At 64.0% G+C, this 57,671-nt stretch carries 37 protein-coding genes and 1 riboswitch (2 of these 38 cut by a window edge); of the genes, 20 read left to right on the forward strand and 17 right to left on the reverse strand.

Going from position 1 to position 57,671, the window contains the following annotated elements; genetic code table 11:
* The 7 genes from cbiE to QMA15_RS08795 form a co-directional block, all read left to right on the forward strand.
* A protein-coding gene (gene cbiE / locus QMA15_RS08765; protein ID WP_279163880.1) for a precorrin-6y C5,15-methyltransferase (decarboxylating) subunit CbiE crosses the window boundary here: on the forward strand, positions 1-1,072 show its 3' portion. It extends 212 nt beyond the left edge of the window; 1,072 of the gene's 1,284 nt are visible here — the last part of the coding sequence; the start codon falls outside the window, past its left edge; its stop codon occupies positions 1,070-1,072.
* On the forward strand, positions 1,069-1,818 hold the full coding sequence (gene cobM / locus QMA15_RS08770) for a precorrin-4 C(11)-methyltransferase (protein ID WP_003944967.1): 750 nt from the start codon (positions 1,069-1,071) through the stop codon (positions 1,816-1,818). The genes cbiE and cobM overlap by 4 nt, the downstream gene beginning before the upstream one ends.
* A 23-nt stretch (positions 1,819-1,841) precedes the next feature.
* Entirely contained in the window at positions 1,842-2,588 is a 747-nt protein-coding gene (locus QMA15_RS08775; protein ID WP_290283988.1) for a cobalt-precorrin-6A reductase, read from the forward strand.
* Positions 2,589-2,754: 166 nt separating this feature from the next.
* Positions 2,755-3,654 carry a HAMP domain-containing protein gene (locus QMA15_RS08780; RefSeq protein WP_225320034.1) on the forward strand — a complete coding sequence of 300 codons (900 nt, stop codon included), beginning with the start codon at positions 2,755-2,757 and terminating at the stop codon, positions 3,652-3,654.
* Positions 3,655-3,813: 159 nt separating this feature from the next.
* Complete coding sequence (locus tag QMA15_RS08785; protein WP_019748499.1) at positions 3,814-4,455, forward strand: ScbR family autoregulator-binding transcription factor; 642 nt, start codon at positions 3,814-3,816, stop codon at positions 4,453-4,455.
* Positions 4,456-4,465: 10 nt separating this feature from the next.
* Positions 4,466-4,825 (forward strand): VOC family protein, encoded by a 360-nt coding sequence (locus tag QMA15_RS08790; protein WP_133728079.1) that lies wholly within the window; start codon positions 4,466-4,468, stop codon positions 4,823-4,825.
* Positions 4,825-5,340 (forward strand): DUF1990 domain-containing protein, encoded by a 516-nt coding sequence (locus QMA15_RS08795; protein WP_290283994.1) that lies wholly within the window; start codon positions 4,825-4,827, stop codon positions 5,338-5,340. Before QMA15_RS08790 ends, QMA15_RS08795 begins: the two co-directional genes overlap by 1 nt.
* Positions 5,341-5,353: 13 nt before the next feature.
* On the opposite strand, the gene ccsB is transcribed toward QMA15_RS08795, so the two are convergent.
* Positions 5,354-6,313: a c-type cytochrome biogenesis protein CcsB gene (ccsB, locus tag QMA15_RS08800; RefSeq protein ID WP_290283996.1), complete on the reverse strand. Its 960-nt coding sequence runs from the start codon at positions 6,311-6,313 to the stop codon at positions 5,354-5,356.
* Between the two features lie 273 nt (positions 6,314-6,586).
* Between ccsB and QMA15_RS08805 the strand changes: the two genes are divergently transcribed.
* Positions 6,587-7,369, forward strand: a complete 783-nt coding sequence (locus tag QMA15_RS08805) for an alpha/beta hydrolase (protein ID WP_290283999.1) — start codon at positions 6,587-6,589, stop codon at positions 7,367-7,369.
* 212 nt (positions 7,370-7,581) lie between these two features.
* Here QMA15_RS08805 and QMA15_RS08810 read toward each other — a convergent pair whose 3' ends face one another.
* The 9 genes from QMA15_RS08810 to cobG form a co-directional block, all read right to left on the reverse strand.
* Entirely contained in the window at positions 7,582-8,340 is a 759-nt protein-coding gene (locus QMA15_RS08810; RefSeq protein WP_029538141.1) for a nucleotidyl transferase AbiEii/AbiGii toxin family protein, read from the reverse strand.
* Positions 8,330-9,361 (reverse strand): helix-turn-helix domain-containing protein, encoded by a 1,032-nt coding sequence (locus QMA15_RS08815; RefSeq protein ID WP_290284000.1) that lies wholly within the window; start codon positions 9,359-9,361, stop codon positions 8,330-8,332. Before QMA15_RS08815 ends, QMA15_RS08810 begins: the two co-directional genes overlap by 11 nt.
* Positions 9,362-9,443: 82 nt before the next feature.
* Positions 9,444-10,013, reverse strand: coding sequence for a dihydrofolate reductase family protein (locus tag QMA15_RS08820; RefSeq protein WP_290284001.1), 570 nt, complete (start codon positions 10,011-10,013; stop codon positions 9,444-9,446).
* 77 nt (positions 10,014-10,090) lie between these two features.
* Positions 10,091-10,240 carry a hypothetical protein gene (locus tag QMA15_RS08825; protein WP_290284003.1) on the reverse strand — a complete coding sequence of 50 codons (150 nt, stop codon included), beginning with the start codon at positions 10,238-10,240 and terminating at the stop codon, positions 10,091-10,093.
* Positions 10,237-10,641 carry a hypothetical protein gene (locus QMA15_RS08830; RefSeq protein ID WP_020969653.1) on the reverse strand — a complete coding sequence of 135 codons (405 nt, stop codon included), beginning with the start codon at positions 10,639-10,641 and terminating at the stop codon, positions 10,237-10,239. Before QMA15_RS08830 ends, QMA15_RS08825 begins: the two co-directional genes overlap by 4 nt.
* Positions 10,638-10,997, reverse strand: a complete 360-nt coding sequence (locus tag QMA15_RS08835) for an HNH endonuclease signature motif containing protein (protein ID WP_019748490.1) — start codon at positions 10,995-10,997, stop codon at positions 10,638-10,640. Before QMA15_RS08835 ends, QMA15_RS08830 begins: the two co-directional genes overlap by 4 nt.
* A 26-nt stretch (positions 10,998-11,023) precedes the next feature.
* The gene (gene cobJ, locus QMA15_RS08840) at positions 11,024-12,511 is read right to left on the reverse strand and encodes a precorrin-3B C(17)-methyltransferase (protein WP_290284004.1); all 1,488 of its coding nucleotides are present in this window, start codon (positions 12,509-12,511) and stop codon (positions 11,024-11,026) included.
* A complete protein-coding gene (locus QMA15_RS08845; protein ID WP_007729839.1) occupies positions 12,508-13,134 on the reverse strand; it encodes a precorrin-8X methylmutase in 627 nt (208 codons plus the stop codon). Before QMA15_RS08845 ends, cobJ begins: the two co-directional genes overlap by 4 nt.
* A 19-nt stretch (positions 13,135-13,153) precedes the next feature.
* Positions 13,154-14,296, reverse strand: a complete 1,143-nt coding sequence (cobG, locus tag QMA15_RS08850; protein ID WP_290284005.1) for a precorrin-3B synthase — start codon at positions 14,294-14,296, stop codon at positions 13,154-13,156.
* Between the two features lie 74 nt (positions 14,297-14,370).
* Positions 14,371-14,456, forward strand: a riboswitch (cobalamin riboswitch).
* A 63-nt stretch (positions 14,457-14,519) separates the two neighbouring features.
* On the opposite strand from cobG, the gene cobN reads away from it, so the two are divergent.
* Positions 14,520-18,140 (forward strand): cobaltochelatase subunit CobN, encoded by a 3,621-nt coding sequence (gene cobN / locus QMA15_RS08855; protein ID WP_290284006.1) that lies wholly within the window; start codon positions 14,520-14,522, stop codon positions 18,138-18,140.
* Positions 18,141-18,176: 36 nt separating this feature from the next.
* Here the strand turns inward: cobN and QMA15_RS08860 are convergent, their stop codons facing one another.
* The gene (locus QMA15_RS08860; protein WP_290284007.1) at positions 18,177-19,832 is read right to left on the reverse strand and encodes a GMC oxidoreductase; all 1,656 of its coding nucleotides are present in this window, start codon (positions 19,830-19,832) and stop codon (positions 18,177-18,179) included.
* A 203-nt stretch (positions 19,833-20,035) separates the two neighbouring features.
* Here QMA15_RS08860 and QMA15_RS08865 point away from each other — a divergent pair, with 203 nt between their 5' ends.
* The gene (locus tag QMA15_RS08865; RefSeq protein WP_054188250.1) at positions 20,036-20,416 is read left to right on the forward strand and encodes a PPOX class F420-dependent oxidoreductase; all 381 of its coding nucleotides are present in this window, start codon (positions 20,036-20,038) and stop codon (positions 20,414-20,416) included.
* Positions 20,417-20,423: 7 nt separating this feature from the next.
* Here the strand turns inward: QMA15_RS08865 and QMA15_RS08870 are convergent, their stop codons facing one another.
* The 4 genes from QMA15_RS08870 to QMA15_RS08885 are packed head-to-tail and all read right to left on the reverse strand — an operon-like array spanning position 20,424 to position 25,002.
* On the reverse strand, positions 20,424-21,329 hold the full coding sequence (locus QMA15_RS08870) for a TIGR01777 family oxidoreductase (RefSeq protein ID WP_020969646.1): 906 nt from the start codon (positions 21,327-21,329) through the stop codon (positions 20,424-20,426).
* On the reverse strand, positions 21,329-22,687 hold the full coding sequence (locus QMA15_RS08875; RefSeq protein WP_290284011.1) for a metallopeptidase TldD-related protein: 1,359 nt from the start codon (positions 22,685-22,687) through the stop codon (positions 21,329-21,331). The genes QMA15_RS08870 and QMA15_RS08875 overlap by 1 nt, the downstream gene beginning before the upstream one ends.
* Positions 22,684-24,204, reverse strand: a complete 1,521-nt coding sequence (locus QMA15_RS08880) for a TldD/PmbA family protein (RefSeq protein WP_021344293.1) — start codon at positions 24,202-24,204, stop codon at positions 22,684-22,686. The genes QMA15_RS08875 and QMA15_RS08880 overlap by 4 nt, the downstream gene beginning before the upstream one ends.
* Before the next feature lie 30 nt (positions 24,205-24,234).
* Entirely contained in the window at positions 24,235-25,002 is a 768-nt protein-coding gene (locus tag QMA15_RS08885) for a TSUP family transporter (RefSeq protein ID WP_080910376.1), read from the reverse strand.
* A 74-nt stretch (positions 25,003-25,076) separates the two neighbouring features.
* Here QMA15_RS08885 and QMA15_RS08890 point away from each other — a divergent pair, with 74 nt between their 5' ends.
* Together QMA15_RS08890 and QMA15_RS08895 are read left to right on the forward strand one after the other, a co-directional pair.
* Positions 25,077-26,204, forward strand: a complete 1,128-nt coding sequence (locus QMA15_RS08890; protein WP_020969643.1) for a sensor histidine kinase — start codon at positions 25,077-25,079, stop codon at positions 26,202-26,204.
* Positions 26,205-26,261: 57 nt separating this feature from the next.
* A complete protein-coding gene (locus tag QMA15_RS08895; RefSeq protein ID WP_003945024.1) occupies positions 26,262-26,921 on the forward strand; it encodes a response regulator transcription factor in 660 nt (219 codons plus the stop codon).
* 37 nt (positions 26,922-26,958) lie between these two features.
* Here QMA15_RS08895 and QMA15_RS08900 read toward each other — a convergent pair whose 3' ends face one another.
* Positions 26,959-27,618 (reverse strand): hypothetical protein, encoded by a 660-nt coding sequence (locus QMA15_RS08900; RefSeq protein WP_003944837.1) that lies wholly within the window; start codon positions 27,616-27,618, stop codon positions 26,959-26,961.
* A gap of 250 nt (positions 27,619-27,868) precedes the next feature.
* Here QMA15_RS08900 and QMA15_RS08905 point away from each other — a divergent pair, with 250 nt between their 5' ends.
* The 6 genes from QMA15_RS08905 to QMA15_RS08930 all read left to right on the forward strand — a co-directional run bounded on the left by QMA15_RS08905 (position 27,869) and on the right by QMA15_RS08930 (position 34,570).
* Positions 27,869-28,429 carry an FxsA family protein gene (locus QMA15_RS08905; RefSeq protein ID WP_279163892.1) on the forward strand — a complete coding sequence of 187 codons (561 nt, stop codon included), beginning with the start codon at positions 27,869-27,871 and terminating at the stop codon, positions 28,427-28,429.
* Positions 28,430-28,441: 12 nt separating this feature from the next.
* Positions 28,442-30,076 (forward strand): amidohydrolase, encoded by a 1,635-nt coding sequence (locus QMA15_RS08910; RefSeq protein WP_279163893.1) that lies wholly within the window; start codon positions 28,442-28,444, stop codon positions 30,074-30,076.
* 37 nt (positions 30,077-30,113) lie between these two features.
* Positions 30,114-31,682: an apolipoprotein N-acyltransferase gene (gene lnt / locus QMA15_RS08915; RefSeq protein ID WP_290284195.1), complete on the forward strand. Its 1,569-nt coding sequence runs from the start codon at positions 30,114-30,116 to the stop codon at positions 31,680-31,682.
* 92 nt (positions 31,683-31,774) lie between these two features.
* A complete protein-coding gene (locus QMA15_RS08920; RefSeq protein WP_290284020.1) occupies positions 31,775-32,605 on the forward strand; it encodes a hypothetical protein in 831 nt (276 codons plus the stop codon).
* A 136-nt stretch (positions 32,606-32,741) separates the two neighbouring features.
* On the forward strand, positions 32,742-33,395 hold the full coding sequence (locus tag QMA15_RS08925) for a hypothetical protein (RefSeq protein ID WP_290284021.1): 654 nt from the start codon (positions 32,742-32,744) through the stop codon (positions 33,393-33,395).
* Entirely contained in the window at positions 33,392-34,570 is a 1,179-nt protein-coding gene (locus QMA15_RS08930) for a PrsW family intramembrane metalloprotease (RefSeq protein WP_019748474.1), read from the forward strand. The genes QMA15_RS08925 and QMA15_RS08930 overlap by 4 nt, the downstream gene beginning before the upstream one ends.
* 358 nt (positions 34,571-34,928) lie before the next feature.
* Here the strand turns inward: QMA15_RS08930 and QMA15_RS08935 are convergent, their stop codons facing one another.
* Positions 34,929-35,267: an RNA polymerase-binding protein RbpA gene (locus QMA15_RS08935; RefSeq protein WP_019748472.1), complete on the reverse strand. Its 339-nt coding sequence runs from the start codon at positions 35,265-35,267 to the stop codon at positions 34,929-34,931.
* 189 nt (positions 35,268-35,456) lie between these two features.
* Here QMA15_RS08935 and QMA15_RS08940 point away from each other — a divergent pair, with 189 nt between their 5' ends.
* Together QMA15_RS08940 and QMA15_RS08945 are read left to right on the forward strand one after the other, a co-directional pair.
* On the forward strand, positions 35,457-35,813 hold the full coding sequence (locus tag QMA15_RS08940; protein WP_020907776.1) for a hypothetical protein: 357 nt from the start codon (positions 35,457-35,459) through the stop codon (positions 35,811-35,813).
* Positions 35,814-36,092: 279 nt separating this feature from the next.
* Positions 36,093-57,671 carry the 5' portion of a non-ribosomal peptide synthase/polyketide synthase gene (locus tag QMA15_RS08945; RefSeq protein ID WP_290284026.1) on the forward strand. Its footprint extends 4,998 nt past the window's final position, so the window shows 21,579 of its 26,577 coding nt (coding positions 1-21,579); the start codon lies at positions 36,093-36,095; its stop codon lies off the right edge, out of view.

Genomic DNA, 57,671 nt, shown 5'->3' on the forward strand with positions numbered 1-57,671 from the left:
CGCCGAGAACGCGGACCGCAAAGTATGTGTGCTCGCCAGTGGTGACCCGATGTTCCACGGCCTCGGCGTCACGTTGGTCCGGCTGCTCGGCGCGGACAACGTGCGAGTGATCTCGCACCCGTCGTCGGTGGCGTTGGCGAGCGCGCGAATGGGATGGGCATCGGCCGAGATCGACGTCGTGAGCCTGGTGAACCGAGACTCGGCGACCGTCTTGGCGGCAGTGGTCGATGGCGCGCGCCTGTTGGTTCTGAGTAACGGGCGCTCGACACCGGGGGAGGTGGCTCGTCTGTTGTCGGGCGCGGGCTTCGGACGATCGACTCTGACTGTACTGGCCCAGCTGGGCGGGGCCGAGGAATCGCGGACCGTCACGGTGGCAGACGAGTGGGATCACGCGGACGAGGACGTGGACGCGTTGAACGTTCTGGCCGTCGAGTGCATCTCGGTCGATCATCCGTTGCGGCTGACTCGAATCCCGGGTCTACCGGATGCTGCGTTTGTCGGCGACGGTCAGATGACCAAGCAGGAGATCCGCGCATTGACGTTGTGTGCACTCGCACCGGCGCCGGGAGAACACCTCTGGGACGTCGGCGGAGGGTCGGGCACCGTCGCCATCGAGTGGATGAGAACCCACCCGCGTTGCACTGCAACAGCATTCGAGAAGGTGGCGAGCCGGGTATCGCAGATCGGTGCCAATGCACTCAATCTCGGCGTGCCTGCGTTGGCAGTGAAAGGGACCGCGCCCGAGGCGTTTGCGGAAGAGGTTCGGCGTCCCGATGCGGTGTTCGTCGGCGGCGGCGTCACGCAACCGGGAATGCTCGAAGCGTGCTGGGAGCAGTTGAGCGTGGGCGGGCGTCTGGTTGCCAACGCCGTGACTGCCGAGTCCGAATCGTTGCTGCTCGGCTGGATGAGTCGCCAGGGTGGGACGCTGCGACGCTTTCAGGTGCAGCGCGCCGAGCCTTTGGGCGCGTTCAACGTTTGGCGACCGCAACTTCCGGTGGTCCAATGGTCCGTCACAAAAAGTCAGCCGTCTGCAGGCGCAGACACAGATACGCCGGAGGAATCCACACAATGACCGTTCATTTCATCGGTGCGGGTCCCGGTGCGGCAGATCTGATCACTGTCCGCGCGCAACGCATCATCGCTGCGAGCCCTGTGTGCTTGTACGCCGGCAGCCTTGTCCCGGCGGAGTTGCTCGAGTGGTGCCCGGTCGGGGCGCAGGTCGTGGACACTGCTCGCCTGAGCCTGGACGAGATCACCGCAATCCTTGTCGAAGCGGATTCCGCCGGGCTGGACGTCGCGCGTCTGCACTCCGGTGATCCGTCGATCTTCAGCGCGGTGGCCGAGCAGGCTCGTCGCCTGGACGCCGCGGGTGTCGATTTCGACATGATTCCCGGTGTTCCTGCATTTACCGCGGCAGCAGCTGCACTGGGGCGTGAGTTGACCGTCCCAGGCGTCTCGCAGACCATTGTTCTCACCCGAGTCTCCACCTTGTCGACGGCAATGCCGGAGGGCGAGGATCTGCGGTCCCTGGGCCGCAGCGGCGCAACGATGGTGATTCACCTCGGCGCTCATCGCATCGAACAGATCGCATCCGAGTTGGCCGACAATTACGGCGAGGACTGCCCGGTGGCGGTCGTCGCCTTCGCCTCGCGGCCCGAGGAGATCGTTGTTCGAGGCACTTTGAAGACGATCGTCGAACTTGTTCATGCAGCCGGCATCACGAAGACGGCCGTTGTGATCGTCGGCCGAGTGTTGACTGCTGAAGGATTCCCGGACAGCTATCTCTACTCGGCGGCGCGTGAGAGAAGCACACACTGACCCCGACGGGTACTCGTCATCGCGTGCTCCTGCTCGGCGGCACGGGTGAAGGTCGAGTGATCGCTTCTCGGTTGGCCGGTTCAGCCGACCTCGAAGTTGTCACATCGCTGGCCGGCCGGGTTCGTGATCCTCGATGGCCGGAGGGGGAAGTACGCATCGGTGGGTTCGGGGGAGCCGAAGGCCTCTCGGAGTGGTTGTCGAACAACGATATTCGTGCAGTGCTGGACGCCACACATCCGTTTGCCGCTCGCATCACCAAAAATGCATTCGACGCGTGCCTCGCGAATTCCGTTCCGTACGCCATGTACCGACGCCCCCCGTGGCGCGAGCAACCCGGCGACACCTGGCTTCCCGTACGCAATCTCGATCACGCCGCAGAATTGGTGCCGACGGTCGGCTCACGCGCTTTTCTGACGATCGGGAGGCAAGGAGTTTCGGCGTTCGACCGTGTGAAGGACGTCTCGTTTCTCGTGCGTTCCATCGATCCGCCTTCAGGGACATTGCCACCTCACTCGCAATTGCTGCTCGCACGTGGCCCATTCGACGTCGAAGCGGAAGTCGATCTGATGAGAACTCACGGCATCGACGTCGTGATCACCAAGAACAGCGGCGGCGAGCAGACGTACGCAAAGATCGCCGCCGCCAGGAAATTGTCGATCCCGGTGATCGTCGTCGAACGACCACCGATCCCGGCGACCGCTCCGGCATTCGACACCGAAGCCGGGGCGGTGGACTGGCTCACGGCTTTCGGTAGTGGAACGGCGCTGTGAGGCCGACATCGCGTTCGCTTCAGGTTCGTCTAAGGTTCCGTGACCATACTGGAGGGATGTTGGGATCTTTCGACGCCGCACTGCGGGACCGCGCATGAGAGTGTCGGTTCCCGGAATGAGCCGTCGAAAACCATCGGGAATTCACGTGCGGACGCTCCATGCGCGCGTGAAATTGCTGACCGCAGGCCTGGTGGCGATCGCGGTGATCGTGTCGGCGTCGGCGGTGTACATCGTGTTCAACGCGTATTTGCAAGGCAACGTCGATCGACAACTCGAGCGCACGAGTGACGCGATCACCGACACCGTCAATTTCGGCGGCGTCACACCGGTTCTGGGATTGACGGCCGGCGCGGATACAGCGGTCATCCAGGCGGTGGGGCTTCTCACTGCCGACGGCGCCTTGGTGACGGCGACTCCCGGTCTGCCGCCGTTCAGCACCAGCGCAGACGCCATCAGGTCGATCGCAGACGGCAATTCGTCGCAGACGATCGCAACCGTCGATGCGTATCGAATTCTTGTCGAGCCCTCGGTTGCGGGCCAAACTTTGGTTGTCGCGCAATCCTTGGGGCCGACCCGTTCGGTCCTCAAGCGACTCGCAGTGGTGTTGGCGGCACTCGGGGCGGCCGGTATCGCACTCGCTTACGCGGCCGGAGATGCTGTGGCACGCACAGGATTACGGCCAATTGCGCGACTCACTGCGGCAACGCGGCGGGTTGCCGAAACGGATGATCTTGCGCCGATTCCGGTGACCGGCGACGACGAGTTGGCGTCGTTGACAGTCAGTTTCAATCGGATGCTCGGGACGTTGTCGGAATCGCGGGCGCGCCAGAGAAGTCTGATCACCGAAGCGGGCCAGGACCTTCTGGCTCCGTTGACTGCACTTCGCACCAATATCGAGTTGTTGATGTCTTTCGATACCAAGTCCGGCGCGATTTCCGAGGCAGATGCAACGCAGTTGCGTGAGGAAATCACGGACCAGATGATGGAGTTGACGCTCCTCGTCGGAGAGTTGGTGGACCGTGCGCGGGTTGACGAAAGCACGTTGGGGAGAGGAGATTCCCTCTAAATCGGACGTCTGACCAGCGCCTTTGTTGCATTCGTAATTGAAGCAATGGAAGGAGCGCTGGTAATGTGGGGCAATTGTGAAGTTTTTGGGTATAGCTGGAGTGTGGCGCGAACCGTGGGGTTTGCTGGGCGGGGGCCTTTGGAGGACGAGAGGGATTCAGTGGTCAAGCAAGCACGCGCCGAGCTGACTCGGCAGCAAATCGTTGCCGGCGCGGCCGCGCAGTTCGAGAAGACTGGTTACGGCAGCACCAGCATGGCCGACATAGTCTCGGGGGCCGGTACTACCAAGGGCGCGTTGTACTTCCATTTCGCGTCGAAGGACGAGCTCGCGCAATTCATCATTGCCGAACAGCATCGGCTCTCGATCGAATCGGTGCAGGCGATTTCCGCGACGGGCAAGGACCCGTTGGAACAGATGATCATGCTCACGCACGAAATGGCACGTCAGATTGTCGACGAGCCGATCGTTCGCGCGGGCATTCGCCTGACGCTGGAACTGAGCACGTACGAGGGGCCGGTGGAACCGTACGCCGAATGGATCTCGGCAATCACGGATCTCACCGCCAGAGCTCAGGCGGAAGGTGAAATCCGAAAATCGGTCAGCGCAGAATCGTTCGGCAGGTTCATGCCCTCGGCATTCACCGGGGTACAGCTGGTTTCGAACGTTCTCACCCGACGCTCGGACCTTCCGGATCGTGTCGACGAGATGTGGCAGATCCTGCTTCCGGGAATCGTCAGCGACGAACTTTCCGGTGACATCGAGCGCCTCGTCAAGTCGCGGTGGACTCCGGCGGCGGCGTAGCCTGCGGGACATGGCCGTCACGCGGATAGTTTCGGATCTGTCGAGTAGTTCGCTCGAGGCCGCGCAGCGCTTCTACACCGAAGTGCTGGGCCTCGAAGTTGTCATGGATCACGGGTGGATCGTGACGTTGGCTTCGCCGACGGATCCGTCCTTGCAGATCAGCGTCATGACGCACGACGCTCATGCCCCCGTCGTGCCGGACGTCTCCGTCGAGGTGGACGATCTCGATGCGGCGTACGAGGCCGCGGTGCAACGCGGCGACAAGATCGTCTATCCCGTCACCGAGGAGCCGTGGGGTGTGCGCAGGTTCTTCGCTGCCGACCCCGACGGTCACGTGATCAACGTCCTCAGCCACCGACGCGAGCAGTGATGGCGTCCGGCCCGGGCGGACTGACGTACCTCGAGGTGGGCGCAACGTCAGGCGTTCTCCCCGCTGGCTATCACCACGTTCACGAGAGCGCGACCGTCGGATCCGGACGTGAAGATTTCGAGGTCGCAGCTCGTACCGTCCTGGAATGGGGAATGCACCGCGGAGCCGATCTGACCGTCCGTACGGCAGCCCCGACCGCGGTGGCAGGTCAGGATGCGACTTTCGGACTCGGTCCGGTGACTATCCCGGTTCGGATCGTCTATGTCGTCGACGACCCCAATCGCAAGGGCTTCGCGTACGGAACCCGCGCAGGCCACCCCGAATGCGGGGAGGAGTTGTTTGTCGTCCAGTTCGACGAGACCAGCCAAGCGGTTCGTATCGAGATCGTCGCATTCTCCAAGCCTGGAACGTGGTGGGTACGTCTCGGCGCTCCGATCGGACGTCGAGTTCAGGCGTTTGTGACGCGCCGCTACATCCGTGCCGTCCGCGCGAGCGTCGACCGGTCGGGGGTTTGACCCGTTGTAGGCGTCAATTCAATCCAGCGTACGAGTGCAATCCCGACACGACGTAGTTGATTGCAAACATGTTGAAAAGCATGGTTGCGAGCGCAGCAACATTGATCCATGCCGCACGCATGTTCTTCAACCCTGCGGTAGCGCGCGCATGGAGGTACGCGGCATAGAGAACCCAGGATATGAACGAGACCGTCTCCTTGGGGTCCCAGCCCCAGAAACGTCCCCACGCGGCTTCCGCCCAGATCGCCCCGCAGATCACCCCGATGCTGAACAATGGGAATCCGACGACCGTTGTTCGGTAGGCCACGCGGTCAAGCAATTCGGATGACGGCAGTCGTGCCGCAATCCAACGCAACGCGCGTTTCTTCGACTGCGGACCCACCTCGGCAATCATGAAAAGTGCGCTGACCGAACTTGCGAACGTAAGGATGCCGGAGGCGGCGACGATGATCGTGACGTGCACGCCGATCCAGTACGAACGAAGAGCGGGTACGACCGGCGCTGCCTCGGCATACATGCTTGCGGCGGCGACGAACAGAAGCACCACGGTGGGTGACAGAACGAAGATGGTCAACGATCGAATCGGGTACCGCCGCAGGATGACCAGACAGCATGCCACCAATGCCGCGCTGAGGAAAAGCGCGTACTCGTAGAGGTTTCCGAGAGGCCATCGGTGCGTCGAGATGCCGCGAAGTGCAAGCGCGGTGACGTTGAGGACCAGGGCGACGACGATGAGAGACATGGCAGCGCGACCCGCACGATGGGCGCGGGTTCGATTCGGCGGCAATGCGATCCGGCCGGGCAATGCCGGATTCGATGCACTTCCGGCATGTGCGAGTGCCGGTCGCACCGTGACAGAGAGGGGTGTGCTGGAGAAGTCGACGACGGAAAGAACCAGGGCGAGAACGTAAATCGCGAAAGACGACGCGAAGGCGTAGTCGCTGTACTGCGCGAGAACTGGATCGACCGACATCAGACTCCTCATAACGACCGGTTGGTTGTCGTTTGGAATCTACTACACACGATCGTAGAACTGGCAGGGCCGTCTGTCGGATCAGTGGTCCGGAAAATGATTGGACGAGCTTCGGTTGGGGTTGATAGCTTGTGCGAGACCGTGACAACACGCCAGGAGGTGAGACCCATGAACGCTGTAACCATGTGGGTGCTCCCACTCGTGTTCACGGATCGGCGATTGACGTAGGTGTCGCCGGGAGCGCCTCGAGTAGGCATCCCGAAAGGTAACACCATGCAATCCAATTCTCAGACCATCGAATTCACTTCCGAGACGACGTTGAACGGGGTCGTCGAACGCCATTTCATTCTGGACGACATCACCGGTGTGCTCTGGTCACCCGCGTCCGGATCTGTCGAATCACCCCTTCTGCTGTCCGGGCACTCCGGCGGCATGCACAAGAAGGCACCAGGACTGGTTGCCAGCGCACTCCACAGTGTGAGCTCCCACGGGTTCACAGTCGCCGCGATCGACGCGCCCGGACACGGCGACCGCCCGCGGAACACACAGGACGAACAGTGGGTCGAGGCGATCCACCAGGCTAGGGCGGCCCACGAGCCGATCGCCCCGATCGTCGTCGAGTACAACCGATCGTTGGCGGAGCGTGCAGTGCCGGAATGGCAGGCGACCATCGAGGCTCTGCAAACACTGCCCGACGTCGACGCCGACGCTCCGATCGGCTTCGGCGGCGTGTCGCTAGGGGTCGTGACCGGGCTCATGTTGGCCCCGGTCGAATCCAGGATCGCTGCCGTGAGCTTCGGGGGAGTTTTTGTGGACAGCTCCCTCCTCGGGGCAGCGCGAAAGCTCACGGTCCCGGTCGAGTACCGGATCCCTTGGGATGACAAGGATTACGACCGCACGTCAGGGATAGCGTTGTTCGATGCCTTCGGCTCGAAGGAGAAGACGCTGCACGCCTACTCGGGCAGGCACTATCCGGTGCCCGACTACGAGCGCGACAGTTCGGCTCGGTTCTTCGCCCGCCACCTCGGCGGGAGCGGTGGCGCTCCTGTGAGCTGACGTGAACACGTATCGGCGTCCGGCGGTGTCGGACGCCGATACGAAGTCGAACAGTAGGGCGTGACCGCCCGGACTCCGCGACGCGCTCACAACGGGGAGGACACAGGCCCAGTCGGTGAGCAGATCGTCGAACACGTCGACACCGTACTTACGGGAGTTTTTCACTAATGTCACCCGGGCCGGTTCCCGCGTCCGACATAGCCCGTTTGCGGTCAGCGTTGATGATCTGTTGCGTCAGTTAGCAATTCGGCGACCAGATCGAAGTCGTCGGCGGCGATATCTCGGTCGCCCGCTGCTCGGATCCGCTGGAGAGATTGCTCTCGTCTCTCCTTGAACCACAGATTGACGTGAAGGGCGATGTCGCGGGCAACGGCAATATCGACGGAGCTGATTTGCGCCATCGCCGCGGGGCGGGTGGCTGCGTCGAGCGCGAGGTGCACGATGTCGAGAAGGTCAGTGCCTTGTTTGTCTCCGGAACGATTCATCACCGCCTGAAGTTTCATCGCGATAAGTGGGCCCGGCTCGGCAACTGGGGTGGTGACCTCGACAAGATTGCCGTGGGCCCGGATCACCGCGATGGTCATGTCGCTGGCGGTGTCGTTGGCCCACGCGTGCGCTGAAGCGTGGAGACGATCGCCAGGATCGTCGCTGGGGTGGTCGATCTCGATCTGACGGACTTCGAGCACGTCGACCTTCACTGATCCGTACGGCGTGGGCAGTAAGACGGCTGCCGGCTCGACAGGCTCAGCGCCGTTGGCAGAACGCAGGACTTCGAGTTGGGGGATATCGCCGAGAAGTCGATCCACAAGATCGAGGTCGACCGTGGCTCGGTGGGGATTCGACAACCGCGACAATACGGCGAGTCCGCCTACGATGACAGGCGGCCCCCCGAGCAGTGAGCGGACCTCGATAACACCCTGAACTACGGCGGCCATCGCATCACCGGCAAAGGTAACTCGGCTACCAGACACGGGTCCACCGGACGTCGGGTGTCCATGCGTCCAAGATCTCCCGGCCGCGTCCGGCGTCTTGGGCGAGATCGAGTGCGACGAACAACGGATGTGTGAGTGGCCATTCGAGCGCGTTGGAGTCGAAATTGACGCGGTGATTCACGGCTGCGGGTACAGGCGCGACCCGCAACGTGGCCTTCGCCTGCATCGCAGAGGCTGAAGTTCCCAGCAGGGTAGTAGCGCGCCGGAGGGTCGAAGGGTCGGGGACAAAGAAGTCGAGGGTTTGGTCTGAGCGGAAAGCCAAGGGCGCACCGTACATAGCGGCCGCCGCAGAGTCGGTCAAAGCCCAACCCGGTTCCTTCTCGAGTGTGTCGAGATTGAGCCGCAGTGGTCGCATCAAAGTTGCATCGCCCCGAGACGGGAGCGCAGCTAAGTGAACGCGGGGTTTCGGCCAGCGCTCGGCGACCTGCCAGAACAGGTCGGTGCTCGTCGGCATATTCCTCGCATCGACGAAACCGTCGCGGCGCAGGGCAGCCAGTATCTCCGAGACCGTGCTGGGGGAACGACCCAACTCCCGCGCGAGCTCACGCACCGCGAAAGTTCGCTCGGGATGCATGAGCACTGAAACTGCGACCTCGAGGCCGGCCTTGCCGCTGAGTGCTTCCGACCGTTCAAGGCGTTTCTGGAGCGTCTTTACTTCGGCGTCTATGACCATGCTGCCTGTACGTATGGCAAGTCGTCCGCGGAGATCGAGGTAGCCGCAGCGTCGCTGGACGAGGATCGCGCGCGCGGTTTCGGTGAGGCGGTCCGATACGACAAACAATGTCGTGTCCGTGGACTGGGTTTCGGTGAGTAGTCGTTCGGCAACCTGGTCGGTGACCAGAGAGCGGTACTTCATCTGGATTGGGACGGCAAGACCGTCTGGGTCCAGCACAAGGTCGATGCCGGTGCCGGGTTCGCGGATTGGTGGTTGGGCGTCGATGCCTAATTCTGCGAAGGCGTCGATCACGAAAGCCTCAACGGCGGAAGCCTGGTTGTTCACGCGTGTATCGTTTCAGCATGTTCGGTGTTCGGTCAATACCGAACACCGAACATGGTTGATTGCAGCTCTTCGCGCATTCACATCATGTCGGTACTTGAGCGGGCCGATATCGCACGGCGACTGCACCCGACTGGAACTCGTGGCGGTCGACGAGCTCGAGTTGGATGCGCTCGCGCAGGCCCGCGAGCAACGTCGGTCCGTGTCCGGCGAGGACCGGTTGAACAAGGAACTCGTACTCGTCGATCAGTCCCAGGTCTGCCAATGCCAGGGGGAGTGTTACGCCGCCAACCCACAGGCCTTCGCCGGGCTGCTCCTTGAGTCGCTGAACTGCTGGCCCCAAGTCGCCCGGCACCAGCTCGGCATTCCAATCGACCCTGCTCAACGTGCTCGACACGACGTACTTCTTCGTCCGGTCCATTGCCTCGGCGAACGGGATCTCCCACTCGTCCATCCAGTCAGGCCATGTGCCCGTTCCGGGCCGCCGCCACGCCGACTCCATCATCTCGTAGGTCACCCGGCCGAACAGCAAAGCATCGGCGCGTTCCATCTGAGCGGTCCAGTAGCGCATCGACTCCTCGTCGGGTGGGAGCCCCGCCTCGTGATGGCAGCAGCCGTCGAGGGTGACGTTGATCGAGTATCGAAGTGGTCTCATCTCGTTGTTCTCCCCTGATACGCGCAGGTTGACAGCACCGGACCGTACTCAGACTACTGCCGGGCCGTCGGTGTAGATCAGGTTCGGGACCTGGAGTCACGCGGGGGTCGACCGAACAGCAACCAGGCGAGCGCGCTAATCGTGATGAAGATCCAGGCAAGAACGAAGACGGTGAAGGTGATGTCCATCCAAAGCGGAATGGTGGGTTTCTGGGTCGATTCCTTCACGCTTCCAGACCACTTTCTACGACTGTGCCTTGATGAAACAACACGCTCCATCGATTCTCGGCGAACCGCCAGATGGATGATCGCTCGGTGACACGATGCGCCTGCGCCAGCCGGTACGTCACCAGATACGTGTCAGGCGCGATCCTGCTCAGTGCTGGCCGGTCAACCCTCCACCCGAGTTCGGCGGCGTCGTTCACCTCGCCGCGGAGGCGTCGGCGCTCAACTACCGACTGCACGTAGTCGCGAGTGTATCGAGCGCCGGAGGCTCCGATCTCCCGGAACTCCGGGTCGACGACCGCATCGAACTCGTCTCGTGACATCGCTACTCGAGTTCGGTGAAACAGAGGTTCGAACTCCATCAACTCGTCGAGGATCGGGCGCAACTCGTGCGGGGTCGTCACGACTGCTCCGAGAACTGCGCCTTCATCTCGATACCTATCTCCGCGTGCCGCAGGAGGAAGGCCTTCTCGTCATACCCCTTGCGTCGCAACCAGAGAGTGACCTCGCTGTTGCATTTGCTTGCATTGCACGAGCGGCACGCCGGTGCGATGTTGTCGAGCGTGTAGCGCCCACCGCGGGAGATCGCCAGCACACAGTCACGCTGCGGCGACTCGTCCGGCTCGCCGCAGTACGCGCAGCCACCCCAGGCCGCTTTGAGCGCGGACCACTGCTCGACGGACAGGTCGTGCTCCACCAGATCCATTCGGCGTTTGCGTTTGCGCGCGTATCTGGCTTTCCGGGTCCGGTTGACGGGCATGACGCCATGCTATCGCCGAGTGGTGGTTACTCCGGGTACCGCCGCGGGGTGAACACCTGACGGCCCGAACCGGTTTCGACGACCGTCGTCATCGACGAGCCGACGATCAGCAGCGTCCGCATGTCGATCTCGGAAGGCTCGAGCTCGCCGAGGGTTACGACGCGAACTGATTCCTCGGCGCCGGCAACATCGCGCCCGATGACAACAGGAGTCTCGGGGGAGCGGTGCTCGAGCACGAGGTCTTTCATGGCTTGGACCTGCCACGTCCGGGACTTCGACGCCGGGTTGTAGACCGCAAATGCCATGTCTGCGGCTGCAACTGCCGAGATACGGCGAGCGACGACATCCCACGGCTTGAGGCGATCAGAGAGGGAGAGCACCGCATAGTCGTGCCCGAGGGGAGCGCCGACGCGACTGGCGACAGCATTTGCCGCCGTCATACCGGGAAGGATGCGTACCGGGACGTCGCGCCACTGGTCTTCGGCGGCAACTTCGAGAACTGCTGCAGCCATGGCGAATACGCCGGGATCTCCCGACGAGACGACAGCTACACGGGCGCCGTTCTTCGCCAGGTCCAACGCCATCGCGGCGCGTTCGGCTTCGACGCGGTTGTCGCTGGAATGGCGCCGCTGGCCCGGACGCGTCGGCACGCGATCGACGTACGGGCCGTAGCCGACGAGGTCGGTGGCCAACGAAAGCTCATGCGCCACTTCGGGTGTGGTCCAGGCGGTGTCGCCCGGTCCGAGTCCGACCACGACCACCTCGCCGCGGGATTCGGTTGCAGGTCGAGGGTTGTTCGACGGGCTCGGAACGATGGCGATCGAGAAGTACGGAACTCCGTCCGGGTCGACCTCGGCAGCGGATTCGACGCGTTGACGTGTGGTGCTCGCGCGCTCGACGTAGTGCGCTTCATCCAAGCGGCCTGAATCCTCGAGCGATTGCAGGACCGGGGGGAACGTGCGTCCGAGCTTGAGGATGGCAGCGGCGTCAGTTTCCTTGAGCCGCCTGGTCAGCTCAGCCTGCGGCAATGTTCCGGGCAGGATCGTCAGGATCTCTTCACCCTCGACCAGCGGCTTTCCGAGTGCAGCAGATGCCGCGCTGACGGAGGTGACGCCGGGAATCACCTCGGCGTCGAAGCGATCGGCCAGCCTCTTGTGCATGTGCATGTAGGAGCTGTAGAAGAGCGGATCGCCGGCCGCGAGCAGGGCAACGGTTCGACCGGCCGCGAGGTGAACTGCCAACCGTTCGGCAGCCGCTTCGTAGAATTCGTCCATCGCGCCCTGGTATCCGCCGGGATGATCAACGGTCTCGGTGGTCACGGGGTAGACGAGGTGTTCTTCGATCTGTCCTTCGCGCATGTACGGCGCTGCAACTCCGCGGGAGATGCTCTTGCCGTGCCGCGCGGAATGGAAGGCAATCACGTCTGCCTCGCCGATGACGCGGGCGGCCTTGACGGTCACCAATTCGGGATCGCCGGGGCCGATACCGACACCCCAGAGCTTGCCTGCACTCATTCGACTTCGCTCGCAATCGCGTTGACGACGGCCGCGGTGATCGCGCTGCCGCCGCGTCGGCCGCGGAGCACCAGATGATCGATCCCGCTGGCGTGTTCGATGAGGGCTTCCTTCGACTCGGCAGCGCCGATGAAGCCGACCGGACCTCCGACGATAGCGGCCGGACGGGGCGCGCCGGCTTCGATGAGGTTCAGGAGATGGAACAGTGCGGTGGGTGCGTTTCCGATCGCGACAACAGCGCCCTCGAGCTTGGCTCCCCACAGTTCGAGAGCAGCCGCCGAGCGAGTGTTGTCGATGGTCGACGCCAGCACGGGAACCCGCGGATCGCCGAGGGTGCAGATGACGTCGTTGCCGGCGGGTAGACGCTTGCGCGTGATGCCGGCAGCCACCATCTGGGCGTCGCAGAAAATCGGCGCGCCGTCGCGCAGAGCTGCGCGCGCAGCCGAGACGACACCGGGTGTGAAGGCGACGTCGTCGACGAGATCGACCTGGCCACTTGCATGAATCATGCGCACTACAGCTTGCGAGACATCCGCCGGGAAACGGCTCAGGTCGGCTTCGGCCCGAATGGTGGCAAAGGACTGGCGATAGATTTCCGCGCCGTCACGGATGTACTCGATCATGTGCCACACGATAGAGGCATCACCGATCGGCCGGATTCACCCGGTAACCGTCACCCGTCGCAATCACATCCGCTACGTCCCCGCGGGGACGTCCGCAGCTGCGGTCGCACCCGGCCCAGTGCTGGCGCCCGACGACTGGCAGTTCTGCCTGCTCTACCGCGGTGATGGCGTCGGTGCGCACATCGGCGAGCGACTTCTCGCATCCCGGGCTTCCGGTGCAGGCGGTGACGTCGAGCCACGGTGAGTTCTCGTCGAAGATCAGCCCCATCGGCGCCAACACCCGGACTACCTGCTCGGCAGCCCATTCGTCGAGGTCGAAGATATGCACCGATCGCCACGGCGTCACGACGACGGGCTTGTCGACGGCGGCCAGGAACTCGGCCAGCCGAGCGTCGAGCAGCCCGAATCGCAAGCCTCCGCCCAGGGCTACGGTCCCGTCGCGCTGCTCGAGCCAGCCGATGGTGGGCCGTGCATCCGGCGTGAGGTCCGCGGCACCGGTGGACTCGGCGCTCAGACCCAGATGCTCGAGGGTGCGTTCGATTCCGTCCGGAACCTCGGCCAGGCGCCAGTGCTTGTCGCGGACGTCGAGGAATGATCGAGCCGCCTCGAGGAGCAATTCGACGGCGTCATCCGCCTGGACGCGGTGAGTGGTGTGGTGACCGGCGAGCACCAGTGAATGTTCGGTGGCGCTGCGCGCGTGGAGCCCGAAATCGCCCCGTAGCCCGGTGATGTCTCCGCGCCCGTCGTCGAGGGTGAACAGGGTTCGCCCTGGCAGGTCCGCCAATGCCTGATCCGCTTGGATGGCGGAATCGAGCCGATGGACCAGTTCACGAATATCGGCGACGCCCCCGATACGGCCGGACAGTGGGGACGCGAGGATGTTGCGAACTCGCTCGTGCGTCGCGGACGGCAGCAGGCCGGCCGACGCGATTCGCGCTGCGAAGGCTTCGGGATCCGAGACCGAGCGCAGTTGGACGTTGCCCCTCGAGGTGAGTTCCATCTGCCCGTTGCCGAGATCGCGCGCTGCGTCGGCGAGCGTCTGCAATTGGACCGGGGTGAGGAGTCCGCCGGGTAGGCGCACGCGTGCCAGTGCGCCGTCGGCGGCGTGGTGAACTTGCAGTGCACCCGGGCACGCGTCTGGCTGTGAACGGTCCGTGGGCATGGCTCCAGGGTACGACCTGTCATGAGTGCCTTCTGCGGACCGGTAGCATCACCACCACCAGTGACGGCAGTTGAGGAAACCGGTGAAAGTCCGGTGCGGTCGCGCCACTGTGAGTGTTGCTCGAGCGGGACGTGTTTCCGCTCGGAAACACGAGTCAGACCCTCAACCGCCGTCGATGACAGATCTGTGCCACGGGGCGCGAAACCCCAGGAAGGCTTCACCCGTGATTCTTCTGCTCTCCACGTCCGACACCGATCTGCTGAGCGCTCGCGCCAGCCAGGAAGCCGGCGACGGCGTCTCCTATCGCTGGGCCAACCCCTCACGCTTGCTGGTCTCGGAGGACTTGCCGCCCTTGCTCGACGGCGTCGACCTCGTGATCGTTCGTATCCTCGGCAGCCGTCGCAGCTGGGAAGACGGCCTGGACATGGTCCTCGCCTCCGGACTCCCCGTAGTCGTTCTCGGCGGCGAGCACGCGCCGGACGCCGACCTCATGGAGTGCTCGACGGTTTCCGCCGGTGTTGCTGCCGAGGCGCACAACTACCTGGCCGAGGGTGGCGCACAGAATCTGGCACAGCTGCACCACTTCCTGTCCGACACCGTCCTGCTCACCGGCCACGGGTTCGAGCCGCCGGCCCACCTGCCTTCCTGGGGCATCGCTGATTTCGCGCCCGATCCCGACTCGGCGAGCGGTCCGGTCATCGCAGTTCTGTACTACCGCGCTCAGCATTTGGCCGGCAACACCCGGTACATCCAGGCGTTGTGCGACGCGGTCGCCGAGGCCGGTGGCACCGCGCTGCCGATCTACTGCGCATCTCTGCGAACCGCAGAAGCCGAACTTCTGAGCACGCTCCGCCGCGCCGACGCCATGGTCGTGACAGTTCTTGCTGCCGGTGGCACGAAGCCCGCGACCGCGTCCGCCGGTGGCGACGACGAAGCCTGGGATGTCGCCGCACTCGCTGCGCTCGACGTCCCCATCCTGCAGGGCCTGTGCCTGACCAGTAGCCGCGCCACCTGGGACGAGAACGACGACGGACTGTCGCCTCTCGACGTCGCGACCCAGGTCGCGGTGCCGGAATTCGACGGCCGCATCATTACCGTCCCGTTCTCCTTCAAGGAAATCGACTCCGACGGACTGTCCACGTACGTCCCCGACGTCGAGCGCGCCGCCCGTGTCGCCGGGATCGCGGTCCGTCACGGCAAGCTGCGCCACATTCCCACCACCGAGCGTCGCGTTGCTCTGATGCTCTCGGCGTACCCGACCAAGCACGCCCGCATCGGCAACGCGGTCGGTCTCGATACTCCGGCGAGCGCAATCGACCTGCTCACCGAAATGCGTTCTGCCGGTTACGACCTCGGTCCGGTCGACGGCCCGGACGCAGTTCCCGGCCTGGCGGCGAAGGACGGCGACGCGCTGATCCATGCCCTGATCGCGGCCGGCGGCCAGGATCCTGACTGGCTCACTGCCGAGCAGCTCGAGGGCAATCCGATCCGCATCTCGGCAGCAAAGTACCGCGAATGGTTCGCCACCCTGCCCGAGGAACTGCGCAGCGGCGTCGAAGAGCACTGGGGCGCAGCGCCCGGAGAGCTGTACGTCGACCGCTCGCAGGATCCGGACGGCGAAATCGTCATCGCGGCACTGCGATTCAACAACATCGTGCTCATGGTCCAGCCGCCGCGGGGATTCGGTGAAAAGCCCGTCGCGATCTACCACGACCCGGATCTGCCGCCGAGCCACCACTACCTCGCGGCCTACCGCTGGATCGCTGCAACACCGGACAACGGCGGATTCGGCGCCGACGCCGTTGTGCACCTCGGCAAGCACGGCAACCTCGAATGGTTGCCGGGCAAGACGCTCGGCATGTCCAGCAACTGCGGCACCGACGCAGCCCTCGGCGACCTGCCGCTGATCTACCCCTTCCTGGTCAACGACCCGGGTGAAGGAACACAGGCAAAGCGTCGTGCCCACGCGACACTCGTCGATCACCTGATCCCACCGATGGCCCGCGCCGAAAGCTACGGCGACATCTCCCGTCTCGAGCAACTGCTCGACGAGCACTCCAACATCTCCGCACTGGACCCGTCCAAGCTGCCGGCCATTCGCCAGCAGATCTGGACGCTGATGCGGGCAGCCAAGATGGACCACGACCTCGGCCTCGCGGAGCGTCCCGAAGAAGACGTGTTCGACGACATGCTCCTGCACGTCGACGGGTGGCTGTGTGAGATCAAGGACGTCCAGATCCGCGACGGCCTGCACATTCTCGGCCGCGCACCCGAGGGCGACGCCGAAATCGAACTGGTCCTGGCTATGCTCCGTGCCCGTCAGATGTGGGGCGGCGAACAGAGCGTCCCTGGTCTGCGCGAAGCTCTCGGGCTCAGCGAAGACGGCGACGAGTCCCGCAACCGTGTCGACGACGTCGAGGAAAAGGCGCACGCACTGGTTCGCGGCATGTACGACGCCGATTGGAACCCCGCTGCGGCAGAACAACTCAGCGACGACGAGACCGTCGTGAAGATCCTGCAGTTCGCGGCCACCGAAGTGGTTCCGCGTCTTCGGCAGACCGACAACGAGATCAAGCAGGTCCTGCACGCGCTCGACGGCGGATTCATCGCCGCGGGTCCGAGCGGTTCGCCGCTGCGCGGCCTGATCAACGTTCTTCCCACTGGTCGTAACTTCTACTCCGTCGACCCCAAGGCAGTTCCTTCACGCCTGGCGTGGGAGACCGGTCAGGCGATGGCCGAGTCGCTCGCCGCTCGCTATCTCGCCGATCACGGCGAATACCCGCGCTCGGTGGGTCTGTCGGTGTGGGGAACCGCCGCCATGCGTACCTCCGGCGACGACATCGCCGAAGTGTTCGCGCTCCTCGGTGTTCGCCCCGTCTGGGACGAAGCGAGCCGACGCGTCGTCAACCTCGAAGTGATCGATCTCGAAGAACTCGGCCGCCCGCGCATCGACGTCACCGTCCGCATCTCCGGATTCTTCCGTGATGCGTTCCCGCACGTGCTCGCACTGCTCGACGACGCCGTTCAGCTGGTCGCGGCACTGGACGAGACGGACGAGCAGAACTACGTGCGCGCCCACGCACAGGCCGACCTTGCCGAGCACGGCGACGCCAGGCGTGCGACCACCCGTATCTTCGGTTCGAAGCCCGGAACATACGGCGCCGGACTGCTGCAACTCATCGACTCCAAGACCTGGCGCGGTGACGACGACCTCGCCGAGGTGTACACCAACTGGGGCGGCTTCGCGTACGGCCGTGGGCTCGACGGAATCCCGGCAGCTGACGACATGCGCAGTGCTTACCGTCGAATCAACGTGGCGGCCAAGAACACCGACACGCGTGAGCACGACATCGCCGATTCGGACGACTACTTCCAGTACCACGGCGGCATGGTTGCCACCGTGCGCGCGCTGACCGGAAAGTCGCCCGAGGCATATATCGGCGACAGCACTCGACCGGAATCGGTTCGCACACGCACACTTTCGGAAGAGACCGCACGTGTCTTCCGGGCGCGCGTGGTCAATCCCCGCTGGCTCGACGCGATGCGCCGTCACGGGTACAAGGGTGCGTTCGAGATGGCGGCCACGGTCGACTACCTCTTCGGGTACGACGCCACCACCAACGTGGTCGCGGACTGGATGTACGAAAAGCTCGCCGAGACCTACGTTCTGGACGAGCAGAACCAGAAGTTCATGACGCAGTCCAACCCGTGGGCATTGCACGGAATCGCCGAGCGGCTCCTCGAAGCCGCCGAGCGCAACATGTGGGAGCACCCCGAGCAGAAGACACTCGACGGCTTGCGTCAGGTGTACCTCGAAACCGAAGGCGAACTCGAGGGGGAGTAAACCTCGATCACCGTCAGGTCCGGGCGCTGAAGTGAGTCAGCGTCCGGACTTGATGATCTGAGCGATGTTCCGCTCCGCCAGAGCAGTGATGGTCAGTGACGGATTGACGGTGCCGGTGCTGCCCGGAATGGCAGCGCCGTCCATCACGTACAGGCCGTCGTAGCCCTTGACTCGCCCGTAGCCGTCGGTGGCCTTGCCCAGAACCGCACCGCCGAGGGGATGCGCGGTGAACGAGGAATTGACGTCTTTCGCGAACGGCAGGGCGGACGGCAGCGTGGTGCCGGCGAAGGCCATCTTGTTCTGGACGGCGCGTAGTGCCTCGACGGTGGCGTCGTTGCCGTTCTTCGGCCAGTTCAGCACCACCCGATCGGAGCCGCCGTCGTAGGCGAAGTCGGCGCGCTGCGAGTCGAGGGTCATCCCCAATGTTCCGAGCATGCCGATGTTGACGGGCAAGCCGGGGACATACCAATTCTCGAGGGAGAGTGGCATTCCCGACTCGTCGACGATGCGTGATGCCGACGGTGAGGCTTGCGCAGTGCCGTCACTGAAGCCGAACGAGCGCACCATCCCGGCGTCGCCGTTCGTTCCCCAGCCCTTACCGACGTGTTCGTTGAGGTTGGGCAGCGCGCCCGTCGCCTGGGCGCGTACCAGCAGTTCGGAGGTGCCGATCGAGCCGGCGCCGAGGAACAGACGGTCACAGGTAAGAGTCTTCCGGGCCAGAACGCCACCCGTCGGATCCGTCGATTCGACGTCGACGACGTAGCGTCCATCACGTTCGCGACTGATCGCGAGCACCTGATGTCCGTAACAGACGGTGGCTCGTCCGGTGGCTTCGGCGGCAGGAATGTAGTTCTGTGTGAGGTCGAACTTCGCGCCGTTGGAGTTACCCATGTTGCTGTCACCGACAGTGGCCGAGGCTCGGGTTCGGCCGTCGAGTTCTGAGCGCACCACGTCCCAGTTCCAGATCCCGTCGATCCGCTGCGGATCGAATCCGGCACGACGAGCGTCCTGATCCCAACGACGCGAGTGACCGAAGTTCGGGGTTTGGTAAATGTCTTCGGGCAACGGGCTCAGACGCAGCATCTGGCGCACTTTGGGGTACCAGGTGGACGCCATCTCGTCGTAGTCGAGGGAGTTGCCGAAGACTGCGTCGAAGAATCGGCGCTCGGGCGCGATCATCACGCCGGTGAAGATGATGGAACCACCGCCGACTGCAGCGCCGCGCCAGACCGAGATGTGTTCGTAGTCGGTGGCATCGAGGACGCCGCTGAAGTAGTCGCACGCCACGGGGAGTCCGGTGAGGTTGGTGAACGATGTTCGCCGGAAGACTCCGCGGCCGTCGGCCAGCATGTCGGAGGTGTGAATCTCCCGCTGCGGATCATGCGGCCATCGGAGTCCGCGTTCGAGGATGGTGACCTGGGTGCCGCTCTGCGCCAACCGGAGAGCGGTGGCGCTTGCGCCGAATCCGGACCCGATGACGATGGCTTCGGAATGCTCCGGGGGAGCAGGAGATGGTGCGAACAACTCGGGGACGAGCGCGCGGTAGTGATCAGCACCCATCGGTAGCGCCCGCAGGGGTGCGGGGGCGGCGTGGCTGGTCGACGTCGACATGAGCGGTGTCGCGGCTGCAACTGCCGCCCCCGCCCCGGCGGCTTTGAAAAAGTCACGACGCTGCATGTCACGGCGCTGCATGTGTAAGTTCGACTCCCCAGTTCGACGGTTTGCCTCAGAATAACTCGAGATGGAGTTCGGGGACGAAACGGCGTGTCCCACGTCATGAAGAACCGGATAAAACGTGCATAAGTGGCACTTCCTGGGTGGTACTGATCGGTCGCCAGATAGTCGCGGAATCTTGTCGGTGTTCAGCGAGAGGCGCTCGCACCTATCCTCGAGGAGTGAACCCCGACTTCAAGCGCGTCTCCGAGGCCAAGTACGTCCTACTCACGACCTTCCGCAAGGATGGAACTCCGGTGGCGACTCCACTCTGGGCCGCGCCGGACGGCGACAAGCTCCTGATGTGGACCGTCACCGATTCCTACAAGGTCAAGCGCATCAGGCGAAACCCGTCGGTCACAGTCGCCGCGTGTGACGCGCGGGGAAATCCCAAGGGTGAACCGGTTGCCGCCGTCGCCGAGATCCTCGACGGACCGGGCACCGATCATGCTCGCGACGCGATCGCGCGTCGCTACGGAATCCTCGGCTGGATCACCATGAAAGGCAGTCTCCTGCGCCGCGGCAAGACCGGAACGATCGGACTTGCCATCACTGCAGCCTGACCGCGCGTCAGTTGCCGAGCAGATCGTCCAACGCTGAATCGAACCGCGGATACGTGAAGGGGAAGCCGTTGTCCGTCAGCACTTTCGACACGGCATGACGACCCGTCAGGCCCAAGGCAGCGTCGCTGCGCAGCAGGAACGCGCCGAATCTGACCATGACAGCGGGCGTCGGCGGCGCAGGTGGCCGGTGAAGGTGCTTGCGCAGCCCGGCCATCAATTCTGAATTGCGGACGGGATCCGGGGCAGTCGCGATGACCACCCCCGAGGCAGCCGAATCGGGTTCGAGGGCCCAACGAACGATCGACAGCCAGTCGTCGATGTGAATCCAACTTGTCCATTGTCGACCTGAGGCAACGCGTCCGCCCAGACCGAGACGTACGAGCAACAGGAGTCGCTCGAGCGCCGGTGTGCCCTTCTCCAACACGACACTGGTTCGCAGGATCACTACTCGTGACGTGTTTGCTCCCTCGACCGCTGCCTCCCAGTCCTTTGCGACGTCGGTCATCTGAGGTGGTCCGTCAGCGAGTGGGGAAGCCTCGTCGAGTCGGGTCTCTCCGGCGTCGCCGTAGATTGCGAGCGTGCTCGCCTGGATCCACACCGGAACAGGGTGCGCCAGTAGTTTCGACGCTTCGACCAGTGCGCGGGTCGGATCGACACGGGAGCTGGTGAGCAGTGCGATGTTTGCCGGGGTGGGTCGGCGATCGACCAACTCGCCGGCGAGGTTGATCACCGCGGCGCCGTCGAGTTCTCCTGCCCAGTCGCCGACCGTGACACCGTCCCACTGAACCTGCCTGTGCCTGCCGGGTTTCGGTGACCGAGTCAGGACCACGACGTCATACCCGCGGTCGGCGAGATCGTCGCTGATTCGGCGGCCGAGAGCGCCGGTACCGCCGGCGATCACGACCTTCGTCATCACTGCGCCTGGCTGACCGAGGACATGTGGAAGTCGGGAATCCGCATCGGCGGCATGGCCGTGCGGGTGAACCAGTCTTTCCACTCGCGGGGAAGCGTGATCTCGGTGCGTCCAGCCTCGGTGACCCGCCGCAGGAGATCGAGCGGACTCTCGTTGAAACGGAAGTTGTTGACGGCGCCGACGATCTCGCCGTCCTCGATCAAATACACCCCGTCACGGGTGAGTCCGGTCAGCAGCAGCGTCGTCGGATCCACCTCACGGATGTACCAGAGGGTTGTGAGCAGTAGACCCTTCTCGGTACCTGCGATCATGTCCTCGATCGAGGTGTCGTCACCACCGGTCAGGATGAGATTGTCGCCGGGAACTGCGACAGGTCGACCGAATTCTCGTGCAGCGTGGCGCGGGTACGCCAGTGCATTGACGACGCCGTCTCGGACCCAGTCGACGGGTTCGATCTCCATACCGTTGTCGAACAGTGAGACGGATTCACTCGACGACGTCGTGATCACGAACGGCGCGGACTGCAAGCCCTCGGCGCCGGGGTCGGAGGTGAGTGTCAGTGGCAATCCGAGCTTCTCGCCGATCCGGGTACCACCGGTGGTGGAAAGTGCGGTGTGGCCCTCTTCGGCGCCGCGCCCCTCCATGGTCCACATCAGATAGATCATCAGGTCCGCGACAGCCGAAGGCGGAAGAATCGTCTCGTAGCGGCCGGCGGGCAGACTGACCGAATTTTCCGCCCAGTCAAGTCGAGTGGTCAACTGCGACACAAGGTTCGGCACTGAAATGTCAGTGAAATCGACAGTTCCGGATCCGACCCAGGCGCAGGCGTCGCCGCGCTTGCCGTTGATCTCCACGGAGCCGGTGGCCTGAGCCGTTCTACGTCGCACGCCCGTCGAAGTTCCGAGCCAGGTGGTGTGCAACTGGTGGTGAGCGAAGCCGAACAACTGGTCGTCACTGTCGAAGGCCGTGGACAGGTCGGCAGCCAACTGCGCAAAGACACCGATGTCGGTCAGGGCGGCCGGCAGGTCCCAGTCGGTCTCTGCCGCCGACTGCGTGATCAGGTCGGACGCGTCGTCAGCCGGAGTGGCTGTGCGCGCAGCCTGTTCGCTTGCCTGTACGAGCACAGAAATCTGCTCCGGATCGACACTGCTGGAACTGACAGTGCCCACCTTCGCGATGTCACCCTCGCGCACGATCGAGATCACCGTCCACGTCCGGGACAGCGAGACTCCGTTGGTGGTCATCGAATTGTTGGCCCACCGCAGCGACGCCTCACTCGCATCGGTCACGATCACCAACGATTCGTCTACCGTCCTCGCGGCCAATGCACGCTCGACGACCTGCTGCGGATCGATCACTGCTGAGCCTCCGAACGAGTATTGAGGATGTTGACTCCGCGGAACAGAGCGGACGGGCAGCCGTGGCTGACCGCCGCAACCTGACCGGGTTGCGCCTTGCCGCAGTTGAATGCGCCCTGCAGGCGCCAGGTCGACTCACCGCCAACGGCTTCCATCGAGCCCCAGAAATCCGTCGTCGTCGCCTGATACGCCACGTCACGCACCTGACCGTCGAGCTTTCCGTCACGGATCTTGAAGAACCGCTGACCGGTGAACTGGAAGTTGTAGCGCTGCATGTCGATCGACCAGGACTTGTCACCGACGACGTAGATGCCGTTCTCGACTCGCGAGATCAGGTCTGCGGTCGAGGTGTCCGTAGAAGGGTCGGGGGAGAGCGAGACGTTGGCCATTCGCTGGATGGGAACGTGATGTGCAGAGTCGGCGTACGAGCAGCCGTTGGAACGCGTCAGCCCCAGCCTCGGCGCGAACACGCGGTCTAGTTGATACCCGACCAGTGTTCCCTCTGCCACCAGATCCCACCGTTGAGAGGCGACGCCATCGTCGTCGAATCCGACGCTGGCCAGGCCGTGCTCTTCGTTGCGATCGGCGGTCACGTGCATGAGTGGCGTTCCGTATTTCAGCGTTCCCAGCTTGTCCGGCGTCGCGAACGATGTTCCGGCGTAGGCCGCTTCGTAGCCGATCGCGCGGTCGTATTCGGTGGCGTGTCCGATGGATTCGTGGATCGTGAGCCACAGATTGGTCGGATCGATCACGAGGTCGGTCGGACCCGCTTCGACGGTCGGTGCCTTCGTCTTCTCGGCCAGCCACTCCGGGATCTGCGCGAGCTCATCGCCCCAGTTCCACGTGCTCTGCGCCCCGAGGTACTCCCATCCGCGACCTACCGGCGGCGCCAAGGTGCGCATCGATTCGAAGCTGCCGGCCGACTTGTCGACGGCGGTCGCCTCGAACTCGGGGTGCAGACGCACCCGTTGCTGGGTGATCGACGAACCGGCCAGATCCGCGTAGAAAGTCTGCTCCTTGACCTGGAGGACACTCGCCGTGACGTGATCCACGCCGTCAGCGGCTTGAAGCCGTCCGGAGTAGTCGACCAGCAGCGCTACCTTGTCGGCCGTCGGTGTCGCGAAGGGATCTTCGAGGTACGGGGACACCCACGTCGCGTCGGCGTAGACGGGTTCGTCGGCGAGGGTGACCGGATCCCGATTGAGCGAGCGTAATGCCTTCGCAACCTCGACCGCTTGGCGTGCCAGCGCAGCCGCGACGTCAGGGGATACCTCGGCGTGCGAGGCGAATCCCCACGTGCCGTCGACGATCACACGGACGGCGACCCCGATCTCGTCTCCGTCGGACACCGCCTGAACTACGCCGTCGCGCAAGCGGATCGACTGTGTGAGCACGCGGTGGACACGAACATCGGCGTGCTGGGCGCCGGCTGTTCTCGCTGCCGACAGCGCCGCATCAGCGACAGCTCGCAGCGGGAGGGCGAGGAAATCTGCATCGACATCTCGGGTGACGGTCACGCACACGACGCTAGCCGACGACCGCCGATCTCAACCGAACTGCTGCCATCCGAGGCGAATCACCATGGCGATCACGACCACCAACAGCGTGATCCGGACGAATCCGGATCCCTTGCTCAGCGCCATCCGCGAACCGATGACCGCGCCGAGAACGTTGCACACCGCCATCGCCAAACCCAAACTCCACCAGACATGCCCGGTGACGGCGAAGTAGGCGAGCGCGCCGAAATTGGAACCGAGATTGATCACCTTCGCCATGGCTGCGCTTCGAACGAATTCGGTTCCGAGGAAGGTGGCGAAGCTGATGATGAGGAAAGTGCCGGTGCCGGGTCCGAGCAGACCGTCGTAAAGCCCGATGAGTCCGGCGGAGAGCAGCAAGACGAGGACGGTCTTGCGCTGCGTCGGACGATGAGTGGCGATCGTGGTGCCCAGCGTCGGCCGCATTGTCACGAAGACGGCGACAGCGACGAGTACGACCATCACGATCGGAATGAAGTACTTCTTGTCGATCAGTGAAACGGCCGCCGCCCCGCACGCGGACGTCACCGCTGCCAAGGCGGCTGCCGGCGCCATCTGCCGCCATTGCATCGGGATTCGACGCGAGAACGTGTACACCGCAGCACTCGTCCCGGTGAATGCCGTCAGTTTGTTGGTGGCCAGTGCGGCCTGCGGGGTCAATTGTGGGGCGACCAGAAAGAGCGCGGGCAACAGAATCAATCCGCCGCCGCCGACGACGGCGTCCACCCAACCCGCCGCCGTTGCTGCCGTCATCAGCAGTCCCCAATCAGCAATATCCACGGCGGTGACTCTTTCACAGCTGTGACACTCTTGAGCACATGCGGAGGTTCAGCCTGTGGCTGCGAGGAAAGCCGATGATCGCGGACAGCGCGCTGGCGCTCGTGTTCTTCGCGCTCGAGGTAGTCACGTTCGTCAGTTCGCCGCGTGAGGAGCGGTGGCCTCAGCTCGTCGTCGGATTTCTGATCTGCCTTCCCGTCGTGTGGCGTCGCAAATATCCGCGTGTGTCCGCTGCGTCCATATTGTCGATGTCGTACTTCGCGACCCTGATGATGTGGGCGACCGGGGATCCGGCTGCGGAACATCCAGGCCTGCTGGCGCTCGGAGTTTCGCTCTACACACTCGTTGCGTACGTCGATCGGCGTACCGGGGCGATATTCGCGTGCTTCCTTGCCCTGGACATGACTTTCTCGTTGCTCGTCATCCGCCAAGACGTGATCCTGACGATCATCATCGCGACGCTGCTCTATGCATTGGCCTGGATCACCGCCGAGTTCTTGAGCGCGCGACGTGCCTACGACGAGGAAGTGGCCGCCAGACTCGAAGTGGCCGAATACGAACGAGACCGCCGCGCCGAGGATGCGGTGGCGACGGAAAGAACCCGGATCGCCCGCGAACTCCACGACGTCGTCGCACACGCGGTCAGCGTGATGATCGTTCAGGCGGACGGCGCCTCGTACGCCGTCGATTCCAATCCGGCGTTGGCGAAGAAGGCGCTCGGCAACATCTCCAGCACCGGACGTGACGCGCTTGCCGAGCTTCGCCGGACCGTCTCGCTTCTGCGCACCGAGGTCAGTAGCGATTTGATGCCGCAACACGGAACGGCCGGCATCGCCAAGGTCGTCGAGATGATGCGGGCTGCCGGTCTCGGCGTGCGCCTCGAGCTGACCGGCGAGCTCGACGACGTCAGTCCATCGGTCAGCCTGGGCATTCATCGCCTCGTTCAGGAATCACTGACCAATGTCCTCCGCCACGCCGGCGCGAACCCGAAGGCCCGAGTCACCGTGCGCCGCACCGAGACCGCGGTACTGCTTGAGGTCGTCGACAACGGAACGTCGAGCTCGACCTTCGCTCACGGTTCGGGCAACGGACTGGTCGGCATGCGTGAGCGGGTGGCGGTACTGCACGGGACACTCGAGACGGGACGACGCCCTGACGGCAGTTGGCGTGTGTACGCAGAGTTGCCGCTCGAGATCCACGATTGATACCGGCTCGCCGCAATCGCATTGGCACCGACGTCTCAGGCCCGATAGGTTTACGCCGTGCCCATCACCGTGCTGCTAGTCGACGACCAGGAACTCATGCGGATGGGCCTGAACATGGTGCTCGAAGCACATGAGGACATCTCGGTCATCGGTGAGGCCGGTGACGGAGCCGCGGCGGTCGCAGCGGCGGTAGCGCTGAAGCCTGACGTCGTGTTGATGGATGTGCGGATGCCGATTGTCGACGGTGTGAAAGCGACGGAGCAGATTCTTGCCTCCGGGATCGAATCCAGGGTCCTGGTCATGACGACGTTCGACCTGGACGAACACGCGCTCGGCGCCCTGCGTGCCGGAGCGAGTGGGTTTCTTCTCAAAGACACCCCGCCCGAGGACCTCGTGTCGGCTATCCGCAGCGTGGCGGCCGGTGATGCGGTTGTTTCCCCGAAGGTGACACGTCGTCTGCTGTCGAGGTTCATCGTGGACGGTCCGGCGCCGCGACGCGATCCGGTGGTTCTCGACGTCCTGACCGAACGCGAACGCGAAGTCCTCGGGCACGTGGCCACGGGACTGTCGAACATCGAGATCGCACAGCAGCTGTACCTGTCCGAATCGACGATCAAGTCGCACGTCGGACGCATTCTGACCAAACTCGATCTGCGTGATCGTGTGCAGGCGGTGGTGCTGGCCTACGAGACCGGACTGGTAACTCCGGGCGCGTAGGCCAGCCGCCTGTCAGGCAGCGAGCGTTTCGCTCTGCTCAGGCATCAAAAGCGCCCACTGTTGGCAGCACGATGCAGGTCTTCCCGTCTGCGTAATCGACATTGCCGAACAGAGCGGCAAACACCTTGCCGTCGCCGGTGTCGACGACCTTCGAGAGCAACGGCGTATCGAGTACGGGCAACTTCTCGTCCAACGGGACGATGCCACCCTTGAAGGTGCCGACGTTGATCCAGGCAACACTCAACCCTGAGGTCTTGGGTATGCCGACGTAACCCGGGATTGCCTGGAACCGGAGATGGTCGGCCTCGACCCACGGCGGCAACGGGAAGTTCGGACCGGCCTGTGCGGAGCTGAGGGTGACGGTGACAGGTTCACCGGCCACGCCACACCCGACCGTCGGTGCGGGGTACATGAACGACTGCGGCTTGGTGACGCCGATGTCCGGGAGATCGAGGGCGGTCGTGATCTGATCAGCGCCTGCCGTGCCGATCAACTGCTGAACAGCAGCAGAGGCTTCGGGGGAGATGGCTGCGGCCTGCGCGATCAGCGCGGCAATTCCTTCGGGTACTACCGGTTCTGCGGCCGCGGTTCCCGCGCTGATCATCGCGCTGCCGGCGGTGAGTGCCACGACGGCGGCAGTGCCGGCGATGGCAGCGGGAATGCGTCGGGCGAGTGTCTTGCCGGGGAGTCGGCTCATGTCGGGCTCCTTCATTTCATGAGGCCGGGAAATGCGGCCCGAAGTGACTTGACCACGCGCATAGTCTCAACGTCAACTTGAGGTTTAGAATCGTTAGCGGAGCGTTAGTTAACGCCAGGCAAGTCGCACGTGCGCGAGAGAAGGCCCGTGTGACTCACGGCACTCGCCTGTTTTGCACCTCTGCGTCGTTGTCGGGAGAAAATCCGGCCCCTCGAGCGTTGAACGGATAGACCGTCTGAAAGGGGACGTCATGATCGCCGCCGTATTCCTCCTCTACGTGATCGTCGAGATCGCCGCATTGGTCATCGTGGGCAACGCCATCGGTGTCGCCTGGACAGTGCTGCTGTTTCTCGCCGGTTCGCTTGTCGGATTGATCCTCATGCGTTCGCAGTGGCGACGAGTCATGGACGGATTCCGCAAGGCAACGAGGGGTGAGGGATCGCCGTCACTGGCGGTCGCCGACGGCGCCTTGGTCGCGGCGGGCTCCGCGTTGATGTTCGTACCCGGACTCGTGACTTCCGTTCTGGGCCTTCTGCTTCTGAGTCCGCCGACCCGGTGGGCGCTCCGCCCGCTTGCGGTGCTCCTGGCAGGCAAGCGCGCAGCAGCATTTGCCGCCGGTGGTGACGCCTTCGCCGGAACCGTCGGCTACGCGGCGCGCATGCACGGAAACGGCGAGGTGATCGACGGCGAGATCATCGTCGAGACACCCGAAACCACCGAGTACGTAGCAAGCAACGGCAAGGAACTGGTCCTCGAGGGTGAGATTCTGGACACGGATACACCCACCCGTTCGCGGGGGCCGCAGTACTAACAGGCAGACTGGGTGCTCGTGACTACTCGTCTGCTGGTCAACGGCCGGATCTACAGTTCATTTGCACCTGACGCGACCTCGATCGCCATCACCGACGGCACCGTCGTGTGGGTCGGCGACGAGCGCGCCGGACGGGCGTTGCACCCCGCCGCGGAGATCGAAGACCTGGGCGGTGCGTTTGTCACTCCGGGGTTCGTCGACACCCACGTCCACATCACTGCGTTGGGACTCAATCTCGTCGGTCTCGATCTCGTGGGCGCGAACTCACTGGACGAATGCCTCTCGCGAGTACGAACATTCGCAGCGGCAAACCCCGAAACTGCCCATCCCGACGCAGTCATCTGGGGACACGGTTGGGACGACACCGAGTGGGCAGATCAGACGCCGCCCTCGACCGCGGATCTCGACGCGGCTGCCCCTGGCCGCAAGGTGTATCTCTCGCGGATCGACGTTCACTCGGCCGCGTGCTCGAGCGCATTGCGCGACGGGATCTCCGGCCTCGCCGACACTGCCGGATACTCGGCCGACGGCCCGCTGACCTTCGACGCACACCACCTGGCGCGCAATGCGGCTCGGAACCTGCTGACCGAATCTCAGCGCGCGTCTGCTCGTACCGCGGCGCTCGATCTGTGCGCCTCCCGCGGGATCGTCGCAGTGCACGAGTGCGGGGGACCGGACATCTCGGGACTGACCGATTTCCAGGAACTACTGGCCCACGACCACGGAGTGGAGGTTCGGGGCTACTGGGGTGAGCGCGTCGACACCGAAGAGGATGCTCGTGCACTCCTCGACAAAACCGGAGCAGACGGACTCGGCGGGGATCTCTTCATCGACGGTTCGCTCGGTTCGCATACCGCGTGGCTGCTCGAACCCTATGCAGACCAACCTGATTCGACGGGCAACGCCTATCTCGACGTCGACGCGATCGCCGCACACATCCGGGCCTGCACCCTCGCGGCTGTCCAGGCCGGCTTCCATGCCATCGGTGACGGTGCCGTCTCGTCGGCAGCGGCTGCGTTCCGCAAGGTCGCCGACGAACTGGGTGGCCCCAAGGTCGCCGCGTTGGGTCACCGCCTCGAGCACGCGGAAATGATGTCGATGGCCGACGCGGAAACCTTCGCAGCCTTGGGTGTCATCGCGAGCGTCCAACCGGTGTTCGACGCACTGTGGGGCGGTACCGACGGTCTGTACGCCACGCGCCTGGGAGTCGACCGCGCAGCAGCGTTGAATCCGTTTGCACCTGCTGCCGGTAAGGGTGTCTCGCTCGCATTCAGCTCCGATGCCCCGGTCACCCCCATCGAGCCGTGGGCGATGCTGCGCGCCGCTGTCCAGCACCGCACCGACGGAAGTGGAATCTCACCGCGTGCGGCCTTCTCCGCCGCAACGCGCGGCGCCTGGCGCGCGGGCGGAGTGCGGGACGGCGCCGCGGGAACGCTCAATCCGGGTGCACCCGCCTCCTACGTGTTGTGGGCGGCAGGCGAACTCGAAGTCAGTGCACCGGCCGATTCGGTTCAGCGATGGTCTACCGATCCGCGCTCGCGAGTACCCGCTCTGCCCAGGCTGGCGGAAGATGCGCCGATTCCGGTCTGCATCAAGTCGGTGCATCGCGGACGCGTCGTCTACCAGCGCGGCTCGACGAGTGAGTGAGGCCGGCGCAGAGGCGCCCAGCAGTGATCGCTCCCGCGTGAGCGCTGTGCTCACCGGTTCGGCATGGCTACGTTCGCTGTACGCAGCCACAGGCGGATTCTTGATCTTCGCCGGGTTCCCACCTCGTCCGCTGTGGTTTCTGGCGCCAGTCGGGATCGCTCTTCTGACGTGCGTGTTGACGAACTTCGGTCGAGGCGGATTGCGTCTTCGTGCCGGCTTCGGTTACGGGTACCTGGCCGGTCTCGGATTCCTGGTGCCGTTGCTTCCGTGGATCGGTGTGTTCGTGGGCGCGGTCCCGTGGATCGCGTTGGCCGCGGTGGAGTCGTTGTTCATCGGACTGTTCGGGTTGCTGGCGGTACTGGTGGCGAGGTTGCCTTGGGCACCTTTGTGGATTGCCGCGACCTGGACGCTTACCGAGTGGCTTCGTTCCAGCGTCCCTTTCGGCGGATTTCCTTGGGGCAGGCTCGCATTCGGTCAATCCGAAGGATGGCTCCTCCCACTCGCGAGTATCGGCGGTGCGCCGCTGCTCAGCTTCGCGGTGGCCCTGACCGGTACCGGCTTGGCAGCAGTCGTCGTCGTTGTCGCGGCAAAACGATGGGACCGAGGATTCTTCGGAGCCGTTGCCGCCGCCATCGTGCCCGTGATCGTTGCTCTCGTGGTGTCGCCGTTTCTTGCCACCATGGATTCCGGCGACCGAACGATCACCGTCGCCGCGATCCAGGGCAGCGTTCCGCGGTTGGGCTTGGACTTCAACTCGCAACGCAAGCAGGTCCTCGACAACCACGTCACCGAAACCGTGAAACTGGCAGCCGAGGTGGACGCGGGCCGCGTCGATCAGCCTGACGTCGTGATCTGGCCGGAAAATGCCTCGGACATCGACCCCCTGCGAAACGCCGATGCCGCGGCCGACATCACCCGAGCCTCCGAAGCGATCGGAGCCCCGATTCTTGTCGGCACCGTACTCGTGAATGCCGATCGTACGACCACCAACTCAGTGATCGTGTGGGACGGCGCCAATGGTCCTCAGGAACAGCACGACAAGAAGATCATCCAGCCGTTCGGTGAATACCTGCCATACCGAAGCTTCTTCCGGAACTTCTCCTCGTACGCCGATCGTGCGGGCAATTTCGTGCCCGGCGATGGCAACGGCGTTGTCCACGCAGCGGGTGTACCGATCGGCGTCGCGACTTGTTACGAGGTTGCGTTCGACCGGGCGTTCCAGGAATCGGTGCGCAATGGTGCGCAGCTGCTGGCAGTACCGACCAACAACGCCACCTTCGGGGACACCGAGATGACGTATCAGCAGCTGGCAATGTCCCGTGTGCGGGCAGTCGAGCACGGCCGTGCCGTCGTTGTGGCCGCAACCAGTGGTGTCAGCGCCATCATCGCTCCCGACGGGGCAGTGACTTCGCAGACCGACCTGTTCGTGCCGGCGGCACTTGTGGCCAAGGTGCCGCTCTCGACCAGCTCCACCCTCGCTACCCGAGTAGGTCCGGCGCCGGAGATCGTGCTCAGCATCATCGCGGTCGGTGCGATTTCCATGGCGCTGGTAGCCCGGCGCCGAGATCGGGCCGAGCAATCACCTGAGGAGACTGCGGCAATCTGACCCGAGCAACGGATATCGGGCTGCCGATGTTCCGAGGGGCGCCTACGCGGGTACTCGCTGTGCCACCCGTTCCTGCGTAAAGGCGGCCTCCTGTGACCGAGCCAGACAAGACCCAGCCTGAGAAGACCGGGCCCCAGACTGCAGTTCGCAAGACCAGTGTCGTCGACGCGGTGCTGCAGTCACCGCTCGCGGGGCTGTCACCGTGGATCCTGCTGTCCTTGCTCTCCGGGCCGGGAAGGTTCGAGGAATCCGCGGCCGCCGCGCTCGGGTTGTCGCTGCTGATCTTGGCGGCCAGTCACCGGCGCGGCGGCACGGTGAAGCTGTTGGAGGTCTTCGACGTCGTGTTCTTCGGCGTTCTGGCGGCCATCGGCCTCCTCGCGTCGGCGAACACGATTCGGTGGTTCGAACTCTGGGGAGGCGAACTGACCAACATCGCGCTGGTGGTCTTTGCCTTCGGATCGATCCTGCTCCGCAATCCTTTCACTTTGCAGTACGCGAAAGAGTCGACGCCTGAAGAGTATTGGACGACGCCACTGTTTCTGCGCATCAACTACGTCATCACCGCAGTGTGGGCGCTCGCCTTCACATGGTCGGCCGCAGTGGGCCTGTTCGGAGACGCACTGTTGCACGACGGAGACAACTTCTGGACCGGATGGATTCTGCAGTTGCTCGGAACCTTCTTCGCGATCTCCTTCACCGAGTGGTACCCCGAGTATGCGCCGAACAAGGCCGCTCAGGCTCAGGGCCTCGAAACCGAACCACCGCAGTCGATTTTCAGGCTGTTCGACTTTTTGCCGGTGTTCGTAGCCGTGACCGGCATCGCGGGGTTGGTGACCGACTCCGTTTCCGTGACCGCAGGCGTCTCGTTGATTCTGGTCGGCGTGTTCGGACATCTGGCGATGCGACGGTTCACCGTCGACTAGGAGCTCTCGGTGATCTCGCGCCGACGGGAACTTGGTGCACGATCGTCTCGATGACCGGCAGGTGCCGGCTGATGCACGGAATTTGTCCGTTTCTGCGATAGTCAGTGCACCTGCCGTGCAATGGAAACGAGGGAAATTGAGCGTTATTTCGAGTACTGCACACAAGCACGAGCCCATACACGGACGACGTCCACCAGCGGATCACCGCTTCCTCGGACTCGACACACGCGTCTTCCCACACGCCCTCGCGATCTTGGGGGTGTGGATGCTCTGGACCGTGATCGTGCCCGCCATCGATTCCGCTGTCTCCTCCGAAGATCCAACCGGCGCCGGAGACCGAATGGCCGTGACCGAAACGGTCTCCTTCGCCGCACCTGCGGGCTGGAATGTCGAGAGTGGTTTCCGAACCGACCAACATGGCGCGTCCGATTCGCTCCCACGTGTGACGTTGACCGGCGGCACCGTCACCGTGAGCGTCGACGCCGACACATTCAGTGGAACTGCCGACGAGCTCCTCTCCCAAACAGATGCCGTGAGTCTTGCGACGAACGGCAGTTCCGTGCTTGCGGTCTCCGGTACACGCCAGCCGATCAGCACCGACGGGGGTCTGAGCGGCGTCCAGGTCAGCTTTGACACTCCGCGGTCCGCCGGATCGGTGACCACATTCGTCGCCGACGGCGAGGGAATTCGGGTACAGGTAGTCGGCCCACCCGATCAGATCGCCGCCCGCAGTCGAGAAATCACCGACATGATCGCCTCCATCGGCACACATAAGGGAGACACCAAGTGAGCAGCGATCTCCTCGAAACCCGCTCCCGCGCATTCGATACGACGGCCTGGGGCGAGAAATTTCACTTCTTCCAACCACGCAACGTCGTGTTCTGGATATACCTGTGGATGTGCGGATTCGGCCTCGTCAAAGGCTGGCAGATGTTCGCCCCCTTCGCCGGATACTTCGGGCGCGCACTCCTCGTTGCCGGCATCGTCGGCATCATCAGCGCCGCGGTCTGGACATGGTGGTTCCGGCACATCGACCGCTACGAACGCCAACCCGTAGGACTAGTGGTAACCGGCTTCATCTGGGGCGCCACCGCAGCAACGTTCACTATCGCAGTACCCGCGAACGGAGCAGTCGGCTCGCTCTACACGAAGATTTTCGGGCAGGTATGGGCTCAGGACTGGCATGCGGGCCTCTCTGCACCGTTCGTGGAGGAAACCGCCAAAGGCATCGGCATCGTCGTCCTCCTCGCGCTTGCACCGCGACTGGTGCGCACCGCAACCGACGGCCTGCTCCTCGGCGCTTTCATCGGCTTGGGATTTCAGACCAGCGAAGACTTTCTGTACTCGATTGCCGGCGCGACGCAGGGCTTCGGCGCCCACCAAACCGACGGACTGATCGGTTCCATCGCCACCCGCACCTACTCCGACATCGTCTCTCATCCCCTCTTTACAGCCCTTTTCTGCGCCGGCGTGATCTATCTGATCGGCACCCCGGCCCAGCCCCGGCGGATCGGACGCGGATTGGCGTTGATCGTGGCACCCATCCTGATCCACGGCGTGTGGGATTCGATGCTCGCGATCGCCGGCGGCAGCAGTTCGCTCGTGTTCGTCATCATGATCGGCGACATCGTCTTCGCTTTCACTGCCTTGTGGATCGCGTTCGTCTGGGCGCACCCACGTGAATCCCACTTCGTCCGTGACATTCTCGCCCCGGAAATCGAGTCCGGCGTCCTGACCGACGCCGAGGTGACAGCCGCCGGCGGATGGCGACAACAACGCACTTACGCGAAAGCCGCACCCACTCGCACAGAACGTCGCCAACGACGACATATCGTTCGTGCCGCGCTGGATCTGTGCAGCGACCTTGCTGTCAGCAAGGGCGACGACAGCTCCCAGGTCGTCGAATCACGCAACGAAATCACCCGCCTCCGCCAAGGAACCGCGGCACAGAGCATCGATCGGTGACCGCGAAGTAGCGGAAGTACCGTTCAGCACCGTAAGTCATTTACCCACACCCCAGTCGGCGTGAGTGGGGTACCGAAGTTTGGTGTGTCGCGGGGTGGGGGATACAGCTCACACTGGTGCACGAAGCAGTGCCGATGGTTCTCCAGCGCGAATCGCGAATTCGCGCACTGTCGGCTCGCGAGTGCGCCTGGATGCTGAATGACGTTGTCCTGAAGTGTCTTTGAGGACCGCGAAGCATCCTGAAGTTGCCACGTCGAAGAAGGGCCGAAGTATGACGTCGACTTGTGAACGATCACTCCCCGTAGAACGAGAAAGACCGCCCGGTGTAGAACCGGACGGTCTTGATCGAAGTGCTAGTTCATGCGCCGCGACGCTTGGCCTTCAGCAAATCGAGACGCTCTTTGAGGAGCTCTTCGAGTTCCTCGACCGAGCGACGCTCGAGCAGCATGTCCCAGTGGGTGCGGGGAGGCTTGACCTTCTTGGCTTCGGGGGCAGTTCCCTCCATGAGGGCGCCTTCGAGGCCGTTGCGGCACAACCAGGTGCCGGGGATCTCGGCTTCGTCCGCGAACGGGATGTCGAAGATCTCGCCGTTCTCGCACTTGTACTTGGCCATACGACGGGGCGCGAGGTCATGGTCACGGTCGGTCTCGTAGCTCACAGCTCCGAGACGGCTACCTCGAAGTACGCGATCTGCCATGGTGGTGTCCTCTCTTCGTTCGTCACCGCTGGTGGGCGCCCTGACTTGGGGAGTAGACGCTCACACTCATCTACAACGCCACGAGCACCCGATTGGTTCCCGTGTGGCGAGAAGACGCAACCTCTCCACCTTACCGGGTACCGCGCGCGTTCATCGAAGGCGTCCGAATCTCGAGTACAGTGTCGACTCATGGCTGAGAGCACACGCGTCGGATCACCGCAGACTGCGCGTTCCGGAAACCCGTGTGTGTGGTGCGGCCGCGAGGTCGCGGTGACGGGAGTGGGTCGTCGTCGCCGGTACTGCAGCCAGTCTTGTCGCCAGCGCGCGTACGAGCAGCGCAATGCCGTCAAGGGCACGACGATCCCGGCTGACGCCGTCATCTTGACCGCCGTCGAGGCCGTCGAACTGGTGGATCGGATGTTCGAGGTTCGCTGCGCCGCCGAAGATGTGGCGACTGCTGTTGCCGAGGGAGCCGAAAGTTCGGAACTCGCACAGTTGTGTGAACGGTTGACCGAACTTGCCCGTGAAGCCGAACGTTTCCGGTGAAGCAGGTGTGGGCAACCGGTTTCTAGCCTTGCGTTGAGCGCCGCAGCACTGCGGTGCGCCTGACGCCTGACGACGACAAATTCTGATCCTGAGTTCGGACCTTCGGGGAGGTTCGGACTTCGAAGCGACCCTTCGTCGAGGTCGATGACCTTCGGCTGCGCTCTCGCAGGATCGCCACATGGTTTCCACTCGATATCGAGGCGGTGCGATGTTTCTCTTCAATCCCCGAGCCACAGTTCCCGGCGTTGATCGTCACAACGCTGTGTGGGGGTGGTCGTGATGGATACCGACAAGAGGATCGATCCGCTGACCGGATCGCGAAGCCTGCCGGCAGGGGCGTTTCCCCTGTCAGCGGTGCAGCGCAGTATGTGGTTTGCGCAGCAACTTCACCCGACGGTGCCGTATTTCATTGCGCAGTACATCGAGTTCCACGGCGACCTGGACATACAACTGCTCAGCCGCGCTGCAGTGGAGGCCGCCCACGAGTTCGAGTCGCCATTTCTGCGGTTGATGTACCCCGATGGTGAGCCGTGCCAGATCGTGGACTTCACGATCGATCCGGGTATCGACTACTTCGACTTCCGCGAGCGTGAGAACCCTCGGCAGGCTGCGTCGGAGTGGATGGACAACGATTACGCGACGACGCTCGACTTGACGCGTGATCGTCTCGTCGAGATGACAATTCTCCAAACTGGCGATCGAGACTACTTGTGGTACACCAGGATTCACCACGTTGCTCTCGACGGATACAGCGGAATGACGATAGTGAATCGCATTGCCGCGATCTACACCGCAGCAGTCGAGGGCCGGGAGCCTGCGGTAAACAAGGCGCTCGACGTCACGACGCTGTCCGAACTCGATCAGAAGTACCGCGAATCGAGTCGGTTCGAGGCCGACCGCGAATACTGGGCCCGGCGAGTGTCCGGCGTCGAGCACGGTTCTACGTTGGCAACGCGTGAGGGACCTCCGACTGCGCGTAGCGAACTCGTCAGTGCCGCGATGTCGGCGAACAGCCTTGCTGCCTTGGACGAGTGGAATTCGCGTTCCGGTGCCACTGCGGCGGCGGTGCTGATTTCTGCACTGGCGTGCTATTTGTCTCGCAACACCGGCTACGACGACGTTCTGATAAATCTGCCGGTCTCGGCGAGGACCACGGCACCGCTGCAACGCTCCGGCGGAATGCTGGTCAACGTCGCGCCCCTTCACATCCACGTCGACCCCGACGAAAGCGTGGACGATCTGGTCGGGCGGGTCCAACTCGAACTCCTCGGCGCGCTTCGTCATCAGCGATGCAGTCTCGAAGACATCAGGCGCGATGCGGGCTTGGCGGTCGGCGATGCACGACTGTCCGGTCCGATGATGAATGTGATGCTCTTCCGGCAGGAGATAACACTGGGATCACTGACCGGCGAGTTTCACATCGTCACGTCGGGGCCCGTCGAGGATCTCCTGGTCAACGTGTACCAGAGTGGCGACCCAGCTCAGACGTTGATCGACTTTCGTGGCAACCCCAATCGCTACGGTCACGACGAACTGGTTGAACACCACCGGGCGTTCACTGAGTTGGTCGCAGAACTGACAGCAGCACCGGCCGGTACGCCGATGAACCGGATTCATCCGGCAAGCGCCGAGGCCGGGGCACGCAGTGCGCAGCGGAGGGAAACCGAAAGGTTCTGGGCTGGATATCTGGGGGACTCCGACGAGGGTTCGGCGCTGGGGCTCGAGCGAATCGACGCAGAATCGGAGCCGACCACTACGAATCGGCTCAGCTTCCCGCTCGATCCCGCGGTCGCCGAACTCGCGCGCACGGAAGGTGTCTCACTCTTTGCCGTTGTCCACGCGGCATTTGCGGCATTGTTGTCGAGATCGACCGAGCGCCGTGACGTGTTGATCGGAACGAGGACCGAGTGGGGGACTTCGCCGCTGCGCTGCGAGGTCGATCCGGCGGCGCCGTTCGACGAGTTCGTGAGTTTTCTTGCTCGAGAACGCGACACGTTGTTGGTTCGATCGGCGGCAGGTATCCCCGAGCTGCCCGAGTTGCACGTCCATCTCAACGACGGCTCGCAGGAGACCACGATTGCCGGCCTCGATGTGGCGATCGACGTCCACGCGGATACCGGCGCCCTCGAGGTGGCGTACTCCACGCAGCACTACGCCGAATCCACGGCCCGAGCCTTCCTCTCGCGACTGGTGCGGATCCTTGCGGGCGCAGCGGCAGCCCCGCTAACGCCGGTCGGAGATCTCGATCTTCTCGACGAGTTCGAGCGTGAGTCCCTGGTGCCGGCACGGGGAGCGGCTGCGTCCGCGCCGTTGACCCTGCCCGATATCCTCCGCCGGGCCGCGGCTGTGAACCCCGATGCCCCAGCGCTCGTTTTCGGTGATCGTGAGGTGAGCTACCGGGAACTCGACGCCGAGTCGAACACACTCGCCCGCGAACTGATCAACAGGGGAGTCGGCCCAGGCACCTACGTCGCCCTTGCACTGTCGAGGTCGATCGAATCGGTGACCGCGACGTGGGCAGTGGCCAAGACCGGCGGCGCCTTCCTTCCGATCGATCCGCACTACCCCGAGGATCGTATTCGGCACATGCTCACCGATTCGGGAGCTGTTGTCGGAATCAGCGTGGGGGAGCACCATGCCGGGCTCGCCGATTCGGTGGACTGGCTGCTTCTGGACGAATTCAGCACCGACGAACCGAACGCGTACCGCTCGGACGCACCGCTCGACGATGGCGAACGTCGCTCACGCGTTCGCTACGACGACCCGGCTTACCTGATCTACACCTCGGGATCTACCGGCGTCCCCAAAGGCGTCGTGGTCAGTCACCGCGGGCTGAGCAGCTTCGCCGACGAAGAACGAATCAGGTTCGGAGTCGAACCAGGCGACCGCACCCTGCATTTCTCGTCGCCGAGCTTCGACGCTTCGGTACTCGAACTTCTCCTTGCCTTCGGCGGCGCGGCGACGATGGTGATAGCGCCGCCCACCGTGTACGGCGGCGACGAACTGGCCCAGGTGATGCGCGTCGGCCGGGTGACACACGCTTTCGTCACCCCGGCCGCGCTGGCAACTGTTGATCCCGCCGGCCTACCGGATCTACGAGTGGTCGTGACCGGCGGCGACGCCTGCTCGCCCGCGCTGGTAGATCAGTGGTCACACGGACGCTCGATGTTCAACGCGTACGGACCGACCGAAACCACCGTCGTCGCCACCCTGACCGGACCGCTGAGCAGCGATGTTCCCGTCACGATCGGAAAGCCGATGCGCGGCGCCGCGGCCGTCCTCCTGGATTCGCGGCTTCAACCGGTGCCGATCGGTGTCGCCGGCGAACTCTATGTGAGCGGTATCGGTTTGGCGCGTGGATACCACGCGCGAGCCACGATCACGGCCGAACGATTCGTCGCCGACCCCAACGGCGTTGCGGGAGAGCGCATGTACCGCACGGGTGACCTCGCGCGGTGGAACGGCGCGGGTGAGCTGGAGTACCTCGGACGGAGCGACTTCCAGATCAAGATCCGCGGTTTCCGCGTCGAACTCGGCGAGATCGACGACGTACTGCGCCGCCATCCGAGCGTCGCGCAGGCCGTCACCGCCGGAGTTTGGGGCCCGAGTGGGGAAACACTGTTGGCGGCGTACGTCACGGCGGCTGAGGGCACGCACATCGACAACTCCGAATTGATCGCCCACGCCGGATCCTCGTTGGCAGCGCACATGGTTCCGTCGCGGATCGTCGTACTCGATTCCATTCCACTGACTCCCGCCGGAAAGATCGACAGGAAAGCATTACCGGACATCGATTCGGCTGGCGGCACGGCCGAATACCGTGCCCCCGAGACCTCGACCGAGAAGCGAATTTCTGCGGTGTTCTGCGATCTGCTCGGCATCACCAGGGCGGGAGCAGACGACAGTTTCTTCGACCTCGGCGGTGACTCGCTGATCGCGACCCGAGTCGTGTCGAGGGTCAACGGAGCACTCGGGACGACGCTGAGCGTTCTCGACCTCTTCGAGGCGCCGACCGTCTCCGCTCTGGCTGCTCGCGCAGACCTCGCGGACTCGCGGAACACGCGCGCCCCAGCACTGACGCGTATCGATCGCCCTGACCGGATACCGGTATCTCTGGCTCAGCAACGTATGTGGCTGACCAATCAACTCGATCCGAGTTCGCCGGCGTACAACATTCCGATCGCGGTTTCGATGACCGGCGATCTCGACGTCGACGCACTGTTCACCGCACTGCGGGACGTGATCGTTCGGCACGAGGTCTTGCGGACCGTTTTCCCCGAGAGCGCCCGTGGTCCGGTCCAGCACGTTCTCGGTGTGGACGAGATGTTCGATCATCTCGAGGTGGAAACGGTGCCTGCCGCAGCGGCCGCAGCGCGGGCGAGCGAACTGGCACGAACGGGATTCGACGTCAGCGAATCGGTGCCGATCCGCACCACTCTGCTCGAGGTGAACGAACGCGAGCACACCCTGGTCCTCGTCGTTCACCACATTGCAGCGGACGGCCTGTCGATGGCGCCGCTGGCTCGTGACGTGATGGTCGCTTACGCGTCGAGGGCGAGCGGGCGTGTACCGGCGTGGTTGCCGCTCGAAGTGCAGTACGGCGATTTCAGCGAATGGCAACGAGGAGCGCTCGGCGAAGCATCCGACCCGGATTCGATTCTCGCCGAGCAGTTGCGGTTCTGGTCGCACACTCTCGCCGAACGCGGTGAGCTCGCGGAACTGCCGATGGATCACCCGCGGCCTGCAGGTGTCTCGCTGCGCGGTGGAGATCTCGATTTCCGGATCGACTCCGCGACGTACCGCCGGGTCGGCGAGATCGCGGCGCGATGCGACGTCAGCGTGTTCATGGTGATCCACGCAGCGCTGGCCGTCCTGCTCAGTCGAGAATGTGGAGCGAACGACATCACGATCGGCACCCCGGTGGCCGGGCGTAGCGAGCGCGCCCTCGACGACGTCGTCGGAATGTTCGTCAACACGGTGGTGCTGAGGACGGTTCTCGACGGGGGACTCACCTTCGGTGAAGTTCTCACCCGCGTCCGGGACGTCGACGTGGCGGCCTTGCAGCACACCGAAGTGCCGTACGACGTACTCGTCGAATCCCTCGCAGAGCGCCAGGCACCGCTGTTCCAGGTCATGTTGGTGATGCAAGGCGCTGCTCCCGCCGAGGTCACCTTGCCCGAGCTCGACGTCACGGTTGACGAACTGTCCACGGGTGCAGCGAAGTTCGATCTTCAGGTCATTCTCACCGACCGCGGCGACCATCTCGACGGCCAGTTGAACTATGCCAGCCAACTTTTCGACTCGGACACCATGTCGGGCCTCGCTGATCGCTTCACGATGCTCCTCGACGCGGTAGCGGCCGACCCCGAATCAATCGTCGGCGACGTCGATCTCACAGCTGTGGGCGAGGCGGAACTGGTCCTCGAGCGCTGGAATGCCACCGAACACGCCGTACCGATCACCACCCTCTCCGACCTGGTGGCGGAGCAGGCAGCCCGGACGCCCGAGGGGGCCGCGCTCATCTACGGCGAGCGGACACTGACGTATGCGGAGTTCGACGCGAGGGTCAGTGAACTTGCCAGAACCCTCATCGCCCACGGTGTCGGCCCGGACATGCGCGTCGCGGTGTCGATTCGCCGGTCACCCGAACTACTCGTCGCGGTCCACGCCGTGATCCGTGCCGGTGCAGCGTATGTCCCGGTGGACCCCGACCATCCGGCCGAACGTATCGCGTACGTCTTCGACATCGCCGCACCGATCTGTGTGCTGAGCCGGCCCCAGGACCACGGCGCACTTCCCGCGCGAGTCCCGATCGTCGACGTCGATCTCGATCGTCCCGTGTCCACGACGGTGCCGATCACCGACGCTGATCGGATCCGACCCCTCCTCCCGGACAATGCTGCATACGTGATCTTCACGTCCGGATCGACCGGTCGGCCGAAAGGCGTTGCAGTATCACACCGTTCGATCGTCAATCGCCTTCTGTGGATGCAAGACGCGTACCCACTTCACGCGTCGGACGTGGTGCTGCACAAGACTCCGGTGACCTTCGACGTCTCGGTGTGGGAACTGTTCTGGCCCCTGCAGACTGGTGCGCAGTTGGTGATCGCGGAACCGGAGGGGCACCGTGATCCCGGGTACCTGTCGGCGTTGATGGCCGAAAAAGGCGTCACGACGGCGCACTTCGTTCCGTCGATGCTCGCGGAATTCGTCGCGGTCGCGACTGCCGGGCAGTGCGCAAGCCTGCGTCAGGTGTTCTGCAGCGGTGAAGCTCTCGCTCCCACCACCGCGGAGGCGTTCACCCGTCTGAGTTCTGCAGGATTGTTCAACCTGTACGGACCCACGGAGTCTGCCGTCGACGTGAGCGCCGCCGAATTCACCCCAGACATGACCGTCACCGTTCCCATCGGTGCGCCTGTGTGGAACACCCAGCTCTATGTCCTCGACGGGCGGCTGCATCCCGTTCCGGTCGGCGTTCACGGCGAGCTGTACCTGGCGGGAGTGCAACTGGCGCGTGGATACCTCGGGCGCAGCGATCTCACCGCCGACAGATTCGTGGCCGATCCGTACAGCCCGGCTGGCACCCGGATGTACCGAACCGGTGATGTCGTCCGGTGGCGCGCCGACGGGCTACTCGACTACGTCGGTCGACGCGATTTCCAGGTCAAGATCCGCGGCCAGCGCATCGAACTCGCCGAGGTCGAAGCAGCGTTGCTCAGGCTGCCCGGTGTCACGCAAGCTGCTGCTCTCGTCCATCACGACGACGTGGTCGGTGACAGCTTGGTCGGCTACGTCATCGCCGAGACCGTCACCTCGATCGACACGGACGGCATGCGCGCCGAGTTGAGAGGTCTCCTTCCCGCCTACATGGTTCCCACAGTGGTCATCGCCCTCGACGTGTTTCCGCTCGGCTCGACCGGCAAGCTCGATCGGAAAGCTCTGCCCGCGCCCAGCTTCGACAGCTCGCAGACGTATCTGGCGCCGAGAACACCGCTCGAAGCACAGTTGGCGGCGATCTTCGAGGAGCTTCTGGAATCCGGGGCAGTCGGTGTTCACGACAACTTCTTCGAGATCGGCGGAAACAGTCTCGTCGCTGCCCGAGCCGTGGCGCGCGTGAACGATTCACTCTCGTTGAACCTGTCGATCAGAGAGTTGTTCGACGCGCCGACCGTTGCGCAGTTGGCGGTCGAGTGCGCCACGGCGCGAGGGGGAGCAGCCGTTCTTCCGCTCGAGGCGTTGCCGCGGCCGCAGTCGATTCCGCTGTCGCTGGCCCAGAAGCGCATGTGGTTCGTCAATCAATTCGACGTCACCTCCGCGGCGTACAACGTGGCCATAGCGATCAGGCTGAGAGGCCGGTTGGACGTTGCGGCCTTGGAAGGCGCGATCACCGATGTGCTCGATCGCCACGAATCGCTGCGCACGCTGTTTCCCATGATCGAGGGAGTGCCGGCGCAGGTAATCGTGGAACCCGGTGAAGCGTTGGGGTCGCTACTGATTGTCGGCGCGAGCACCGAAGCGGTACTCGGGGAGATCGAACGCGTCACCTCGAGGGGCTTCGACGTGACGCAGGCTCCACCGATCAGGGCGGAACTGATCGAGGTCGACGCAGAAGATCACGTCCTGGCTGTGGTCGTCCATCACATCTGCGCCGACGGATTCTCGATGGCACCGTTGGCGTTCGACGTGATGAGCGCGTACTCGGCACGGCATCGAGGTGAGGCACCCGACTGGTCTCCTCTCCCGGTCCAGTACGCGGACTTCGCGATCTGGCAGGAAAGGGCTCTCGGACGGATAGACGAAGCGGAGAGCACCCTCGCCGGCCAGCTCGAGTACTGGACACGTCAGCTGGCAAGTGTGCCCGAGCTTCTCGCGCTCCCCGCAGATCGTCCGAGGCCGCGTGTACAGGATCTCTCGGGCGGCGTCGTTCGATTCGACATCGATGCCGGCATCCATCGTCGTCTGAGCGAAACCGCGATCGAACACCGAAGCAGTATGTTCATGGCGATCCACGCCGCCTACGCGGTGCTCGTGGCCAGATTGTCCGGCATGGAAGACATCACGATCGGCTCGCCGATCGCCGGACGCGGAAATGCCCTCCTGGATCCGATGGTCGGTATGTTCGTCGGAACGTTGGTCCTGCGCGCCGATGTCGACCCCGCAGCCTCGTTCACCGATCTGTTGGCCAGAGTTCGCAGCACCGACCTCGACGCCTTCGCTCACGCAGACGTCCCCTTCGAGCGCGTCGTCGATGCACTGGCTCCGGAGCGGTCGACTTCGCATTCCCCGTTGTTCCAGGTGATGCTGGAGTTCAAGAACACCAGTCGACCAGCAGTTCGTCTGACGGACCTCGAGGTCGAGGTCCTCGAACTCGAATCCGCCGTTTCGAATTTCGATCTGCAACTCACGCTTGCCGAGACATTCGACGACGACGGCCGGCCGGCGGGAATCGAGGCCGGGTTCACCTACGCGAGCGCCCTGTTCGACGAGTCGACGGTCGAAGGCTTCGCTCGATATCTTGTTCGGATCCTCGGTGCGGTGACCGAATCACCGCACACTCCGGTCGGCGACATCGATCTCGTGGTCGACACCGACACGATCAGCGTCGTGTCTGCACCGGAACTTCCCGACCAGGTTCACTTCTCGACGTTGCTCGAGCGGAAGTACGTCGACGAACCGCAGAGAACTGCACTGATTTTCGGCGACCGACATCTGACGTACTCCGATCTGGACCGCCGCGCCAATCGGCTTGCACGACTGTTGATCGGACGCGGGGCAGGTCCGGAATCCGTTGTCGCCCTGGCATTGCCACGCTCGCTGGAATCCGTGGTCGCGATCTGGGCGGTTGCTCGGACCGGCGCCGCATTCGTACCCGTCGACCCGGCGTACCCCGTCGACCGCGTACATCACATGATCAACGACTCGGGAGCGGGCGTCGTCCTCACCACCGCCGAGCACGTGGGTGTCGTCCCCGACGAGGCAGACGCAGTTCTGCTCGATCAGGCCGAGACACTGGCAACCCTCGCACAGTTCGGAGATCAGCGGCTGGAGGCCTCGGAACTGTCGGGGACGGTGTCTCTGGACAATCCCGCCTATGTCATCTACACCTCCGGTTCCACCGGCGTCCCCAAAGGTGTCATGGTCACTCACCGTGGACTTTCGGCACTCGCCGAACAGGAACGTAGTCGATTCGGGGTGGAATCGACGTCGCGCACGCTGCATTTCAGCTCACCGAGCTTCGACGCCTCGATTCTCGAACTCCTGATGGCCGTTGGTGCCGGGGCCACGATGGTCATCGCTCCACCGAGCATCATCGGCGGAACCGAACTGACGAGCCTGATCGCCGATCAGCACGTCACGCACGCCTTCATCACCCCGGCCGCTCTGGCCACGGTCGATCCGAGCGAACTGAACGAGCTGGTCTGCATCGGAACCGGTGGCGACGTCTGCCCGCCCGATCTCGTCGCCGCCTGGGTCAGTGATCACCGGATCATGATCAATGCCTACGGACCGACCGAATCGACGGTCGTCGCCAGCATCACCGAGCCGATGGCCCCGGCCGATCGAGTGACGATCGGCCGCCCGTCGACAGGCATCACTGCGTGGGTCCTCGACAATCGCCTGCACCGCGTCCCGGTCGGAGTGACGGGGGAGCTGTACGTCAGTGGCGACGGACTCGCCCGCGGTTACCGCAACCGCGCCGGCACCACCGCCGAACGTTTCGTGCCCAATCCCGCGGGCAGTGCGGGCACACGGATGTACCGCACCGGCGACCTCGCCAGGTGGAACAAGAACGGCGAACTCGAGTACCAGGGCCGAGGTGATTTCCAGGTCAAGATTCGTGGGTTCCGCATCGAACTCGGCGAGATCGAAGCAGTTCTGGCTCGCTATCCCGGGGTCGCGCATTCCGTGGTGACCACGCTCGAACGTGACGGAGGCGCCGCGCGAATCGTCGGATACGTCGTGCCCGCCAACGATGCTCAGACTGTGGATCCCGAGGCCGTCATCGCGTTCGCGGGTTCGGCTCTGGCCCCGTACATGGTTCCTGCGGCGGTGGTCGTGCTCGACGAACTGCCGATGACTGCCAACGGAAAGCTCGACCGCCGAGCCCTGCCGGTTCCCGACCTGCGAGCAACCCAGGCACGCTCGCGGGCTGCCGAGTCCGATACCGAGCGCACGCTGGCCGCCTTGTTCGTCGATGTCCTCGGTGTCGAATCGGTGGGCGTCGACGACTCGTTCTTCTCGATGGGCGGCGATTCGATCATGTCGATTCAGCTCGTCGCCCGTGCCCGCGACGCCGGGCTCGTGTTCACCCCGCGTGACGTCTTCGAGGTGAAATCGGTCGCCGGTCTTGCGGTTTTGCTGGCATCGACCAAGGACGACGAACCCGAGGTGCTCGAGGAACTTCCCGGAGGCGGCGTCGGCCACGTGCCGTTGTTGCCGGTGGCACAGTGGTGGCTCGACCGGCTCGGCTCCGATCTCCAGGGGCTCGATTCGTTCTCCCAAGCGACCCTTCTCAATGCGCCGCACGGGCTTCGCAGTGTGGAGCAGTTGACCGCAGCGCTTCAAGTCGTTCTCGATCGTCACGACATCCTTCGCGCGCGCCTCGAACTCGACGGCGAGCGCGGGCTCATAGTCGGCGATCCGGGATCTGTTGCAGCCGAGGACATCTGCCGGGTAGTCGAGGTCGAGGCCGAGCCGGGCACTGCCGTGTTCGACGCGGCGATCGTCGCCGCCCTGGGTGATGCACGTCGAGAACTCGACCCCGTCCGGGGCGAGATGGTGCGGGTCGTCTGGTTGTCCGGCGTACGCAACACCGGCCGGTTGCTCCTGGTGATCCACCACCTCGCGGTGGACGGCGTGTCCTGGCGCGTGCTCGTACCGGAACTTGCGTCCGCTTTCCACCGGATCGACGCCGGCGAGGAGCCGGAGCCGTCGTATTCGGGCACGTCGGTTCGTCGTTGGTCGCATGCGCTCCGTGACATCGCGCCCGATCGAAGAGTCGAATTGCCCCGGTGGCGTTCGATCCTCGAAGGTGACGACCCCCTGATCGGAACCCGGCCGCTGGACCCGCGGCTCGACACGTTCGATTCGGTCGGCCGAGTTGTCGCCGACGTGCCCGTCGAACTGTCCGACACAGTCCTGACCACGCTTCCCGCGCTCTTCGGTGGATCCGTCAACGACGGTCTCGTTGCTGCTCTCGCGCTGGCACTGACGCAGTGGAGGCAGGCACAGGGCATACGAACCGACAACGTGCTCGTCTCGATGGAAGGTCACGGACGCGAGGCTCACGTGGTGCCCGGTGCGGACGTCCTGCACACCGTCGGCTGGTTCACCAGTGTCTTCCCGATGCGAATCGACCTCGCCGACATCGACATCGCGAACGTGATGAGCAGCGGCCCCGAGGCAGCGGTGGTTCTCAAGCGGGTCAAGGAAGAACTGTTGGGAGTTCCGGACAGTGGCATCGGGTACGGAGTTCTGCGTTATCTCGACGAGGTGGGCCGAGCGGAACTGGAAGATCTCCGCCAACCGCAGATCTCCTTCAACTATCTCGGTCGTTTCTCCGGCACCGAAGCAGGAGAGTCGCTGGGGGACTGGGCACTGGCCCGTGACGTCGATCTGGAAGCGGCAGCTCGGTCCGAGATGCCCGTGGGTTCGGTCCTGGACGTCAATGTCGTCACCACCGAAATCTCGGGTGCACCGCACATCGGTGCCACTATCGCCTATCCCACCGGCGTGCTGGCAGAGCGCGATGCTCGCGCCATCGCCGAACTCTGGGTGCAGTCGTTGCGCGCTCTGGCCACCTACGCCGAACACAGCGAACGCGGGGGACTCACACCGTCGGACATCGACCTGATCGAACTGGACCAGGAGTCCATCGACCACCTCGAGCGCGAGTTCCCGACACTGACCGACGTCTGGTCCCTTTCACCGCTGCAATCCGGACTGCTCTTCCACGCCCGCTACGCCGAACACACAGTCGACGCGTACACCGTCCAACTCGCACTCGAACTCGACGGCGTCGACGCGTCCAGGTTGCACCGCGCCGCACAGGCGTTGCTCGACCGTCATGAGAACCTGCGAGCTGCGTTCACGACCGACACCGGTGGGCGATCGGTGCAGGTGATCAGCGCCGACGTGGACGTGCCGTGGACCGAGATCGACATCTCTCCGTTGGCCCCCACCGAACAGGCAACCGAGATACGCGAGCTCCTCCATGCGGATCGGGTGCGAGGCTTCGACATGGCCACGCCGCCCCTGCTGCGGTTCCTGCTTCTGCGAACCGGAGACGACGCGTATCGGTTGATCCTGACCAACCACCACATCCTCCTCGACGGATGGTCGATGCCGCTGCTGGTCCGTGACCTACTGACGCTCTACGCCACCGACAGTGATCACAGTGCCATCCCACGCGTGCACCCCTACCGGGACTATCTGAGCTGGATCAGCACTCGCGACGACAGCGTGTCGATCGAGGCCTGGGGCGAAGCACTCCGCGGACTCGGCGACCCGACGCTGCTCACCGGAACTCACGCCGTCGACGAGGACGGCGCCACCTCACGCTCGACCACCACAGCCCTCGGAGAACGTGAGACGGAACTTCTGCGTGGATTCGTCCGCTCCCGTGGCCTGACGACAGCCTCCTTGATCCAGGTGGCCTGGGGAATCGTGCTCGCCGAACTCCTCGGCCGCGACGACGTCGTCTTCGGTGGAACCGTCTCCGGCCGACCACCCCAGGTGTCCGGCGTCGAGTCGATGGTGGGTTTGTTCATCAACACTGTCCCCGTCCGAGTTCGCCTCGACCCGCGAGAGTCACTGGCAGCGCTGTGCGTTCGTGTCCAAGCGGAACAGGCGCGGTTGTCCGATCACCATCATGTGGGGCTTTCGCACATCACTTCGGCAGTGGGGGCCGCTGCATCGTTCGACACGCTGACTGTGTTCGAGTCGTATCCCGTCGACCGCGGTGGACTCTCCTCGGGCACCGACATCGCCGGAATGCACGTTCTCGACGTCCACGACGCCGAGGATGCCGCGCACTATCCACTCGCGATCGTTGCCTCTGCGGCAGACGGGCGACTGCGGCTCAAATTCGAGTATTTCCCGGGAGTCCTGGGCGATCACGACATCGACGCGATCGCGGACCGGCTGCTCCGCACCCTCGAACTGATCACCGCACAACCGGATCTTCCGCTGGCGAAACTGCGTTTGATGCCGGATTCGCAAGTGCAGCAATTGGTTCCCGCGCGCGGCCGGCAAGGCCGCTCGGTAAGGACACTCGATCGCATCTTTTCGGACACCGCGAGCAGATTCCCCGAACGGGTCGCACTGTCCTGTGGTGACAGAAAGATGACCTATCGAGAGCTGGACGAGGCGTCGAATCAGTGGGCGCGCGTGCTCATCTCGGAAGGCGCGGGCCCGGACTCACGGGTGGCGATCTGTGTGGAACGGTCCTTCGAATCCGTCGCAGCGGTCTGGGCGATCACCAAGACCGGTGCCGCCTTCGTGCCGATCGATCCTCGCTACCCGAGTGACCGGATCTCGTTCATGCTCGAGGACTCGGCATCATCGCTCGGAATGACCACGGCTGCAAATGCACCGGCCGGCGGTGGCGCAACGAAGTGGCTCGAACTCGACGACTCGGCGAACGCCACTCGGCTCTCCGGAGTGTCCACATCACCGCTACGCGAAGACGAGCGCCGGGGAACCCCGCGGCTGGAGAACACTGCCTACCTCATCTACACCTCGGGCTCGACCGGCCGGCCCAAGGGTGTCGTCGTCACGCACACCGGTCTCGAGAACTTCGCCGACGAACAGCGTCATCGCTACGGTCTCACGGAGAATTCACGCGCACTGCATTTCGCCTCGCCGAGTTTCGACGCCTCCGTTCTCGAGTATCTGCTCGCCTTCGCCGTCGGCGGCGCACTGGTCGTAGCTCCCACCACCGTCTACGGAGGAACCGAACTGGCCGACGTTCTCCGAGAGGGACATGTCACGCACGCGTTCATCACGCCCGCAGCGCTGACGTCGGTGGATCCCGAGGGACTCGACGAACTGACCACCATCACGGTCGGTGGCGAGGCTCCCTCGGCGGACCTGGTGCGCACCTGGGCGCCGGGAAGATCGTTCGTCAACGTCTACGGACCCACCGAAACCACCATCTCCTGCAACCTCAGTGACCCCATCCCAGCCGGTGAGAAGGTCTATCTCGGGCCGCCGAACCGCGGCTTCAGCGAGGTCGTCCTCGATCGCAGACTTCAACCGGTGTCCGTCGGAGTTCCCGGCGAACTGTATGTCGCCGGAGTTGGACTCGCGCGCGGCTATCACGGGCGTTCACCGCTGACGAGCGAACGATTTGTCGCCAACCCGTACGGCGAGCCGGGGGAGCGGATGTACCGCACCGGAGACGTGGTGCGCTGGCGCAGTGACCGCACCATCGAGTACCTCGGACGCAGCGACTTCCAGGTCAAGATCCGCGGGTTCCGTATCGAACTCGGCGAGGTCGACACGGCGTTGGGTCAGCTGCCCGGTGTGGAGTACGCGGTCACATTGGCGGTGCGCGGACCCTCCGACGAGCAGGCCTTGGCGGCATATGTCGTCTGCGACGACGAACGCCCGGTGAGCGCCGAGGACATCCGGGCGGCGGCACGGGAGCTACTGCCGGCACACATGGTGCCAGCGAGCGTCGTCGTGCTCGACGAGCTACCACTGACCGGCGTCGGCAAGGTCGATCGGGCTGCTCTTCCGGCGCCTCGCTTCGACACCGATCCCGAAACACTCGCTGCACCGGCGACCGAGCTCGAACGGCTGGTGGTGGGCGTTTTCGAGGACGTGCTCGGAGTGTCCCCGATCGGTATCGACACTCACTTCTTCGACATCGGCGGAAACTCACTGACCGCGACCCGCGTCATCGCCCGCGTCAACGCACTTCTCGGCACCGACATCGGCGTTCGAGGATTGTTCGAGTCTCCGACAGTTCGGCAGCTGTCTCGTCTGGCGGAGAGTGTCGGCCGCGGCGAGAACCCCAGACCACCGTTGACTCGGCGATCTCGCCCGGATCCACTGCCCGTGTCATTGGCACAGAAGCGGATGTGGTTCCTCAACCAGTTCGACGTGACCTCGCCGGCCTACAACGTTCCCCTGGCAGTGCGCCTCGACGGCGATCTGGACTTCGCCGCATTGCAGGCCGCGGTAGCGGACGTATTGGGTCGCCACGAGAGCTTGCGGACGAAGTTCCCCTCGATCGACGGACAGCCGGTGCAGCAGGTGATGTCCAGCGACGAGGTCATGCCGATCCTGGAGCCGGAAATCGTCACTGCTGCCAGAGTGCCCGATCGAATCCTCGAGCTGGCCTCGGCAGGCTTCGACGCCTCGGCCGAAGTTCCGATCCGCTGCGCGGTCCTGCGCGTCGACGGGGACGAGCGCAGGCACGTACTCGTGATCGTCGTCCACCACATCGTCGCCGACGGGTTCTCGATGAACCCCCTGGCAGCGGACGTGGCAGCGGCATATGCGGCCCGCAGCGCCGGCAGTGCGCCGAGCTGGTCGGAACTGGCCGTGCAGTACGGCGACTTCGCTGTGTGGCAGCACGAAGTGCTCGGCTCCGAGGAAGATCCGGACTCGGCTCTGACCCGTCAGCTCGATTACTGGAAGGACCGACTCGCGGGACTGGGCGAGCCGATCGCCCTGCCGACGTCGTTCCCACGTCCGGCAAAGCCGTCCATGGTCGGCTCTGTTCACCGGTTCGCGGTATCGCCGCAGACCCATCGGGCGCTGACCGACCTGGCCCGCGTGCACGGCAGCACCATGTTCATGGTCATGCACGCAGCACTGGCGGTACTTGCGGCACGCCTGGCCGGTACCGAGGACATCGCAATCGGTACACCTGTCGCCGGGCGCGGCGAGGCCGAACTCGATCACCTGGTCGGAATGTTCGTCAACACTCTTGTGCTGCGAACACAGATCACGCCCGACGCGTCGTTCGAGGACGTCCTCGCCCAGGTTCGCGAAGGCGACCTCGGCGCGTTCCAACACACCGACTTGCCCTTCGAAAGGTTGGTCGACGCACTCGCCCCGGAACGCTCGACGTCGCACACTCCGTTGTTCCAGATCCTCATCGAGTTCCGTAACAACGCGCTACCGCAACTCGAACTGCCAGGGCTGTCGGTCTCGGGAGTCGAGTTCGACCTACCCGTCGCCAAGTTCGATCTGCAACTCTCGGTCACCGAGCGTTACGACGCGGATGGCGGAACGGATGGAATCGACGCCGAATTCATCTACGCCACAGACCTGTTCGACGATGGATTGATCGAGTCGTTCTCGCGCAGACTGCTCACCCTCCTCGATGCGGTCTCCCGAGAGCCGTCGACTCCTACCGGTGACATCGACGTCGTGGGCGCCGGCGAGCGTCGACAGATGCTGACCGAGTGGAACACTCACGCCGAACCGGCTCCGGCCGACAACATCGCGGACCGATTCTTCGAAGCTGTTGCAGCACATCCGTCGTCGACCGCGGTCAACGACAGCGACGGCGCCATGACGTACGCCGAACTGGACGGGCGCGCGAACCGCCTGGCGCGGCTCCTGATCGGCCGCGGTATCGGTCCGGAATCCGTGGTTGCCGTTGCGATGCCCAGAACCACCGATCTCGTGCTCGCCCTCGTCGCCGTCATCAAAACCGGGGCGGCATACCTGCCGGTCGACATCACCTACCCGGCCGAGCGCATGCGATTCCTCTTCGACGACGCGCGGCCGGTATGCCTGGTCACGACCGGAGACTTCCGAAGCGACCTACCTTCGGAGATCATCGAATCCGGCATCGACATCGTCGAACTAAGATCGCCGGAGATCGCGGTACGCCTCGATCACTCCGCGCCACATCGCATCACCGACGCGGACCGGACGACACCACTTCTGCCCGACGCGATCGCGTACATCATCTACACCTCCGGATCCACAGGGCGCCCCAAAGGTGTCCAGGTCAGCCACCGAAACGTCCTGACTCTGATGGACAACACCTCCCCGACATTCGGGTTCGACAACACGGACGTGTGGACGATGTTCCACTCGTACGCATTCGACTTCTCCGTCTGGGAGCTGTGGGGGCCGCTGCTGCACGGTGGCCGGTTGGTCGTCGTCGACTACTACACGACCAGATCGCCGGACATGTTCCACGAACTGCTCCGCCGTGAGCGAGTGACGGTGCTGAACCAAACACCCACCGCCTTCTACCAACTCGCCGAAGCCGACCGTGCGTACTCACCGAACGGCACCGGTCCCGACCTTGCACTGCGCTACGTCGTCTTCGGTGGAGAAGCGCTCGATCTCGGGCAATTGCGCAAGTGGTACGACCGGCGGGCCGACACGGCGCCGACGCTGGTCAACATGTACGGGATCACCGAGACGACAGTGCACGTCAGTCGAATCGCGCTCGACCGCAACGACAGCGAGCACGCGTCGGCGAGCATCATCGGGCGAGCAGTACCAGGATTGTCCGTCTACGTACTCGATCGGCGACTGAACCTGGTGCCACCAGGTGTTGTCGGCGAAATGTACGTCGCCGGTGACCAGGTGACTCGGGGATACCTCGGGAAACCCGCATTGACTTCGGTGCGGTTCCTTCCCGATCCATTCGGTAGTTCGGGGGATCGAATGTATCGGAGCGGGGACCTGGCGAGGTGGAACGACGCGGGGCAGTTGGAGTACGTGGGCCGCAGTGATTTCCAGGTGAAGGTGCGTGGTTTCCGCATCGAACTCGGAGAGATCGAAGCCGCAATGCTCCGCTGCCCCGGCGTCGCTGCCTCGGTGGCACTTGTTCGCACAGAGGGAGCGTCACCGCGGATCGTCGGGTACGTGGTCGCCGAAACAGGCAATACCGTCGATTCAGCGACGGTGACCGACTTCGTCGCCGCCGAACTCGCGGAGTACATGGTGCCCACCGCGATCGTCGTCCTCGAATCACTTCCGCTGACGGTCAACGGAAAGCTCGACCGACGCAGCCTCCCGGCTCCGGACTTCACCGTGACGGGAACAACCGAGGCGACGCGGGCACCAGCCACCGCCACCGAAGCGGTCCTCGCGGACCTCTTCGGAGAGGTTCTGGGGCGGGGCGGTATCGGAGTGGACGATTCCTTCTTCGGCCTCGGCGGCGATTCGATCATGTCGATCCAACTCGTCTCACGGGCGAAGTCCGCAGGCCTCATCTTCACTCCGCGGGACGTCTTCGAAGCGAAAACCGTGGCCGGCCTCACCAAGGTCCTCCTCATCGAATCATCGGAAACCGCACCGGTTCTCACCGAGCTACCCGGCGGGGGAGCCGGCCCGCTACCGCTCACACCGATCATGGAGTGGCTCGTCGAACGCAGTCGCGGTGACCTGAGCACGATCCGCAGTTACAGCCAGAGCGCGCTGATCGCACTGCCCGCGGATGTGTCCGGCCCCGCGCTGGAGCGCGCACTACAAACGATCCTCGACCGCCACGACGTACTGCGGGCACGTCTGGAGGCCGCGACTCACCAACTCGAGATCAGCGAACCCGGCACCGTCGCAGCCTCCGACATCTTGCACCGAACCCCCATCGTGTCCACCGGCGGCGAAGAATTCCTGCGCGCGGCAGAAGCCGCGATGCAGGACGCATCCAGCCGACTCGATCCCGAGCACGGCAAGATGATCAGCGCAGTCTGGTTGGATCCGGTCAGCGCGAACGGCAACCGGCCTGAGGCGGGACGGTTGCTCCTGGTACTTCATCACCTCGCGGTCGACGGTGTGTCCTGGCGAATGCTGGTCCCCGGCCTGGTCACGGCATATGCGTCGGCGTTCGACGGCGAAACACCGATTCTTCCGCCCGGCGGAACGTCGATACGTCGCTGGGCGACAGCGCTCGCCGAGACCGCCGCAGATCGACGCGACGAGATCGACCTGTGGTCGAGGATGCGGACCGACGAACCAATGCTCGGAACGCGCAGGCTCGACCCCGCGGTCGACGTCGGAGCCACCGTCGACCGCGTCAGCGTCGACGTACCGACCTCGGTGACCGAGAACATCATCTCGGCGGTGCCACGACATTTCGGAGGCTCGGTGAACGACGGGCTGCTTGCAGCTCTCGCGATCGCCGTCACCGCCTGGCGTCGATCGCGCGGACAGCGCAGCGGGGAAGTGCTCGTCAATCTCGAGGGACACGGGCGCGAGGAGAACGCAGCGCCTGGCGCAGACCTCTCGCGCACAGTCGGTTGGTTCACCACCTTGTTCCCCGTCCGGATCGATCTCACCGGACTCAATGTCGTCGATGCACTGTCCGGGGGATCAACCGCGGCCTCCGCTGTGAAAGTCGTCAAGGAAACGCTGCTCGGTCTGCCGGACAACGGCATCGGGTTCGGGATGCTCAAGTACCTCGACCGGAACGAAGAACTACAGGAGTTGCCCACACCTGAGATCTCGTTCAACTACCTCGGACGTTTTGCCGGCTCGGACCCCGAGCACGGCGAGGTGCCGTGGCTGCCGATCTCGGAAGTGACGCTCGACGAAGCGCACAGCGGAGATCTTGCCGCCGCGTCGGTGCTCGACATCAATGCCGTCACCACCGACACCGCGCACGGTCCGATTCTACGCGCTACGTGGTCCTTCCCCCGCGGCATCCTCAGCGAGGCCGAAGTCACGGAACTGGCGGAGCTCTGGTCCCGAGCACTCGGCTCGTTGAGTGAATACGTGGACGAACACTCCGAACGCGAGCTCACGCCCACCGATCTCGATCTCGTCACCGCGGATCAGCAGAGCATCGAACAGCTCGAGCGTAGGTTCCCCGACCTGACCGATATCTGGTCACTGTCACCGCTGCAGTCGGGCATGCTCTTCCACGCCCAGTTCGACGAAACGGAAATCGATCCGTACATGGTGCAACTGACCCTCGAACTCGGGGGTCGGGTGGAGGCGCCGCGCCTGCGTCGCGCCGCGCAGGCCTTGGTTGATCGTCATCCGAGCTTGCGCGCGGGATTTGTCTCCGCGCCGGGAGGGCGGGCGCTGCAGGTAATCCGTTCCGGTGTCGAGATCGGCTGGGCCGAGATCGACCTGTCCGGGACCGAGGACAGTGAAGTCGCGTTCGCTCAGCTGCTCGAGCGTGATCGCGCTCAGCGTTTCGACATGGAAACAGCACCCCTGATCCGGTTCATGCTCGTACGATTCGGACCGGACACAGCACGCTTCGTCGTGACGAACCACCACATCCTGCTCGACGGCTGGTCAACCCCTCTGTTACTTCGAGACCTGCTCACTCTCTACGCAACCGACGGCGACCCCGAGATTCTGCCCAGAGTTCAGTCGTATCGCGACTACCTCACCTGGATCTCGAAGCAGCACCCCGACTCTTCTCTGCGAGCCTGGCAGGAAGCGCTACGAGGAGTGGACTCATCCACCCAACTCTCGCAAGCGAGCACCGCCGCCGAAACCGTTGCCAGTGACATTCACTCGTACTCGCTGCCGACCGAACGAGCCGAGACCCTTCGGGCGTTCGCGCGAAGCCGCGGATTGACAATGGCAACCCTGGTCCAAGTGGCCTGGGGAATCGTGCTCGCCGAACTCCTCGGCCGCGACGACGTCGTCTTCGGTGGAACCGTTTCCGGACGCCCACCACAGGTGTCCGGTGTGGAATCGATTGTCGGCCTGTTCATCAACACCGTGCCCGTCCGAATCCGACTCGACGCCCGAGAAACCCTCGCGGAACTGGCCATTCGCGTCCAATCCGAGCAAGCGTCACTACTCGACCACCACCACATCGGACTGTCGGACATCGCGGGAGCAGTGGGCGCCGCCGGTTCATTCGACACCCTGACGGTATTCGAGTCGTATCCCGTCGACGAGGCAGCCCTGACCGCCGAAACCGACATCGCGGGAATGCACGTCCTCGGCATCGACGGACGCGACTCCGCGCACTATCCGATGGCCGTTGTCGCGTCGGAAAGTGACACGCTGAACCTGAAGATGGAGTACTTGCCGACGCACTTCTCCGCCCGCGAAGTCGCGAAGATCACCGAGCGCGTGGGCATCGTCCTCGAGCAGCTGGCGTCGGCGCCGGATCAGCCGCTGGCCCGCCTGCAGGTTCTCACGGAGTTCGAGAGCCGTGATCTTGCGCCGGTCTTCGGATCCCCGGGTCGCTCCGCTCGTACGTTCCCGGAAATACTCGCCGACGTCTCCGCCACATATCCCGACCGCATCGCGCTCTCGGCCGGCAGCCGTTCCATGACCTACATCGAACTGGACCGACGCTCGAACCAGTTGGCCAGAGCCATGATCCGCCGCGGCGCCGGGCCCGAGACGTCGGTGGCTATCGGCATCGAAAGATCCGTCGAATCAGTACTCGCGGTGTGGGCAGTGGCCAAGACCGGCGCAGCGTTCGTCCCCGTCGACCCCACCTATCCGGCCGACCGAATCGAACACATGCTCAGCGACTCCGAGGTGTTGTTCGGGTTGACCGTCGTCGACGCCATCGACACATTGCCACCCATCGTGTCCTGGTTGGTGCTCGGAGAGGAAGCATTCGACGACGACGTCGCCACAAGCTGCACGCTGCCGATCGCCCAGGACGAACGGCTTGCACCGGTGGTCATGGACAACGCCGCCTACGTGGTCTACACCTCGGGATCCACCGGCCGACCCAAGGGAGTTGTCGTCACCCACACCGGACTCGACAGCTTCGCGCTCGATCAGCAACGTCGATTCCACGCCGATCACCACTCTCGGACCCTGCACTTCGCCACCCCCAGCTTCGACGGAGCCATCTTCGAGTACCTGCAGGCATTCGGTGTCGGAGCAACCATGGTGATCGTCCCGACCGACATCTACGGCGGCGCCGAACTGGCAAGTCTGATCCGC

This window comes from Rhodococcus sp. APC 3903, assembly GCF_030407755.1.
In the GTDB taxonomy this organism is placed as follows: Bacteria; Actinomycetota; Actinomycetes; order Mycobacteriales; family Mycobacteriaceae; genus Rhodococcus_F; species Rhodococcus_F erythropolis.

Excerpts from the sequence above, each read along its gene's own strand:
- QMA15_RS08870 (WP_020969646.1), bottom strand. The coding sequence starts at position 21,329 with ATGACGAAGGTCGTGATCGCCGGCGGTACCGGCGCTCTCGGCCGCCGA.
- QMA15_RS08805 (WP_290283999.1), top strand. The coding sequence starts at position 6,587 with ATGCAATCCAATTCTCAGACCATCGAATTCACTTCCGAGACGACGTTG.
- cobG (WP_290284005.1), bottom strand. The coding sequence starts at position 14,296 with ATGCCCACGGACCGTTCACAGCCAGACGCGTGCCCGGGTGCACTGCAA.
- cobM (WP_003944967.1), top strand. The coding sequence starts at position 1,069 with ATGACCGTTCATTTCATCGGTGCGGGTCCCGGTGCGGCAGATCTGATC.
- QMA15_RS08935 (WP_019748472.1), bottom strand. The coding sequence starts at position 35,267 with ATGGCAGATCGCGTACTTCGAGGTAGCCGTCTCGGAGCTGTGAGCTAC.
- QMA15_RS08820 (WP_290284001.1), bottom strand. The coding sequence starts at position 10,013 with ATGAGACCACTTCGATACTCGATCAACGTCACCCTCGACGGCTGCTGC.
- QMA15_RS08890 (WP_020969643.1), top strand. The coding sequence starts at position 25,077 with ATGATCGCGGACAGCGCGCTGGCGCTCGTGTTCTTCGCGCTCGAGGTA.
- QMA15_RS08900 (WP_003944837.1), bottom strand. The coding sequence starts at position 27,618 with ATGAGCCGACTCCCCGGCAAGACACTCGCCCGACGCATTCCCGCTGCC.
- QMA15_RS08845 (WP_007729839.1), bottom strand. The coding sequence starts at position 13,134 with ATGATCGAGTACATCCGTGACGGCGCGGAAATCTATCGCCAGTCCTTT.
- QMA15_RS08835 (WP_019748490.1), bottom strand. The coding sequence starts at position 10,997 with ATGCCCGTCAACCGGACCCGGAAAGCCAGATACGCGCGCAAACGCAAA.
- QMA15_RS08790 (WP_133728079.1), top strand. The coding sequence starts at position 4,466 with ATGGCCGTCACGCGGATAGTTTCGGATCTGTCGAGTAGTTCGCTCGAG.
- QMA15_RS08905 (WP_279163892.1), top strand. The coding sequence starts at position 27,869 with ATGATCGCCGCCGTATTCCTCCTCTACGTGATCGTCGAGATCGCCGCA.
- QMA15_RS08795 (WP_290283994.1), top strand. The coding sequence starts at position 4,825 with ATGGCGTCCGGCCCGGGCGGACTGACGTACCTCGAGGTGGGCGCAACG.
- ccsB (WP_290283996.1), bottom strand. The coding sequence starts at position 6,313 with ATGTCGGTCGATCCAGTTCTCGCGCAGTACAGCGACTACGCCTTCGCG.
- cobJ (WP_290284004.1), bottom strand. The coding sequence starts at position 12,511 with ATGAGTGCAGGCAAGCTCTGGGGTGTCGGTATCGGCCCCGGCGATCCC.
- QMA15_RS08940 (WP_020907776.1), top strand. The coding sequence starts at position 35,457 with ATGGCTGAGAGCACACGCGTCGGATCACCGCAGACTGCGCGTTCCGGA.
- QMA15_RS08860 (WP_290284007.1), bottom strand. The coding sequence starts at position 19,832 with ATGCAGCGCCGTGACATGCAGCGTCGTGACTTTTTCAAAGCCGCCGGG.